Source organism: Salipiger bermudensis, assembly GCF_017309175.1.
Taxonomy (GTDB): Bacteria; Pseudomonadota; Alphaproteobacteria; order Rhodobacterales; family Rhodobacteraceae; genus Salipiger; species Salipiger bermudensis.
The window spans coordinates 221,035-277,008 of sequence record NZ_JAEKJV010000001.1 but is presented as its reverse complement, the minus strand read 5'-3'; the positions used below and the strand labels follow the sequence as shown (position 1 = coordinate 277,008).

The following is a 55,974-nucleotide window of genomic DNA, read 5'->3' as shown; positions in this document are numbered from 1 at the left end:
GATCAGCGTCGGGAACAGCTTCGGGCCAAGGCTATCATGGGCAAATGTGGTGCCTTCGGTCAGCACCGACACCGCATCATGCGAGTGCAGGCTTTCCTGATGGCTGGCCAGCACGCGGTAGTCGCCAATGCGCGGATCCGCCTGGAGCTGCGCGGCGAAGAGCCGCGCGGCATCCTCGACGAAGATCGGGTTGGCGGCGTTGAGCTCGGCGAAGGCCTGCTCGTCCTCGCGCTTGACCATGACCTGAGTCTCGGTCGGCACGGCGGCGCGGCAGAGGTCGATCAGATCCTCGAACCACAGGCACTCGCCCTCCTTGAGCTCCACCGAGACCCGCGCCACGGAGCGCTGCGAATGCGGCGTCGCGAGCTGGTTGCGCTCGCGCCGGGCGTGCTCGGACAGCTCGAGCGAGCACGGGCAGGTCGAGCTGTAGACATAGTCGAGATGCACGATCTTGCGGCGCACGCCCGCGGTTTCCACCAGCTCGAGCGCAATGTCGTAATACTGAAAGCCCCACAGGCCCGAGCGCAGCGATTCCACCTTCACGGGGAAGGAAAAAGCCAACTCAATGCGGGCGTCAAAGCTCTCGAGATCGCTCTTGTAGTCGTCCAGCGCGGCCTCGATCACCTCGAAGGAGAAGGTCTTGTCGGCGTGGACATAGAAGCTGCGCATGATGCGCGACATGTTGATGCCCTTCTTGTCGGCATCGAGACTCACCGTGCCGGTGACCGAGGTCTCCAGCGTCAGATCGCCATTGTCGCGAGTGTGGAACTTAATCGGCAGCCGGAAGTTGGAAATCCCGACATGCTGGATTGCGCGGTTCGCTCCCCGGATCAACGACGCCGGGCCATTCTGCAGGTCCGGAAGCGTTTCGCGGTAGGCGGCATCTGCCTCGAAGTCTTGCGGAAAGATACGCGACAGGTCCGGGTAACCGGACCCGTCCCGAAGCAGGGCAAGCGCCGGATCGACCGCGTCGATCTCGGTATCTTGTGCCTTGTCGGCAAAACGGCGCAGCAGGTCGAGCGCGGCGCGCACCTGCTCTTCGCTGGGCTTGCTGTCGATTTCCGGCGTGTGGACGTTCATTCTGGTATTCCTCGGGCGTCTCTCCTACCGCCCCAGAGATAGGTCGCGCATGAAACGTTTTCCAACTTTTTCCTGCTTCCGGGCGAGTAACGCCCGGAAATCACACGTATGTGATGCTATCCAGCATCAAGCGCCTGCAGCACGTCGGCGACCAGATCATCGGTATCCTCGATGCCGACCGACAGGCGGATAAGCCCGTCCGAAATGCCCAGATCCGCGCGCTGCTCGGGCGACAGGCGCTGGTGCGTGGTGGTCGCCGGATGCGTCGCGATGGACTTGGCATCGCCAAGGTTGTTCGAAATCAGGATGATCTGAAGCGCGTTGCAGAAGCGGAACGCCGCCTCCTTCCCGCCGTCGATCTCGAAGGCCACCATCGTGCCGCCCGCGCCGAGTTGACGCTGCGCCAGCGCGTGCTGCGTGTGGCTCTCGAGTCCCGGATAGCTGACCTTGGTGATCCTGGCATGTTTGCTCACCGCCTCGGCGATCGCCTTGGCCGACGCGGTCTGCGCCCGCACCCGCAGGTCGATGGTCTCAAGGCCCTTGAGCATGATCCACGCGGTGAACGGGCTCATCGAGCCGCCGGTGTGCTTCATGTAGGGCTCGACCGTGCCGCGAATGAACTCGCGGCTGCCGAGGACAACGCCGCCGAGCGCGCGGCCCTGGCCGTCGATGTGCTTCGTCGCGGAATAGACGACCACATCAGCACCTTGCGCGATGGCGTTGGAGTAGACCGGCGTGGAGAAGACATTGTCGACGATGACGATCGCGCCGGCCTCGTGGGCCAGCTTGGCCACGCCCTCGATGTCGACGATCTCGAGCGTCGGGTTCGACATGCTCTCGAAGAACACCGCCGTGGCGCCGGGCTTCAGCGCCTCTTCCCAGGCCGCAAGGTCCGCCCCGTCGACGAACTCCACCTCGACGCCGTAGCGCGGCAGGATGCTCTCGAGGATGTAGAGGCAGGAGCCGAACAACGCCTTCGCGGCCACCACACGGTCGCCGGCCTTGAGGCAGGACGTCAGCGCGCCGTTGACGGCGGCCATGCCGGAGGCGGTGGCAAAGGCATCCTCGGCGCCCTCGAGAAGCGCGATGCGCTCCTCGAACATGGCCACGGTCGGGTTGCCGTAGCGGGCATAGATGAACTCGTCCGGGCCGGACTTCAGAAAGCGCGCCTCGGCCTGCTCGGCACTGTCATAGGCGAAGCCCTGGGTGAGAAAAATCGCTTCGCTGAGCTCGCCCCACTGGCTGCGCTTGGTGCCGCCGTGAACCGCGTTCGTGCGAGATCCCTTGCTGGTCATGTCGTATCCTTTCGCGGCACCCCTCGCCGCAATTGAAAAAAGCCCCGTCGCGGTCAAGCGAAAGGGGCTTTCGTCTGACCTCTTTAGCGGCATGTTTAACGTGGCCCGCAATCCGGTAACAAAGCGCCACGGGCCGCGCATTACGCCTCTCGCGCCGTTGCGTCAAGCTTTCCGGTTGTGACAGGCTGGGCCCGCCCGCCGGTCTTTACATCGAATGCGCTCGATTTGTGCGGCGATCCGCGCAGGCTGGCGCCGAGGGCGGTTGTCATTTCCGCCTGCCCTGCCCCATCATGTCGTGGGCAGAGGCAGCGGGACGACTATGGACGGATTTCTCTTTCAGGCTTCGATCTACCTTTTGGCGGCGGTGATCGCGGTGCCGATCGCGGCGCGGCTGGGGCTCGGCTCGGTGCTGGGATACCTCCTGGCCGGCATCGTCATCGGGCCGGTGCTGGACCTCGTCGCCGCCACCGAGGATCTGCGCCATTTCGCAGAGTTCGGCGTGGTGATGATGCTCTTCATCATCGGGCTCGAGCTGGAACCGCGCGCGCTCTGGGACATGCGCCACCGGCTGGTGGGGCTGGGAGGCTCGCAGATCGCCATCACCATGCTGGCTGTGATGGGCTGCGCCATGGCGCTCGGGGTGAGCTGGGCGCCGGCTCTGGCCTGCGGCATGGTTTTCGCCCTCTCCTCAACCGCCATCGTGCTGCAGACGCTGAACGAGAAGGGGCTGATGCAGTCGACCGGCGGGCGCTCGGCCTTCTCGGTGCTGCTGACGCAGGACATCGCGGTGATTCCGATGCTGGTGATGCTGCCGCTGCTGGCGCTGCCGGGCGTGGCGCATCTCTCTCCCGATGGGTCCATCGACCTCGGGCATGGCAGCGAGGACGGGCACCACGGGTTGTCTCTGGTCGAGGGCCTGCCAGGCTGGGGCGTGGCGCTGGTGACGCTGGCCGCCATCGCGCTGATCATCGTGGCCGGCATCTACGGCGCGCGCCCGCTGTTCCGGCATATCCATTCCTCGCGCCTGCCCGAAATGTTCACCGCCGTGGCGCTGCTGATCGTGGTCGGCATCGCCTTCCTGATGGAGCTCGTGGGCCTGTCGCCGGCGCTCGGCACCTTCCTCGCCGGGGTGGTGCTGGCGAACTCTGAATTCCGCCACCAGCTCGAGTCGGATATCGAGCCCTTCAAGGGGCTGCTGCTGGGGCTGTTCTTCATCACCGTGGGCGCGGGCATCGACATCCTCGCCTTCCTGCGCGAGCCCTTCGTGATCCTGGGTCTGGCGCTCGGACTGATGCTGCTGAAGGGCGCGATCCTGATGCTGCTGGCACGGGTCTTCAAGCTTCACACACGGGCGCGCTGGCTCTTCACCCTGTCGCTGGCGCAGGCCGGGGAGTTCGGTTTCGTCCTGATCTCCTTCGCACTGCAGCTCAACATCTTCGACACCGGACTGGGGCAGCGGCTGCTGCTGGTGGTGGCGTTGTCGATGCTTATCACCCCCCTGCTCTTCATCCTCTACGACTGGCTCTCGACCCGGCTCGAGGAGGCCCGCGAGGCGCAGCAGGAGGACAGCATCGAGGCGGATGGGCCGATCATCATCGCCGGCATCGGGCGCTTCGGCCAGATCGTGAACCGGCTGGTGGGCAGCTCGGGCTACCGCACGGTGGTGATCGATCACGACATGAAGACCATCGAGCTGATGCGCCGTTTCGGCCATCGCGGCTTCTTCGGCGACCCGACCCGGCCAGAGCTGCTGCATGCCGCGGGCATCAAGGACGCCAAGGTGCTTGTGGCCGGGCTCGACGATCCCAAGGCCACCACCAAGCTGGTGCGCTTCGCCCGCCGCATCCGAGAGGATGTCTTCATCATCGCCCGCGCCCATGACCGGACGCATGTCTACGAGCTCTACCAGGCCGGCGCCGACAAGATCGTGCGCGAGATGTTCGACAGCTCGCTGCGGGCCGGGCGCTACGTGCTCGAGGAGATCGGCATGAGCGAGTACGAAGCGGCGATCGCGCAGGAGACCTTCTATCACCACGACCGGCAAACGGTGCAGGAGTTGGCCCAGCTCTGGGATCCCGACGTGCCCTCGGCCGAGAACGAGGCTTATATCAAGCGCGCCCGCGAGCTCGAGAAGGAGCTCGAGACGGCGCTTTACACGGCATTGATGGAAGGGCGCGAGGACGCGGCGTGAGGGATCGGGCGTGTCGCAACCTCAGTCCCTCCTGTGCGTTTCGAGTGGACGCCGCCGCTCCATTGCCGGCCCGCGGGATGGCGCGGCGGCCTGCGGCGCTGTTCCGCGTGGCAAGAGGTGCGCGCCATCCCCAGACAACGAAAAAAGCGGACCCGAAGGCCCGCTTTTCCCGAATGTTCGTGTCAGATGAGGATCAGGCGGCGCGCAGCCCAAGGACCTCGTCGACCTGGCGCGCGGCGGCGACCTCGTCCCCACCGGAGACGGCAGCCACTTCGCGGGTCAGACGCTCGAGCGCGGCCTCGTACAGCTGACGCTCGGAGTAGCTCTGCTCGCGCTGGTCGTCGGCGCGGTGCAGGTCGCGCACCACTTCCGCGATGGCGATCAGGTCGCCCGAGTTGATCTTCTGCTCATATTCCTGAGCGCGGCGCGACCACATCGCGCGCTTGACCTTGGCCTTGCCCTTCAGCGTCTTCATCGCCTGGCTCACCACGTCGGGCGAGGAGAGCGAGCGCATGCCGATCTCGGTTGCCTTGTGGGTCGGCACCCGAAGGGTCATCTTGTCCTTTTCGAAAGAAATCACAAACAGTTCCAGCGTCATGCCGGCGACTTCCTGCTCCTCGATCGACATGATCTGACCCACGCCATGGGCGGGATAGACCACGTAATCGTTCGGCCGGAATTCGTTCTTCTTGCTCTTGGTCATACAACAGGGTCCTTAGCAGCCAAGCCACGGCTCATCACGACAAGAATGACGCGGCGACAAAAAGGCGGACGGATATGCAAAGCATCCCGTTCGCCTGAAAACGTCACGTCTTCGATTATTCCCCCGGCCGGTTCCCGACCTGATCATGTCTGCGTGGCTTCGTCATGTGTGCCACCTAGAATAGCACAAAAGCCCGCTCTTTCCCAGATTCTTGGCGGAAACAGAGATTTCACGCGAAATCAGGGATTTGCGCGGATTCAGTTACGCGTTTGCAACCGCTTTGGCTGCACAACGGCGAATCGCCGCTCAGCCGCCCTCGCCCGGCGCCTCGGAGAAGTACTTCTCCATCTTGCCCGGCTCGCCATCGCGCTCCTCGGCCTCGGGCATCGGATCCTTCTTGGAAATGATGACCGGCCACATCTCGGAGTACTTGCGGTTGAACTCGACCCACTTCTCCATGTCCGGCTCGGTGTCGGGCCGGATGGCGTCGGCGGGGCATTCCGGTTCGCAAACGCCGCAATCGATGCATTCATCGGGATGAATCACCAGCGTGTTCTCGCCCTCGTAGAAGCAATCCACCGGACAGACTTCGACGCAGTCGGTGTATTTGCAGGCGATGCAGTTTTCAGTGACCACGTAAGTCATGGCAAAATCATCCGTCAGAGTGTCACGATTTTCGTCTAGCTAGACCACGATGCGGGATCATTCAAGCATATCCCGATGCCGGTCGAGCTGGCGGCGATCCCGTTTGGTGGGACGCCCCCCGCCCTCGAAGCGCGGGGTCTGTGGCGCCGGCGCGCGCGGCGCCGGCGGATCCAGGTCTTCGTAAAGCGCCTGAGCCTCCGGTGCCGGTCCGCGCCGCGTGCCGAGGGCGACCACCTTGATCACCCGCACGTCGCGGCCCTGCGAGAAGGTCAGAACGTCGCCAAGCCCCACCGAGAAGGCAGGCTTGGCGATGGGCTGTCCGTTGACGCGCAGCCCGCCCGACACGACCTTCGCGGCAAGGCTCCGCGTCTTGAAGAAGCGGGCCTGCCACAGCCACTTGTCGATGCGCAGCTTGGTCGCCGGCTCAGACACTTACGACTTGCCCTTGAACCCCATGAGCGCCGCGGCGAAGGGGTTGTCGGGGTCGATCTTCTGCTCCTTGCGGGGGCGCGACTCGTAGGTCTTGGCGCCCTTGTCGCCCTGTGGCTTGCCGCCCTTGCCCTTCTTGCCGCCGGGGCCGCCCTTGCCACGCGGCGCACCGCCCTTGCCGCGGGCGCCCTTCTGGCCGTCGCGGCCGCCGCCGTCACGCTCGCGGTTGCCACCGCCCTCGCGGCGCGGGCCGCGATTGTTGCGATTGCCGGCCCAGGTGAAGGTGTAGAAGACCTCGGTCTCGGGGCCTGCCAGCGCCTCGTCGGGCGCGGTGCCGGGGAGGATCTCTTCCTCGGGGGTCTCGGCGATGTGATCGTCGACTTCGACCGGCGCGGGATCTTCGTTGACCGGCGCGAAGCCCTCGTCATCGATGGCCTCGGAGCCCGTCACCACGTCGGCAGCCGGCGGGGTCGCCGCGGGATCGGCCATCGCCGCGGGTGTCGCCTCTTCCTCGCGGGCCGCGTCGAAGACCGGCTCGTTCTCGCCGGGCTCGCCCGACGGCTCGGAGGTCTCGGCGACCACCTCGTCGGCGCGGCGCACCTTGTTGCGCTCACCCTTCTCGCCGCGATAGCCGAGGCCCTGCATCAGGTCGGCGAACTGCTCCAGCGTCATGCCGGTGATCGACAGCATGTCCGCGTTGGCCTCGAAACCGCCGCGGCTGTCCTGCGCGCGCAGCAGGTCGGCGAGGCGCTCGAGCATGTCGATGCGGATCGCGCGCTCGCCGGCCGGGCGGTAGCCTGCCAGCGAGTAGTGCTGCATCGGCACGTCGCGGATATTGGGCACGGTCACCAGACCCGGGGGCGGTGCCTCGGGGAAGGTGTCGAGATCGTTGAAGAGCGACCACAGCACCAGCCGCAGGCGCGTCGGCGCGGGCTTGAGCAGCAGCGGCATGAAGATGGTGTATTGGCCGAAGCGCATGCCGTGCTTGCGCAGGGCGCCACGGGCGTCCTGGTCAAGCTGCTTGACCTCGTCGGCCACCAGCTGGCGCGGCAGGATGCCCATCGCCTCGACCATGCGGAAGGCGAAGCCACGGGCGAGGCCCGTGAGGGTCTCGTCACGCTGCATGTTGAGCAGCGGCTCGAACAACGCCGCGATCTTGCGGTCGATGAAGTGCTGCAGACGGCGCTCGACCTTCTGGACCACGTCCGGTCCGGCGGTGTCGTCGACGAAGGCCACCACGCGCGGCTTGAGCGGGTCGTCGCCCTTGGCGAGCTTGCCCACCGCCTGGTCGCCCCACATGAGGCCGCCCTGCTCAGTGAAATCGATCTCGGTATCCGGCGCATTGTAGAACCGATCCGCCCGAAGGTGGAAATGCGGCGCGAGCGCCTGAAGCGACGCCTGCTTCAGCGTCTTGGCCTCCTGGCCCGTCGCCCCCTGGTCCTGACGGAACCGGAACCCTTCAAGACGACCGACGAATTCTCCTTCGACGGTCACCTCACCCTTGTCATTCACCTCGGCCAAAAGGGCCTCCTTCTGCTTCAACCGGCGAAGCAATACGCTTGTCCGCCGGTCAACAAATCTCTGAGTCAGACGCTCGTGCAGGGCGTCGGACAGTGCGTCTTCTACAGCGCGGGTCGCCTCGCGCCAATGGCTTTCGTCATCGACCCAGCCGCGGCGCTGCGCCACGTAGGTCCATGTGCGGATAAACGCCAATCGCTTCGACAATGTGTCGATATCGCCATCGGTGCGGTCGATCCGCTTGATCTGACGCGCGAGGAAGTCTCTCGGGATCTCGCCGCGCTCGTGCAGATGCTGGAAGATAACCTGCAACAGGCCAGCATGTTCCGCATGACTGATTCCCCGGAAATCCGGAATCCGGCAGACATCCCACAAAAGCTGCACCGAGCGCGGGTTCGTCGCGCGCGCCTGCACCTCGGCCTCCTGCCCCAGCGTCTTGAGCGCCATCAGGTCGTCGGCCTCGCGCGCCTTGGCGAGCCACTCGTCGTTGGGGCTGAGCTCGAGCGAATGCACCAGCCCCTGGATCGAGCCGAAATTGAGCTTCGGGTTGCGCCAGTTGAGCTTGCGCAGCGGGGTGAAGCTGTGGCTGGTGATCGCCTCGACCCAGTCGTCGGGGATCTGGCCGGCGTCCCCGGTGGTGCCGAATGTGCCGGGCTTCATGCCGCGCCCGGCCCGGCCGGCGATCTGCGCCAGCTCGTTGGGCTGCAGCGGCCGCATCCGGCGGCCGTCGAACTTGGTCAGGCTCGAGAAGGCGACGTGGTCGATATCGAGGTTGAGGCCCATGCCGATGGCATCGGTGGCGACGAGGTAGTCGACCTCGCCATTCTGGTAGAGATCGACCTGCGCGTTGCGGGTGCGCGGGCTCAGCGCCCCCATGACCACCGCGGCACCGCCCTTGGTGCGGCGGATCAGCTCGGCGATGGCATAGACATTATCGACCGAAAACCCGACGATCGCCGAGCGCGCCGGCATCCGGCTTATCTTTTTCGAACCAAGGTAGCCCAATTGGCTCATCCGCTCGCGGCGGATGAACTCGCAGCCCTTCACCAGCGCGTTGATCGGCCCGCGCATGGTGTCGGAGCCGAGAAACAGCGTCTCGTGCAGGCCCCGCATGCGCAGCAGCCGATCGGTGAAGACATGGCCGCGCTCGGGATCGGCGCAGAGCTGGATCTCGTCGATCGCGACGAAGTCGCAGCCCATGCCTTCGGGCATCGCCTCGACGGTGCAGATCCAGTACTGTGCCCGCGGCGGCACGATGCGCTCCTCGCCGGTGACCAGCGCCACCGTGCCCGGGCCGCGCGCCGCCACGACCTTGTCGTAGACCTCGCGGGCCAGAAGCCGCAGTGGCAGGCCGATCATCCCGGTGCGGTGACCGAGCATGCGTTCGATTGCGTAATGGGTTTTGCCAGTGTTGGTCGGGCCGAGAACGGCCGCGATCCGTGCGCGCTGGGGCATGGTGACGCCCTGTTCCTTCCCTCAGAGGTTCAGATCTCGATGCCCTGGACCTGGCCCGCAAGCCGCTCCAGCGCGTCGGTGACCTCGTCGTCAAACGGTCTGAGTTCCAGTACCCGCGTGTAGGCGTCATATGCAAGCGACTCGTTTCCAAGCTGCTCGTGGATCGCGGCAACGCCGCGCAAAGCACCGAAATGCTGAGGGTTTTCCGCAAGCACATGCTCGAGCGCATCCATCGCAGGGCCGAACATCTCGGCCTGGTAGTAGGCCAGCGCAAGCGCGTGCCAGCCTTCGGCGAATTGCGGGGCATGATCGGTGAGCGCGGTCAGGTGCTCGATGGCGGATGCGGTCTCGTTGACCTCGAGCGCGTCGCGCCCGCGCTTCAGGAGCAGGTCCATCGCCGCCGAGCCGGATTTCGACCACTCGAGATAGATCGCCTTCTCGATGCGGTCGGCCTCGGCGGCGTTTTCCGCCGCGCCAAGCTCTTCCAGCAGATCTCCCGATGCCGCCTGCGCGAGTGCCGCGACGGGTAGGGAAAACATGACTGTGACGGAAAGTGCCGCCACGATACGTTTGCTCTTGCGTAGGCCCATGCTCATAGATTCCGAGTGTAACCCGAAGATGCTGGATTGCCAGCACAGGTTTTCGTGAAGGAAGGGATCAGAATGAGCGAAGTCATCACCGCAGCGGTCGACGCGCTGAACAAGAAGCTGGACGGCGAGGGATTCGACGGCACCGCCAAGTTCGTCATCGAGGACGAAGGCAGCATCATCATCGACGAGGCCGGGGCCCGGGCCGGTGACGACGACGCCGATGTGACGCTCTCCGCCGATACCGAGACCTTCCAGCAAATTCTCGAGGGCGACCTCAACCCGACCACGGCCTTCATGTCGGGCAAGCTCGCAATCGACGGGGACATGGGCGCTGCGATGCGCCTCGGAGGAGTTCTGTCCTGACATGATGCTCGACGCGCCCTTTCATGCCGAACTGGCCGAGGGTCCCGCAGGGGCCCGCGCCTATTGGCAGAAGACCGAAGACGACCTGCGCATCCGGCTGGCCCATTACCCGGGCCCCGAGTCGGCGCGGGGCACCGTGCTGCTGTTCCCCGGCCGCACGGAATATGTCGAGAAATACGGGCGCGTCGCCAGCGAGTTCGCCGATCTGGGCTACCACACGCTGACCATCGACTGGCGCGGACAGGGGCTTGCCGACCGCATGCACCGCGACCCCCGCGCCGGTCACGTCAACCTGTTCCAGGATTACCAGTTCGACGTCACCGCCATGCTCGAGGCCGCAGAAGAGCTGGGCCTGCCCCGGCCCTTCTACCTCCTGGGGCATTCCATGGGCGGCTGCATCGGCCTGCGCGCCCTGATCGAGGGGCTGCCGGTCACCGCCGCCGCCTTCACCGGGCCGATGTGGGGCATCCGCATGGCGGCCGCCCTGCGCCCCGCCGCCTGGGCGCTGGGATGGGGCAGCAGCCAGATGGGTATCGGCCATGTCTATGCGCCCTCCACCGGGCCCGAGAGCTACGTCGCCACGGTGGCGTTCGAGAACAACCTGCTGACACGCGACCGCGACGGCTGGGATTACATGCAGCGCCAGGTGCACGACATGCCCGAACTGCAGCTCGGCGGTCCGTCGCTGCGCTGGCTGCACCAGGCGCTCAACGAATGCCTGACCCTGGCCCGCCTGCCCGCGCCGAAGATGCCCGCCATCGCCTTTGTCGGCAGCGACGAGCGCATCGTCGATGTGCCGCGCATCGCCGCGCGCATGGCGGCATGGCCCGGCGGCCAGCTCGAGACCATCGCCGGCGGCCGCCACGAGGTGCTGATGGAAGACCCCGTCACCCGCGGCCGGATCCTCACCCGCATGGTCGATGTCTTCGCCAGCGCGGGCGAGCACGGCAGTTCGGCCAGCCGCTCGGCCTGATCTGGCCCGCGGCCTGCGCCGCGCTACCCTCTGGCGCATGACAGAGCCGGTCCTCACCTTCACCGAACGGGGCATCTACTGCCCGGCGGGCGATTTCCACATCGACCCGTGGCGCCCAGTGGCGCGCGCCTTGATCACGCATGGTCATTCCGATCACGCCCGCCCCGGTCACGGCGCCTACCTCTCGACCGAGGCCGCCGCGCCGGTGATCCGGCATCGGCTGGGCGAGATCACCCTCGACACCATCCGATTCGGCGAGCGCCGCCAGATCGGCCGCGCCACGGTCAGCTTTCACCCGGCGGGCCACATCCCCGGCTCGGCGCAGATCCGCGTCGAGGTGGGGGGCGAGGTCTGGGTGGTGTCGGGCGACTACAAGCTCGCCGCGGACGGGCTCTGCGAGAGGTTCGAGCCGGTGCGCTGCCACGCCTTCATCACCGAATGCACCTTCGGCCTGCCGGTCTTCACCTGGCGCCCGCAGCACGAGATTGCCGCCGAGATCAACGACTGGTGGGCCCGGACCGCCGCCGAGGGCCGGCACTGCCTGCTCGGCGCCTACTCGCTCGGCAAGGCGCAGCGCCTGCTGGCGCTGCTCGACCCCGAGATCGGCCCGATCCTCACCCATGGCGCGGTGGAAAACACCAACGCGGTGCTGCGCGCGCAGGGCTATGCGCTGCCCGACACCCACCACGTGACGCCCGATCTGGACGTGAAGGCGCATCCCGGGGCGCTGGTCATCGCACCGCCCTCGGCGCTCGGCAGCACATGGGCGCGGCGCTTCGGGCGCGCCTCGACGGGCATGGCCTCTGGCTGGATGCGGATGCGCGGGGTGCGGCGGCGGCGCGGCGCCGACCGGGGCTTCGTGCTCTCCGATCATGCCGACTGGCCCGAGCTGCACGAGGCCATCCGGCAGACCGGCGCCGAGCGCATCTTCGCCACCCATGGTTACACCGAGATCTTTGCTCGCTGGCTCAACACCCAGGGCTATCAGGCCGAGGTGGTGCCGACCGAGTTCGGCGGCGAGGACGACGCGGCCGAGGGCACGGAGGATGCCGCATGAAGGCCTTTGCCGCGCTGTTCACCGCCGTCGACCAGAGCACCAAGACCACGGTCAAGACCGCCGCGCTGGCGGAGTATTTCCGCACCGCGCCCGACGAGGACCGGCTCTGGACCATCGCGCTGTTCTCGGGCCGCCGCCCGAAGCGCGCTGTCACCACCACGCAGCTGCGCGAATGGGCCGCCGAGCGCGCCGGCCTGCCGCTCTGGCTGCTGGAAGAAAGCTATCCCATCGTCGGCGACCTCGCCGAAACCATCGCCCTGCTTTTGCCGCCCGCCACGCGGGAGGCGGATCACAGCCTGGCAAGCTGGCTCGAGGCGCTGGCGGACATGCCCAAGCGCGACCTCGAGGCGCGCAAGGCCTTCATCCTCGACGCTTGGGACCAGCTCGACGAGACTGGGCGCTTCCTGTTCAACAAGCTGATCACCGGCGGCTTCCGCATCGGGGTGAGCCGCAAGCTGATGACCCGCGCGCTGGCCCAGGCCACCGGGCAGGACGAGGCGGCGCTGGCGCTGCGGCTGATGGGCGACTGGACGCCGCAGAGCACCAGCTGGCACGCGCTCGTCGAATCCCCCGACCCGGAGGAAAACGAGAGCCGCCCATATCCGTTCTACCTCGCCTACCAGCTCGACGATGGGCCAGAGGGCCTCGGGCCGCCGGAGGACTGGCTGGCGGAATGGAAATGGGACGGCATCCGCGGGCAGCTCATCCTGCGCGGCGGATCGCACCACGTCTGGTCGCGCGGCGAGGAGCTGATGACCGACCGCTTCCCCGAGCTTGCCCGGGCGGCGGATTTCATCGCGCCGGGCCACGTGTTCGACGGCGAGATCGTGGCGTGGGACGGCACCCAGCCCCTGCCCTTCAACACGTTGCAACAGCGCATCGGGCGCAAGACGGTGCCAAAGAAGCTGCTCAAGGAGGCCCCGGTCATCCTGCTGGCCTACGACCTGCTCGAAGCGGACGGGCAGGATCTGCGTGACACGCCCCTGGCCCAGCGCCGCGCCACGCTCGACGCGCTGCTCTCGGACCTGCCGCCAGATGCGCCGATCCGCCCCTCGCCGCGCCTTGGCTTCGACACATGGGAAGGGCTGGCCAAGACCCGCGCCACCGCCCGCGAGCGCCGCGCCGAGGGGCTGATGCTGAAGCGGCTCGGCGCCCCATACCTTGCGGGGCGCAAAAAGGGCGACTGGTGGAAATGGAAGCTCGACCCGCTCAGCGTCGACGCGGTGATGATCTATGCCCAGCAGGGCCACGGGCGGCGCGCCAACCTGTTCACCGATTTCACCTTCGCGGCATGGAACGGCAACGATCTGGTGCCCTTCACCAAGGCCTATTCCGGCCTGACGGATGCGGAGTTCAACAAGATCACGGCCTGGGTGCGCCGCAACACGCTGCAGCGCTTTGGCCCGGTGCGGCAGGTCAAGCCCGAGCTGGTCTTCGAGATCGCCTTCGAGGGCATCCAGCCGAGCCCGCGCCACAAGTCGGGCCTGGCCCTGCGGTTTCCACGCATGGCGCGCTGGCGCCACGACAAGCCGGTGCAGGAGGCGAACACGCTGGCCGACCTGCAGGCGCTTCTGGCGGCCTACGGGTAAGCCGAGCCAGAACCGCCCCAGACCGTGCGGAATGGCCGCGAACCTCCCACGGCCATCCCCCGTTGCACCGGTTTGAGGGCCTGCGCCCTCAGCCGCAGGAGGCCTCCAGCCCGACCATGCCGTTGCCGACGCCGGTCACGGTGACCGTGCAGGCGCCTTCGCCGGTCTCGACCTCGACGCTCTCTCCTGCGTTGACCAATTGGGTCTGCACACCGTTGACCGCGATGCGCGCTGCCGAGCCGTCATCCGCGAGGCCTGAGACGAAGACCCGCAGCTTACCGTCGGCAAGCGACGCCACCTCGCCGGCGCGATGGCCATCCTCGGGGGCCGCCGGTGCAGCCGCGGCCTCGCTTTCACCGCCCTCTTCAGAGCCGCCCGATGCCGCCGCGCCGCAGTCCGAGCCCAGCGTCGCCTTGCCGTCGTCCAGCCCCATCACCGCCACGGTGCAGGAACTGTCGCCCAGAGCGACCCGCGTGGTCCCGCCGGAGCCCAGCGCCGTCGCCTCGCCATTGACCATCAGCCGCACCGAGCCGCCCGCCGGGTCCACCCGCGAAACGAAGGCCCGCACCTGTCCGTCGGCGAACTGTGCCGTCTCGCCCACACCGAGAGGATCGGTCACGGTCATGCCCTCGGCGCTGGCACCCTCACCGCCTCCGGCAGCCCGTGCGGCGACCGCCGCCGCCGCCATCTGCGCCGCCTCCTGCATGCCGCCCGACAGCTCCGAGAGCGCGCCCTGCACTGCCTCGGCCTGAGTTCTTGTGCGCGCCGACAGGTCCTCGAGCCGGGTCTGCATCTCGGATTTCATCGCATCGAGCCGCTCACCCAGCGCTGCGGTGATATCCTCGCCGCCATCGTCCTCGGACATCGCCGCCTCGAGCGCGGCGATGCGCTCGGACAACCCGTCGAGGGCTGCCTGCTGGCTCGAGGCGGCCTGGCTCGCGGCCTCCTGTGCCGGCCCCATGGCACGGCCCACAGCATCGGTGATCTTGCTGCCGTTGATGGCGCTGCCGGCGGCGACGCCGCCGAGAAAGCCGAGCACGATCCCCACCGCGCCGTAAATGATTGGTTTCTGTGACATACGTAAATTCCCTCCCATGCTCTGAAATGCAGGTTCGCCCCCTCCAAGGTGCACCCGTCTTCGACCTTAGACCAATACAGGCCGCAATCTACGGATTTCCGACCGCCGGTGGCGATACATAAGTCGCAATGTCTTCAAGAATTGCGAACGGCGGGCCTCGAACCGTCTGCTGTGCCGCCCGAGGCGAGACACCCAGCCAGGCAGCACGCTACGCCAGGGTCCGCTGCGCCGATCCCGCCTCCGACCTCAGCCGCTTCAGAATGTCCGCAGGGGCACCGTCCACGCCGGAGGCACCTCGGATCACCGGCAGCCTCGTTGGCGGCGTGACCGACGGGCTCGCACTCCACTCCGGTCTCCGCAGCCGGATCTGCCCCCCCCGGCACGCTTTCCCGCCGGCGACCATTGCCATCGCCCCACCCGCGCCCCTATGTCAGAGGGAAACTTCTGATGAGGACTCCATGACGAACGCCATTTCCCATCCCCGCCCCGTCTTCGACGCCAACGCTTCCGGGGGCCGCGACCTCGGCAAGCTGCCGGAATGGGACCTGAGCGATCTCTACGAAGGGCAGGACGCGCCCGAGCTGAAGCGCGATCTCGACTGGCTGGAAGATGCCTGCGCCCGCTTCGCGCAGGATTTCGAAGGCAAGATCGCCGGGCTCGATGCCGCGGGTTTCCTCGAGATGGTCCAGCGCCACGAGAAGATCGAGGCCGTCGGCGGCCGGCTGATGTCCTTCGCCGGGCTGCGCTACTACCAGAACACCATGGACAGCGAGCGCGCCAAGTTCCTCTCCGACCTGCAGGAGAAGGTGACGATCTACACCACGCCGCTGGTGTTCTTCTCGCTCGAGCTCAACACCGTCGAGGATGACGCCTATACCGCGCTCTTCGAGGCCAATGACGAGCTTGCGCGCTACAAACCCGCCTTCGACCGCATCCGCGCCATGAAGCCCTACCAGCTCTCCGACGAGCTCGAGCGCTTCCTGCACGACATGGGCGTGGTGGGCGACGCGTGGATGAAGCTCTTCGACGAGACCATCGCCGGGCTGACCTTCACCATCGACGGCGAAGATATGTCGATCGAGGCGGCGCTCAACTTCCTCACTGAGCAGGACCGCTCCAAGCGCGAGGCCGCCGCCCGCGAGCTGGCCCGCGTCTTCGGCGAGAACATCCGCACCTTCGCCCGCGTGCACAATACGCAGGCCAAGGAGAAGGAGGTCATGGACCGCTGGCGCGGCATGCCTTCGGCGCAGATGGGCCGCCACCTGAGCAACGATGTCGAGCCCGAGGTGGTCGAGGCGCTGCGTGACGCGGTGGTCGCCGCCTATCCGCGCCTGTCGCACCGCTACTACGAGCTCAAGCGCAAGTGGCTGGGTCTCGAGACCATGCAGGTCTGGGACCGCAACGCGCCGCTGCCGATGGAGAGCACCCGCATCGTCGGCTGGGACGAAGCGCGCGACACCGTCATGCAGGCCTATGCCGGGTTCGACCCGCGCATGGCCGAGATCGCCGCGCCGTTCTTCGACAAGGGTTGGATCGATGCCGGCGTGAAGCCCGGCAAGGCGCCGGGCGCCTTCGCCCACCCCACGGTGACGGATGTGCACCCCTACGTGATGCTGAATTACCTCGGCAAACCGCGCGACGTGATGACCCTGGCGCACGAGCTCGGCCACGGCGTGCACCAGGTGCTGGCCGCGGGCCAGGGCGAGATGCTGGCCTCGACGCCGCTCACGCTGGCCGAGACCGCCTCGGTCTTCGGCGAGATGCTGACCTTCCGCGCCATGCTCGACAAGGCCACCGACCCGAAAGAGCGCAAGGTGCTGCTTGCCGGCAAGGTCGAGGACATGATCAACACCGTGGTGCGGCAGATCGCGTTTTACGATTTCGAGTGCAAGCTGCACGAAGCACGCCGCGGCGGCGAGCTGACACCGGACGACATCAACGCGCTGTGGATGTCGGTGCAGGCCGAGAGCCTCGGGCCGTGCTTCGAGTTCATGGAAGGCTACGAGAGCTTCTGGGCCTATATCCCCCACTTCGTGCATTCGCCCTTCTACGTCTACGCCTATGCCTTCGGCGACGGGCTGGTGAACGCGCTCTACGCAGTCTACCAGGAGGATCCCGCGGGCTTCGAAGACAAGTATTTCGACATGCTCAAGGCGGGCGGCTCGAAGCACCACAAGGCGCTGCTGGCGCCCTTCGGCCTCGACGCGTCCGATCCCAGGTTCTGGGACAAGGGCCTGTCGATGATCGAGGGGTTCATCGACGAGCTGGAGGCGATGGAGGGCTGAACGCCCGCACGGCCGCCGATGCAAACACCGCAGCCCCGACGCCAGAGACGCTCGCTCAAGGGCCGGACACGCCGCTTCCAGGTGCATGTCCGGCGCCGCGTGCCACCCGGACTACGGCTGGTGTTGGGGCTGCTGCTGATCATCGGCGGCATCCTCGGCTTCCTGCCGATCCTGGGCTTCTGGATGATCCCGCTGGGCTTCGCGGTGGCGATGCTCGACCTGGTTCCGCTCTACCGCGCCGGTCTGCGCCGCGCCGGGCTGGACACGCCCACCGACACCGATCAACGTCAGCCAACGGATACAGATCCGCCGCCCCAAACCGACTCCGATCATGACCCCCGGTGAGTCTCCGGCGGGTCAAGGATGGCCGCAGGCCACCGCGCCTGCGCGGCGCCGTAGGCGTCCTTGAGGCGACGGCGACTCGCCTCATGGTTGCGATGGCGCTCTGAGGGCAGACCTGCCCCTCAGACGCCTCTCGGCAGACAACCGGGCAGCCCCATGCGCGCCACACCGACATGGTCACCAAAACACAGCCACCCGTGCCAATCCGAGCCCGCGGCCCACAGGGCCGGGGGCGAGACGACCTGCGCGGGCGCCCAGCGCCCGCTCCTTCAGGTTACGCCCACCGCGAGATCACTTGAGCTGGGAATCCTTCGAGCCGCGCCGGTTGATGCCGCCGCGCGCCCGCTGAGCGCCGTCGCGCTCCTGCTGGCAATCGATGCAAAGCTTCACCCCCGGCAGCGCCAGCCGGCGCTTCTCGGGAATCTCCTCGCCGCACTCGGCACATTCGCTCAGGCTCTCGCCCACCGGCGCGCGCCGCGCCCGCATGCGCTCCAGCTCTTCCGAGATCGACGCCTCGATCTGTTCGCTCACCGCCCCGTCGCGGCTCCAGCCTCCGGCCATGGCACTCTCCTCTTTCGACAAAAAAGATAGGCCCGTCCGGGGCCTCTGACCAGACCCGTTGACTTTGTCGGCACCGCTCTATCTTCCCTGCTCAAAGGAGTGCCCGCATGTTCCGCGTTCTCGCCACCCTCACCGCCCTCATCCTCGCCCTGCCCGCGCTGGCCGCGCAGGCCTTCAGCTTTGGCAGCATAGATGGCGGCGATCTCAACCTCGAGAGCTATCGCGGACAGCCGGTGCTGGTGGTCAACACCGCATCGCGCTGCGGCTTCACCCCGCAATACGATGGCCTGCAAGAGCTCTACGACACCTACCGCGACCGCGGTCTGGTCGTGCTCGCGGTGCCGTCGAACGACTTTCGGCAGGAACTCGGCAGCGAGGCCGAGGTCAAGGATTTCTGCGAGCTGAATTTCGACCTCGACCTGCCGATGACCACCATCACTCACGTGACAGGCTCGCAGGCGCATCCGTTCTACCGCTGGTTGGCGGATCAGGGGTTTTCACCGTCCTGGAATTTCAACAAGGCGCTGATTGCCCCCGACGGCAGTTTCGTCGAGGGCTGGGGCGCGACCACGCGCCCCATGTCGGCGGCGATCACCTCGCAGGTGGAAACGCTGCTCGAGTGACCGCTCAGGCGGTCTCTCGGGTCAGCAGCGCATAGAGCTCATCCTTGAGTAGCGCGCGCTGCTTGCGCAGGTCGTTCTCTGCCAGGGTGTCCATCGGCTGCAGAGAGGTCTCGACCCGGTGCACCTCGCGATTGATGTCGTGGTAGCGCTCCGCCAGATGCGCAAAGCGCTTGTCGGAGGCTTTCAGCTCCGAGATCCGCTCGGCATAGTCGGGAAAGTCGCGGGCGAGGTCGTGCGGGACGTGGGACATGCTCTGTCTCCTCCTTCTTCGGGTCGTCGGCCCGCCCGGGACCGTGGTGGGACCGGCGCGGGAGGACAGGCTGACATGGCGGCGGACGCACCGGCCTTGACCCGGATCAAACCGCCCGGATTTTCCCGCGTCCGTCGCCCTAGCGCTTGGCGCGGCGCCAGCCGGCGGCGCGGGCCTCGGCCTCGGAGCAGAACCAGCGCTCGCCCTTGCCGGTGCTGATCCGCGTGGCGCCATAATGCTCCTGTCCCGGCACGTGGTAGATCCGTTCGCCCTTGCGCGAGATGTTGCCCTTGATCGCGCAGCCCTGCGGCGCGCCGGCGCTGTTGGCCACCTCTCGGCCCTTGCGGGCATCGGCCCGGAACGCCGCCGGCGCCTGCACGCCGGTGCTGTGCAGCCCCATCTCGCGCACGGCAGCACGCTTCTCGTCGAGATCGTAGGCCATCGAATAGCGGCGGTAGGCGAAGGCCAGCCCGTCACGCACCATCTCGCGCCCGATGTCGCGACCGCCGATCTCGCAGCGCGCCACCGCACGGCCGTAGCGGTCGGTGTCGAGGGTCTCGCAGCGGGCCTGCCGGCCCTCGTAGCGCGTCCTCACCTCCTGCGACACCCAGGCCCCGCAGGACCACATCGGCGCGCCCTCACCGCCACACATCTGCTTGACCTCGGGCGCGTCGATGCCGTGCAGCCGCACCCGCGTGCCGCCCACGTCGAGCGTATCGCCGTCGACCACATGCACCCGGCCCGAAGGTTCGGCCATCGCCGAAGCCCCGGCCAGAACTATGATAAAGCTGAAAAATATCTGTCTCATCGCGCCGACCTAGCGGGCGATTCAGGCGAAACTCGGGCAACGACCTCACACTCCCGAGAGACCGCGGCGGCACAGGCCGAGCACCGCTGCAAGCGCCCCCGGCATCCCGGCTTGCACCCCCCTGCCCCGGCACGATAAAGCAGGCGACACTGCAATCCGCTTCGGAGCCCGCGTGACCCGCTACCTCGCCCCCCTGCTCTTCGGCCTGATCGGTGCCGGCATTCTTGTCGGTCTCGGCCTGTGGCAGTTGCAGCGGCTGGACTGGAAACTGGGTGTTCTGGCCGATATCGAGGCTCGCATCGCCGCCGATCCCGAGCCGCTGCCGGTGATGGTCTCGCCCACCGAGCAGCGCTACCAGCCGGTGTCGCTGAGCGGCGAGATCCTGCCGGGAGAGGCCCGCGTGCTGGTCAGCCGCAAGATGATCGGCGCCGGCTATCGCATCGTCTCGCCCTACCGCACCGACGAAGGCCGGCTGATCCTGCTCGACCGCGGCTTCACCACCGACGACAACAAGGATGCCACGCGCACCACGGGCCCGGCCGAGGTGCGGGGCAACCTGCACTGGCCCGACGACCGCAATTCCTCGACCCCCGAGAACGATGTCGCCGGCAATATCTGGTTCGCCCGCGACATCGGTCAGATGGCCGAAGCGTTGCAGACCGAGCCGCTTCTCGTCATCGCCCGGGAGATTTCGCCCGGCGACCCGCAAATCGAGCCGCTGCCGGTGGACACCAGCGGCATTCCCAACGATCACCTGCAATATGCCCTGACATGGTTCTCGCTCGCCGTGGTGTGGCTGTTCATGACCGCCTATTACATCGTGCGGCTGAGAAAGACCGGAGAGACCTGATGCGCTACATCTCGACCCGCGGACAGGCGCCCGCCCTGAGTTTCGAAGAAGCCATGCTGTCGGGCCTCGCCCGCGATGGCGGGCTCTACGTGCCCGAGACCATCCCGACCATGTCTCCGGATGACATCCGCGCGTTGCATGGTCTGAGCTACGAGGAGACCGCCTTCCGCGTCATGCGGCCCTTCGTCGGCGACGGCTTCACCGACGAGACCTTCGGCGACCTGATCTCCAAGGCCTACGCGGGCTTCGGCCACAACGCCCGTGCGCCGATGGTGCAGTTGGCGCCGGGGCATTTCCTGCTCGAGCTGTTCCACGGGCCGACGCTGGCCTTCAAGGACTTCGCGATGCAGCTCATCGGGCAGCTCTTCGAGGAGGCGCTGACCCGCCGCGGCGAGCGCGTCACCATCGTGGGCGCCACCTCGGGCGACACCGGTTCGGCCGCCATCGAGGCCTTCAAGGGGCTCGACGCGGTCGACGTGTTCATCCTGTTCCCGCATGGCCGCGTCTCCGAGGTCCAGCGCCGCCAGATGACCACGCCGACCGAGGCCAATGTGCACGCCCTTGCGCTCGACGGGCACTTCGACGACTGCCAGGCCAAGCTCAAGGACATGTTCAACGATTTCGCCTTCCGCGACGAGGTGCGGCTGGCGGGCGTGAACTCGATCAACTGGGCACGGGTGCTGGCGCAGGTGGTCTACTACTTCTCCGCCGCCGTCTCGCTCGGCGCGCCCGACCGCAAGGTGAGCTTCACCGTCCCCACCGGCAATTTCGGCGACATTTTCGCCGGCTACATCGCCAAGCGCATGGGCCTGCCGATCGACCGGCTGGTGGTCGCGACCAACCAGAACGACATCCTGCACCGCTGCCTGTCCTCGGGCGACTACAAGACCTCCGAAGTCTTCCCGTCGATCTCGCCCTCGATGGACATCCAGGTCAGCTCGAACTTCGAGCGCGCGCTGTTCGATGCCTATGGCCGCGATGGCAGCGCCGTGGCGCAGCTGATGGACGAGCTGAAATCCGGCGGCGGCTTCCATGTCAGCCAGGGCGCGCTGCAGGGCCTGCGCGAGCATTTCGAAAGCGGCCGCGCCTCCGAGGACGAGACGCTGGCGACGATCCGGAAGGCGCATGACAGCATGGGCGAGCTGCTCTGCCCGCACTCCGCCATCGGCGTGAAGGTGGCCGACGAGCACCGCGACCCGGCGACGCCGATGGTCACGCTGGCCACCGCCCACCCGGCGAAATTCCCCGACGCCGTCGAGCAGGCCAGCGGCCTTCGTCCGCCCCTGCCCGAGCGGATGGCCGATCTCTTCGACCGGCCCGAGCGCGTCACCCGCGTGGAAAACGATCTTTCCGCCCTCGAAACCCTGATCCGGGAGCGTATCAACAAGTGACTGTCGAACTGACCACCCTGAAGAACGGCCTGCGCATCGTCAGCGAACGCATGGACGGGCTGCAATCCGCCTCGATCGGCGTCTGGGTCACCGCCGGTGGCCGCAACGAGCGCATCGAGCAGAACGGCGTGGCGCATTTCCTCGAGCACATGGCCTTCAAGGGCACCAAGACCCGCTCGGCGCTGCAGATCGCCGAGGCGATCGAGGATGTGGGCGGCTATATCAACGCCTACACCTCGCGCGAGGTCACGGCCTACTATGCCCGCGTGCTCGAGAACGACACCAAGCTGGCGCTCGACGTGATCGCCGACATCCTGCGCAACCCGGTCTTCGACGAGCGCGAGATCGAGACCGAGCGCCATGTCATCCTGCAGGAGATCGGCCAGGCGCTCGACACGCCCGACGACGTGATCTTCGACTGGCTGCAGGAGCGCGCCTACCAGAAGCAGCCGCTGGGCCGCACCATCCTCGGCGAGGAGGCCAACGTGCGCGGCTTCGGCAAGGGCGATCTCGAGACCTTCGTCGACGAGCATTACGGTCCCGAGCAGCTGATCATCTCGGCCGCGGGTTCGGTCGATCACGAGGCGCTGGTCAGCCAGGCCGAGGCGCTGTTCGGCGACATGGGCTCGCGCAAGGCCGCAGGCCCCGAGACCGCGCGCTTCACCGGTGGCGAGATCCGCCGCGAGAAGCAGCTCGAGCAGGCGCATTTCGCGCTCGCCTTCGAGGGTCCCGGCTATCGTGATCCCGGTTTCTACACCTCGCAGATCTATTCCATCGCGCTTGGCGGCGGCATGTCCTCGCGGCTGTTCCAGGAGATCCGCGAGAAGCGTGGCCTGTGCTACACGATCTTTGCCCAGAGCGGCGCCTACGAGGATACCGGGCTGATGACGGTCTACGCCGGCACCAGCGGCGACGAGCTTCCCGATCTCGCCCATCTCACCATCGACGAGATGAAGCGCGCCGCCGAGGACATGTCCCCGGAAGAGATCGCCCGCGCCCGCGCCCAGATGAAGGCCGGGCTTCTCATGGGGCTGGAAAGCTCGTCGTCGCGGGCCGAGCGCATGGCGCGCATGGTGCAGATCTGGGGCAAGGTGCCGCCGATCGAGGACACGGTCGCCAAGATCGACAACGTCACCACGGGCGACGTGCGGCTCTTCGCCGAGCAGATGGCAGCCTCTGCGCCGGCGGCGCTGGCGCTCTACGGCCCGGTCGGCAAGGCGCCCGACCTTGCCGCGCTGCAGGCACGTCGAGCCGCCTGATGCTCGGGCGGCGGCGCAGGTTCCGGCTCGACACCGAGCGTCTGGTGCTGCGACCGCCGCAGCACGGCGACTTCAACGCCTGGGTCTCGCTGCGCGTCGAGAGCCAGGCCTATCTGACGCCCTGGGAGCCGTCCTGGGCGCAGGATCACCTCACGCGGCGCGCCTTCACCAACCGGGTCTACTGGGCCAACCGCTCGATCGCCGCCGGCACCGCGGTGCCATTGTTCCTGTTTCGCCGCGAGGACGAGCAGCTGCTGGGCGCCATCACCCTCGACAACATCCGCCGCGGGCCGGCGCAATCGGGGGTGTTGGGCTACTGGACCGGTCAGCCCTTCGCCCGCCATGGCTACATGCGCGAGACCATCGCGGCGCTGGTGCACCACGCGTTCGAGCGGCTCGACCTGAGCCGCATCGAGGCGGCCTGCCTGCCCGAGAACGTCGCCTCGCGCGGGCTTCTGGAGCGCTCGGGCTTCAAGTACGAGGGCGTGGCGCAGAGTTACCTTCAGATCAACGGGCGCTGGCGCACCCACGTGCTCTACGCCGCGCTGCGCGGCGACCGGCGCGGCAAGACGCAGGTGGGCTGACCGCGCCCGTCCTGCCCGCGCTTTGGGCGGTCCTGCGTCAGACTGCGGGTGCAGGCTGACCCAACGGAAATGTCAGATGGCAGGGCGGCGTTCCCTGCTAGGCTGGTCTCACGCATCAAGGAGACCCGCCCATGCTGCGCCATGCGCTCGCCCTCGGACTTGCCCTTTTCGCCACCGCCCCGGCCCTGCAGGCCCAGCAGGCCCGCCAGCCCTCGCATTGCATCGCCATTGCCGACGCCGCGCCGGGGCTGCAATACCTTCACAAGGCGGCCTGGACCGACCCTGTACCGGAATACTCGGTGCGCATCCGCTACTTGTCACATGCCAGCTTCCTGATCCAGACCCGCGGCGGGCTCGAGGCGGTCACCGATTACACCGGCTTCATCGGCAACACCGATCTGGTGCCCGACATCGTCACGATGAACCACGCGCATTCCTCGCACTGGACGTCGACCCCCGACCCCGCGATCCCGCATGTGCTGCCCGGCTGGGGCCCGTTCGGCGAGGGCATCGAGCATCACCTCGACCTTGGCGAGATGCTGGTGCGCAACGTCTCGACCGACATCCGCTCAGCCATGGGCGGCACCGAGGAGCGCGGCAACTCGATCTTCGTCTTCGAGGTCGAGGGTCTCTGCATCGGTCATCTCGGCCACCTGCATCACGAGCCCAACGATGCGCAATATGCGGCCCTCGGGCGGCTCGACGTGCTGATGGTGCCGGTGGATGGCGGCTACACCATGGCGCTCGACACGATGATCGACGTGGTCGACCGGGTAAAGAGCTCGATCATCATCCCGATGCACTGGTTCTCGGGCTATTCGCTCAATGCCTTCATCGAGGGGGTCTCGGACCGCTTCCTGATCGACCGCCGCGCGGGCCCGGAGATGGTCGTGAGCCTGCGCGACCTGCCCTCACGCCCGACCGTCGTCGTGCTGCAACCGATGCCTTTGCGGGAGTAGCGGCGCGCCCCTGACCATGGGCCCAAATCTTTCTGCGAAAGATTTGCCCGGCGCCCGACCGGTCCGCCCCTTGGCTTCGCGCGGAAAATCGGCACAGTCGGCGCCGAAAGGACCTTCCATGCCGCTCATGCCCGCCGACGATACCTTCGCCGAGACCCTCGCAGCCCGCCTGCCCGAAAACACCCTGCGCCGCGCCGAGCCGCGCTATCTCGAGGAGCCGCGCGGCCGCTGGCAAGGCAGCTCGCAATGGGTGGCCCTGCCCCGAAGCGCCGAGGAGGCGGCCACCATCGTGCGCGCCTGCAACGAGGCGCGCGTGGGCGTGGTGCCCTATGGCGGCGGCACCGGGCTGGTGGGTGGCCAGGTGGCGCAGGACGGTCCCGCGCCGCTGCTCGTCTCGATGGAGCGCATGGCTGCCGTGCGGGCGCTTTACCCTCGGGAGAACGTGCTGATCGCCGAGGCCGGCGCGGTGCTGGCCGACGTTCAGGCGGCGGCGCTGGCGGAGAACCGGCTTTTCGCCCTGTCGCTGGCCTCGGAGGGCACCGCGCGCATCGGGGGCCTGCTCTCGACCAACGCCGGCGGGGTGAACGTGCTGCGCTACGGCAATGCCCGCGAGCAGGTGCTGGGGCTCGAGGCAGTGCTGCCCGACGGCACGATCTGGCACGGGCTCAAGCGGCTGCGCAAGGACAACACCGGCTACGACCTGCGTCACCTGCTGATGGGCGCCGAGGGCACCTTGGGGCTGATCACCGCTGCTGCCCTCAAGCTCTCGCCGGTGCCCGCCGCCACCGGCACCGCGCTCTTCACCGTCGAGAGCCCCGCCGCGGCGCTCGACCTGCTGGCCATCGCCCGCGACCAGCTTGGCGAGGGCATCAGCGCCTTCGAACTGATCTCGCGGCAGGGGCTGGACTTCCTGACCGAGAAACTGCCCGACGTGCGCCAGCCCTGGCCCCAGCCGCCGGACTGGTGCGTGCTGGTGGAGCTTGGCCTGTCGCGCGGGCTCGACCCCGAGGCCGCGCTCGAGACGCTCTTCGGCACCGCGCTGGAGGCCGGGCTGGTCAGCGACGGGCTGGTGGCCCAGTCCGAGCAGCAGCGCGCCGAGTTCTGGGCCATCCGGGAGCGCATCCCCGAGGGCAACAAGGCGATCGGCGCGATCTCGTCGCATGACATCTCGCTGCCATTGGGGCTGGTGCCGGAGTTCATCGAGCGCGGCGCGCCGCGGCTGGCCGAGGTGGGCGCCTTCCGGATCAACTGCTTCGGACATCTCGGCGACGGCAACCTGCATTACAACGTCTTCCCCCTGCCCGGGCGCAGCAAGGAACAGCACGTCCATCAGCGCGAGGAGATCAAGCGGACGGTGCATGATCTGGTGCATAAGATGGGCGGCTCGGTCAGCGCCGAGCACGGCATCGGGCGGCTCAAGGTCGACGATCTGGAGCGCTACGGCGATCCCGCGAAACTCGCCGCGATGCGGGCGATCAAGGCGGCGCTCGACCCCAACGGCATCATGAACCCCGGCGCCGTGCTGCGGGGCTGAAGACCGCTTTGGAAAGCTGGGGGCCGCCAAAGATTTTTCGTACGAAAAATCTTGTGCCGCGTCAGTTGGCAGAGACCCGGAAGACGCAGCCATCCGAGAGCAGTTCGGGGGGCGTCAGGCACAGACCGCGCGCCACGCTGAACGCTGCCAGCACCTTGGGCACGTAGTCACGGGTCTCGGCATAGGGAGGCACCCCCTCGTGCCTCGGGATCGAGTTCTCGCCGGCATTGTAGCCCGCCAGCACCATGATCGGGTCGCCGTCGAAGGTCTCCATCAGGAAATCGAGGAAGGCCACGCCGCCCTGTATGTTCTGCGCCGGGTTGAGGGAATCCGCGACCCCGAAGCGCGCTGCGGTCGCCGGCATGAGCTGCATCAGCCCCTGCGCGCCGGCCCCGCTCACCGCATCCGCCCGACCGGAGGATTCGACCGCCATCACCGCCAGCGCCAGTGCCGGCGACACACGGGTGCCCACGGTCGCCTTGAGAAGCTCGACACCCCAGGACGACGCCATGCTCTGCAGATCCTGAAGGCGCGGCGCGGCCACGCCGTATCCCTGCGGCGGGGTCGACAGCTTGACCAGCGTGGGTTCGAGCCGCCCCGGGCCACTATCGGCCAGTGCCGGCGAGACCGCATCCCAGAACCAGCCATAGGAGCCCGACCCGCCGGCGCGCCCCGACGGCGCCGCCACGGCCGCCTCCGGGGCCGGCAGCGGCTTGGGCTTCATCGGGGCGGGCGCGATTTGAACGGTGATGCGGCGCTTGGCGCCGGCCTTCGGCGGCGTGACCCGCTTGGCGGAGAATTCCGGAAACGGCGCCGGCTGCTCTGCCGGAACCGCACCTGCGCTCATCAGGGCCACGAGAACGGTGGCTGTCATCATGCGAAACATTGTCGGACCTGCCTCTGGTCTCTGCTCTTTTGTGGCAGTGTCTCATGCCGCGGCCCACCGACCAAGACGGGCGCCGGGATTCGGCGCCGGGCCGTGCCTTTTTCGCCGGCCTGCCCCGCGGCTCCCGCAAAACGGGAAATCGCCGACCACGTATTTCCTTTTGATTTCATTAAGATGAACTTGCCAGATTGTTTCCATCTCCCTCCTGAAAACAAACCAATTGCGCCAAATTCGTGCCCGATTCCGGGGGCTATATACCCTCATACCGCAACGGACGGGGCCGTGAGAGAAACCCCGAGGCACCGGCGCGGTGAGTAAGTAACCTGAGACCAGTACATTATACTTTGGAGAGAGACATGCTGAACTTCATCAAAAACTTCCGCGCAGACGAAGACGGTGCCGTGACGGTTGACTGGGTCGTTCTGACCGCGGCCGTGGTTGCAATGGCGATCGGCGCCTACACCACCATCAAGGACAACTCCGACAACATGATCAGCGCCGCGGGCAACGCGATCGCGTCCGAGCAGGGCAACCTGTTCTAATCACGTCGGAAGATCCGGATTTCTCGCCCACCGGTCGGTCTGACGGCCGGTGGGCGGATCCACCCCAAATTCCTGCTTTGACGAGTTTTTCCCTGCGGAGGGGTCCAGATGATCCAACAGCTCAAGGGTTTTCTGAGCGACGAAACCGGCGCAATCACCGTCGACTGGGTCGTGATCACCGCGTCCGTCGTGGCGATGGCGGCGATCTCGTTCTACCAGATCCGCGACAACAGCGCGAACCTCGAAGCCGCGGCGGGCAATGCCGTCGCCCAGGAACAGACGCGGCTCTTTCCGGACTGATCCCGCGCGGACAGCCCCAGCATCCCAGCCGCTTCGCCCCGAAGCGGCTTTCGTCTTTTTTGCGCCCTTCCTTGACCACCTCCCCGTCAACGCCCGCAAAGCGCTGCGAGGACGGCAAGAATTGGCCACATTCCCCCGGTATCGGTCGGGAGCAGGATCAGAGATCGCCCCGGTCCACAAGCGGACCGAGCACAGGCGACAACCCGAGAGGTAACACGTATGCGACTGGTATTCGGACTTGTACTGCTGGCAGGCCTTGCCCTTGCAGGCTTTGCCGTGCACCTCGCCCAGAAGCAGTTCGGCGCGTATCAGAACGCGCTTCAGGAAGAGCGCCAGAAGGCTGTCGAAGCGGTTCCGACCGGACGCATCTATGTCATGACCCGGCCCATCGCCCGCGGCGAGATCCTGACCCCCGACGCGGTCAAGCTGGCCCCCTGGCCGATGGAGATCATGCCCGAGGGCATCTTCACCGAGAAGCGGCCGCTCTTCGTGGAGGGCGACGCCCCGCGCGTCGTGGTCAACGCGATGGACAAGTTCGACGCCGTCCTCGACGGGCGCGTCAGCGAACCGGGCGGCGATGCCGGCCTGACCTCGCGGCTTGAGCGCGGCGAGCGCGCCTTTGCCATCAAGGTCGACGTGGCGACCGGCGTCTCCGGCTTCCTGCGCCCGGGCGACCGGGTCGACGTCTACTGGACCGGCCGCGTGCCGGGCAACGACCCCAACCTGCCGCAGGGCGATGTGACCAAGCTGATCGAGACCGGGATCCGTCTGATCGCCGTCGACCAGACCGCGGAATCGGAAACCGCGAACCCGACGACCATCGCACGCACCGTCACCGTCGCCATCACGCCGCAACAGGTTGCCGGCCTTGCACAGGCGCAAAGCACCGGTCGGCTGTCGCTGTCGCTGATGGCCGCGAACGACGAGACCGTCGCCGACGCGATCGAGGTCGACCAGCGCGCCCTTCTCGGGCTTACCAAGCGCGAGCAGCAGGTCGAGAAGAAATCCATTAAGGTCTGCACCACCCGGGTGCGCCGCGGATCGGAAGTTGTCGAGATCCCGATCCCCTGCACGAACTGAGCCTTTTCAAACGCTTGAACCGGGGGCGCCAGAGGGCGCCCCCGCTTGCGTTCCACGCCCAAAGACAAGGCGCTGTTGCCCGCACCCCACATCAGCGACGCGCCTGAAACCATTGATTCTTGCAAAGAAACCCAAACTGTCGCACAGTCGCCTGCAAAGTGGGCAGAAAAGACCCGCAACCGAGGCGTGATCGAAAGGCAGGTCACATGACATTCGAGAAGACCCTCAAGGCGGCCCTGCTCGGGCTGACCCTGGCCGCGAGTCCGGTCGCCCACTCAAGCTGGGCCGACAGTCTGCGCGTTGTGCGGACCGGCACCGAAAGCGTGCTCAGCGTTCCGATGAATCGCGCCGTGGTGGTCGAAAGCGACCGGCCCTTCGCCGAACTCTCCATCGCGAACCCCGCCATCGCCGACATTTCCTCGCTGTCCGACCGCACGATCTATGTGCTAGGCAAGACCCCCGGCACCACCACGCTGACCATTCTCGACGCCAACGGCCGGCTGATCACCAATGTCGACGTGCGCGTCGCCGCGGACGTCACCGAGTTCAAAGAACGCCTGCGCCAGATCCTTCCCAACGAGCCCATCGAGGTGCGCACCGCCAATGACGGCATCGTGCTATCGGGTACGATCTCGAGCGCCCAGAAGCTGCAGCGCGCGCTCGATCTTGCCGAGCGCTATGCCCCCGAGCGGGTCTCGAACCTGATGACCGTGGGCGGCGTGCAGCAGGTGATGCTGAAGGTGCGCTTCGCCGAGATGCAGCGCTCGGTCGCCAAGAACCTGCGCTCGTCGCTGTCGGTGACCGGCACCTTGTTCGGCAACGATGAAACCACGCTCGCGAGCGAGACCGGCACCCTGCTCGGCCAGTCGGACAACACCAGCATCAACGTAAGCGACGACACCGAAGGGGCCTTTCTCCTGGGCTTCAACAGTGGCGCGCTCCAGGTGGGCATCCTTCTGGAGGCGCTTGAATCGAAGGGCATCTCGCGCACCCTCGCCGAGCCGAACCTGACCGCCCTGTCGGGACAGGAAGCACGCTTCCTCGCCGGCGGCGAATATCCGGTTCCGGTGTCGCAGGACGATGGCACCACGATCGTCAGCTACAAGCCCTTCGGCGTCGAGCTGAACTTCGTGCCGCGCGTCGTCGATGGCGACCTGATCAACCTCGAGCTCGAGGCGGCGGTCTCGTCCATCGACTCGTCGAACGGCATCACCACCGGCGAGATCACCATCGATGCCTTTCGGCGCCGCGAGACCTCGACCACGGTCGAGATGCGCGACGGCGAAAGCTTTGCCATCGCCGGCCTGCTGCAGGACGATTTCCGGGACCTCAACGGCCAGGTGCCGTGGCTCGGCGACATTCCGGTTCTCGGGGCCCTGTTCCGTAGCGCCGAATACGAGCGCGAGCAGTCCGAGCTGGTGATCATCGTCACCCCGCATCTCGTCACCCCGACCCGGGGCGAGGTGCTGGCCCTGCCGACCGACCGTGTGCGCCCCCCCACCGAGAAGGACCTGTTCCTCTACGGCCGGACCGCCTCCGACACCCGGCGGCCGCAATCCGGCGGCGCGGCAGAAGTCGCGAAGCAGGATTTCACCGGCTCCTACGGCTATGTGATGGACTGAGATGAGGACTGGTGAGATGACCGGGCGCAGCAAGATGATCAGGATCGGCCTCGCGGGCCTCGGACTCTCCCTCCTCGCCGCCTGCGGCGCCTCGAGCCAGTGGGGCCAGGAAGCCGGCCGCGTGGTCGACAATGGCAGCTTCGGCAACGCCACGATGAACAACACCCAGATCCAGAACGGCGATCGCCGCTACGTGATCGACCTTGGCGAGCGCTTCGCAGAGGAGGTGCCGACCATGGTCACCTTCGCCTTCAACAGCGCCCAGCTCGACAATGGCGCCCGCGCCACCCTGCGCGAGCAGGCCAACTGGATCCGCCAGTTCCCCGAAGTGCGCTTCCGCGTCTACGGCCATACCGATCTCGTCGGCTCGCCCGCCTACAACAAGCGCCTCGGCATGGCCCGCGCACAGGCGGTGGTCTCCTACCTTGCCGCGCAGGGCATCTCTCGCGAGCGTCTCGAGGCGGTGGTCTCCTACGGCGAGACCCAGCCTCTGATCGTCACCAGCGAACGCGAGCGCCGCAACCGGCGCACGGTGACCGAGGTTTCGGGCTTCGTCGGCTCGCATCCGACGGTGCTCGACGGCAAGTATGCCGAGGTGATCTACCGCGAGTACATCCGCAGTGCCGAGCCGGCCAGCGGCCTGACCGGCATCACCGGCGCCGAGCTCTCGACCGACAGCTAATCGTCCCGAACGACGACTGATCGTCCAGCATTACCGTACAATTTCGGTTTTTCGGCCCAAATGTCGCCCACATTCTGAGTGAATTTACCGTCAACGGGACAGCTGCGCCGACCGAGTCGGAGCCGCATCCCGGCGACGGGAACAGGTGTGTGCGCTGTCTTCCCTGCCTCGCCGGGTGTCTCCAAGAAGGCAAAGGATGACAGGCAAATGACGAGTATGACCGCTGTACAAAGTGACCCGAGCCCGATCGTCGCCTGCACGATCAGCCGGAACGTGCAAAATTTCGATCTGCTCATCGAGGATATGGAAGCGCTGCTCGGCGAAGGCTGGGGCGATCTCGGCTTCGGCGAGGCGCTGGCCTTTCTCGGACAGCCGGACTCGCAGGATCTCGAATTCGTCGCCATGGCGATCGACGAGGAGGACGAGGAGGATCTCGGCCTGATCTCGGAGGTCATCGGCGCCGCGAAGGCGCGTGACATCAAGGTGGTTCTGATCGCCGAAGACGTCACCCCGGCGGCGCTGCACCAGCTGCTGCGCCGGGGCGCGGACGAGTTCGTCCCCTACCCGCTGCCTGAGGGCGAGCTGGCCGCCGCGGTCGACCGGATGCGCCGCGCCTCGGTGGTGGCCGACGCCGCCGAACCGGCGGTCAAGCTGTCGGGCGATGGCGACGGGGTACTGATTGCCGTGCAAGGCATGTGCGGCGGCTGCGGTACCACCAATTTCGCGGTCAATCTCGCCTGGGAGCTTGCCAATATCAGCAAGGGGCGCGCCCCACGCGTCTGCCTGCTCGATTTCAGCCTGCAGTTCGGCTCGGTCGCCACCTATCTCGACCTGCCCCGCCGCGAGGCGGTGCTCGAGATGCTGGGCGACGTGGAATCGATGGATGGCGAGAGCTTCGCTCAGGCGCTGGTGAGCTTCGAGGACAAGCTCCAGGTCCTGACCTCGCCCGCCGACCTCGTCCCGCTCGACCTGATCGGCCCCGAAGATGTGAAGCAGGTTCTCGACGTGGCGCGCGAGCATTTCGATTACGTCGTGGTCGACATGCCGACCACGCTGGTGCAGTGGACCGACACCGTGCTGACCGAGGCGCAGGTCTATTTCGCCCTGCTCGAGCTCGACATGCGTTCGGCCCAGAACACGCTGCGCCTGAAGCGCGCCATGCAGGCCGAGGAGCTGCCCTTCGACAAGCTGCGCTTCACGCTCAACCGGGCGCCGAAATTCACCGACCTGCAGGGCAAGAGCCGGGTGCGGCGCATGGCCGAGAGCCTCGGCATCCGCATCGACGTGCAGCTTTCCGATGGCGGCCGCCTTGTCGGCCAGGCCAACGATCACGGGCTGCCGCTGGCGCAGCACGCCCAGAAGAACCCGTTGCGCAAGGAAATCGCGAAGCTGGCGGTCGAGCTGCACAGCATCGGTCAATCCGACGCCGAAGCAGCCTGAGAAGGGGTCTGAAGGATGTTCTCACGCTACAAGAAACCGTCGGCCAAAAGCGCGGCGCCCGCCGTCGCCGTGGCCGAGGCGCCCGCCGCCGCAGCCAAGGCCCCTGCCCCGCAGCAACCCCGGGCCAAGGCGCCTGCGCCCCCTGCCGCGCCGCCACGCAAGCCGCGCGCCAAGCCCGCCGAGGTCACTCCGCAGGACCGCGAGAAGAAGCGCAAGGAACGCATGGGCGACATCAAGCTCGAGATGCACCGGGTGCTGCTCGACAATTTGAACCTCGCGGCCATCGACCAGGCCAGCGAAAAGGAGCTTCGCGAGGAAATCAGCGCCATCGTCGCCGAGACCCTGCAGGACAAGGGCATCGTGCTCAACCGCGAGGACCGGCAGACCCTCAACCAGGAGCTCTACGACGAGGTCAAGGGCCTCGGCCCGCTCGAGTCGCTGCTGCAGGACGAGACCGTTTCGGACATCCTCGTGAACGGCCCGCACCAGATCTTCGTCGAGCGCAACGGCAAGCTGCAGGTGTCGGACGTCGTCTTCAAGGACGAACGTCACCTGATGCGGATCATCGACAAGATCGTCTCGGCGGTCGGTCGCCGGGTCGACGAGTCGAACCCCTATGTCGACGCCCGCCTTGCCGACGGCTCGCGTTTCAACGCCATGGTGCCGCCGATCGCGGTGGATGGCTCGCTGGTCTCGATCCGGAAGTTCAAGAAGGACAAGCTGTCGATCGACGACCTGATCCAGTTCGGCGCCTTCACCGAGGAGATGGCGGTCTACCTGCAGGCCGCCGTCGCCACCCGCCTCAACGTCATCGTCTCGGGCGGAACCGGCTCGGGCAAGACCACCACGCTTAACGCGTTGTCCTCCTTCATCGACGACAGCGAGCGCATTCTGACCATCGAGGACACCGCGGAGCTCCAGCTTCAGCAGAGCCACGTGGGCCGCATGGAAAGCCGCCCGCCCAACGTCGAGGGCAAGGGCGCGGTGACCCCGCGCGACTGTCTCAAGAACGCGCTGCGGATGCGCCCCGACCGCATCATCGTCGGCGAGACCCGCGGCGAGGAAGTCATCGACATGCTGCAGGCCATGAACACCGGCCATGACGGCTCGATGACCACGATCCACGCCAACAACCCGCGCGACGGCATCTCGCGGATGGAGAACATGATCGCGATGTCCGGTGTGGAGATGCCGCTCAAGGCGATGCGCAGCCAGATCTCCTCGGCGGTGAACCTCATCGTGCAGGCCTCGCGCCTGCAGGACGGCTCGCGCCGGATGACCTCGATCACCGAGATCACCGGCATGGAGGGCGACGTGATCTCGATGCAGGAGATCTTCCGCTACCAGCGCGTGGGCCTGACCCCCGACAACAAGATCATCGGCCACTTTACCGCGACCGGCGTGCGCAGCCACTTCTCGGAGCGCTTCAAGATGTGGGGCTACGATGTCCCGCCGTCGATCTACGAACCTTTCCGTCCGGAGTAACCAGTCATGTTTTCGGCAGAACTGATCATCTATGGCCTGATCTTCGTCGGCGTACTCGTGCTGGTCGAAGGCGTCTACCTCGTGGCCTTCGGCAAGTCGATCAGCCTCAACAGCAAGGTCAACCGCCGGCTCGAGATGCTCGACAAGCACAGCAACCGCGAGGAGGTGCTCGCCAAGCTCCGCAAGGAGATGGACCAGCACATGAAGAGCCGCGGCCTGCCGCTCTATTCGCTGCTTGCGGATCGCGCCCAGAAGGCCGCGCTGGCCTTCACTCCGAACCAGCTCATCCTGATGATGGCTGGCGTCAGCGCATTTGCCTTCTTCGGTCTGACCGCCGGCACCGAGGCCGGGCTTGGTGTGCGGGTGATGATCGCCATCGGCATGGGCGTGGGCGGCGTGTTCATGTGGGTCAACGGCAAGGCCAAGAAACGCCTCGCGCTGATCGAGGAGCAGCTTCCCGACGCGGTGGAGCTGATGGTGCGCTCGCTGCGCGTCGGCCACCCGTTCAGCTCGGCCATCGCGGTGGTCTCGAAGGAGATCAAGGACCCGCTCGCCACCGAGTTCGGCGTGATCGCCGATGAGAGCACCTATGGCCGCGACATCGGCGAGAGCCTCAAGCACATGGCCGAGCGCCTCGACATGCAGGATCTGCGCTTCCTCGCCGTGGCGGTGTCGATCCAGCAGCAATCGGGCGGCAACCTCGCCGAGATCCTAGAGGGCCTCGCCAAGGTCATCCGCGCCCGCTTCCGGCTGTTCCGCCGGGTCAAGGCGATCACCGCCGAGGCGCAATGGTCGGGCAAGTTCCTGTCGGGCTTCCCGGTGGGCGTGCTGCTGGTGATCCAGCTTACCGATCCGCATTACTACGACGAGGTTCTCGACCACCCGTGGTTCGTCCCGGCCTGCTTCATCGTCGCGGTGTTCCTGGCGCTGAACCTGATGGTCATGCGCATGCTCGTGAACATCAAGGTCTGAGAGGGCTGTCAAAATGATCGAAACGCTCAACACCATGATCACCGACATGCTTGGTCCGGCGGGCCCGCTTATGGTGGTCGCCGGCCTCGCCTTCCTGCTGATCGTCGCGGCCATCCCGCTGATGCTGGCCGGCAAGCCCGACCCGATGGACAAGCTCGCCAAGTCCGGTCGCGACCGGGTCGATGCCGAGACCAAGGCGATCCTGCGCGACAAGCGCAAGAACGCCAAGCTGAACAAATACGCCCAGTATCTCGAGCCCAAGAGCGCCGAGGAGCTTGGCGAGGTGCGCATGAAGCTGCTGCAGGCGGGCTACCGCACCCGCGACGCGGTGCGGCTCTACTACCTTGCGCAGATGGTGCTGGGGCTCGGCCTGCTGGTGGCGGGCCTGACCTATTACCTGATGTTCATCGACGGCCCCGAAAGCACGATGCAGCAGAAGCTGATGTACATCATCCTGCCCGGCGCGCTCGGCTATCTCGCCCCGAAATACTGGATCACCAAGCGTGTCGAGGAGCGCAAGAAGCAGATCGAGGAGGGCTTCCCCGATGCGCTCGACATGATGCTGGTCTGCGTCGAGGCCGGCCAGTCGCTTGACCAGTCGATCGTGCGTGTCTCCAAGGAGATCCGGGCCTCCTACGCGGCGCTGGCCGACGAGTTCGAGATCATCAGCCACGAGATGAAGGCCGGCAAGGACAAGGCCTCGGTGCTCAACGACATGGGCGAGCGCTGCGGCGTGGCCGATGTGTCGTCGTTCGTCACCGTGCTGAACCAGGCTTCGACCTTCGGCACCTCGATCGCCGACGCGCTGCGCATCTACGCCAGCGAGATGCGTGACAAAAGAGTCATGCGTGCCGAGGAAAAGGCGAACAAGCTGCCGACAAAGATGACGCTGACGACTATGATGCTCACCGTGCCGCCGCTTCTGATCATTCTGGTCGGGCCGTCGGTCGTGAACATCACCAAGCTCGGGAGCCTCGGCTTCTAAGACCGCGCAACGGGGTCGCCATGCGCCAAGGCCTGATCGCCTGCCTGACATTTCTGATGCTGGCCGCCTGTTCTTCGGGCGGCCGTGTCATTCCCGAGGACCAGATCTACGCCCCCGCCCTCGATCCGGGGGGCGAGGCGGTGGATGGGCTGATCGTCGGTCACCGGCTGATGGAGGCGGGGCAGTACGAGCTCGCGCTCGAGGCCTTCACCCGCGCCGCCGCCACCCATGGCCTGACCGGAGAGGTGCTGACCTCGCTCGGCACCGCCAATCTCGGACTCGGCCGCCTCAACCAGTCGGAAACCCTGCTGCGGCAGGCCGTCGAGGAGGAGCCGGACTGGGCCGAGGCCTGGAACAACCTTGGCGTCGTGTTGATGGAGCGCGGAGAGACCGCCGAGGCTTCCGAGGTGTTCCGCCGGGCCTACGCGCTCGACAATGGCGAAAGTGACGCAATCCGCGACAATCTGCGCTTGGCGCTCGCAAAAATGGAAACTGCGAGCTATGGTGAGCCCAGGCAAGAAGACTACAAGTTGGTCCGCCGGGGCAGCGGCAGCTACCTCATCCGGTCGATCGACTGACGAGGCAAGAGCAGCAAAAAGGACGCAACAATGCGCCACCCCATCCTTGCGACCCTCTGCGCGGCAGGGGTGTTCGGACTCTCCGCATGTGACAAGACCATCGACAAGGACGCCGTCGACCGCGAGTTCACCGGTGTGAACGCCATCGACGGGACCGGCCTCAACGATGTCATGCTCAAGGCCGCGGACCCGTCCGAGGCGGTGACCTATTTCCAGCGCGCCGACGGCATCGACCCGGGCCGCATCGACCTGATGCGCGGTCTCGCCGCCTCGCTGGTCCGCGCCAAGCGCAACCAGGAGGCCAGCATCGCCTGGGCCAAGGTCGTCGACCATGCCGACAGCAACAACGATGACCGCGTGGCGCTGGCCGACGCGCTGATCCGCAACAACGACTGGGAGCGCGCCGAGCAGACGCTGAACTCGATCCCGCCGACCCACGAGAGCTACAAGCGCTACCGGCTCGAGGCGATGATCGCCGACGCCAACCAGAACTGGGACAAGGCCGACAGCTTCTACGAGACCGCGGTGGGCCTGACCACCAAGCCGGCCTCTGTGCTGAACAACTGGGGCTATTCCAAGCTGTCGCGCGGCGACTATTCCGGCGCCGAAAAGCTGTTCTACGAGACTCTGCGCCACGATCCGGCGATGTTCACCGCCAAGAACAACCTCGTGCTCGCCCGCGGCGCGCAGGGCAACTACACCCTGCCAGTCCTGCAGATGACCCAGGTCGAGCGCGCCGAGCTGCTGCACACCATGGGGCTCTCGGCGGTCAAGCGCGGCGACGTGCGCATCGGCAAGGGCCTTCTCGAAGACGCGATCGAGACCCACCCACAGCATTTCGACGCCGCCGCCACAGCGCTCGCGGCGCTCGAACCGACGGTCACGAACTGAGCCGATGCTGTCGATTTCCGCCGCCGCCGCGACCTGGTTCGCGCCGTTCGTGCTGCCCATCTGTCTCTATGTCTGCTTCACCGACATGCGTGAGATGCGGATCACCAACCAGGCCAACCTGGCGCTGCTACTGGTCTATGCGGTGGTGGGGGTCTTCGTGCTGCCGCTCGACGCCTATCTCTGGCGCTACGCGCATTTCGGCGTGGCGCTGGTTGCGGGCATCGCGCTCAACGCCGGCGGCGTCATGGGTGCCGGTGACGCCAAGTTCATCGCCGCAGCGGCCCCCTTCACCCACGTCGGCGACCTGCGCTTCCTGATGGCTCTGGGGGCCGCGGTGACGCTGGCCGCCTTCCTCGCCCACCGCATCGCCAAGATGACCCCGCTGCGCCGCCTCGCCCCCGACTGGAAGAGCTGGTCGAGCGGCAAGCGCTTCCCGATGGGCGTTGCGCTTGGCGGAACTCTGGCGATCTACCTCGTGCTCGGCATACTCTACGGCAAGTAACGGGCGCCGGGTCGGCCGGCGCTCCCAGCGAGATCCGACGCCATGCGCCTGCGCCTCCTCTGCCTCATCAGCCTTGCCTTCCTGGCCGCCTGCGGCGAGCGCGTCTCGCCCGACAGCGACGCCCGCATCCTGATGATGGGCGACTCGATGCTCGCCACCCATCGCGGCACCGGCCAGTCGGTGGGCGACGGGCTCGAGGACCTTCTCGGCGAGGAGGTCATCGACCGCTCGGTGCCCGGCGCGCGGATGATCTATGTCTTTCCCCTCAGCGGCAGCGCAGGGATGCGCATCGCAGCGCAGTACCGCGCCCACCCGTGGGACTGGGTGGTGCTGAACGGAGGCGGCAACGACCTGCTCTTCGGGTGTGCCTGCGCGCTCTGCGAGACCCGCCTCGAGCGGATGATCTCGGAGGATGGCCGCACCGGCGTGATTCCCGAGCTGGTGGCCGCGCTGAGGGCCGGCGGCGCCGGCGTCGTCTATCCCGGCTACCTGCGCAGCCCCGGCCGCTGGTCATTGATCGACGGCTGCCGCGACATCGGCGACCGCTTCGAGCGCCGCCTCGCCCGGCTCGCCGATCACGACCCCGGCGTGACCCATGTCTCGCTTTCCGACCTCGTGCCGGAGGGCGATCGCTCGTACCACGGCCCAGACCTCATTCACCCCTCCCCCAAGGGCAGTCACGCCATCGCCGAACGGATCGCTTCGGTGATCGGCGCCGAGACCGTGGCCGTACCGCGCCCCTGAGCCTGCAGCGCGCCAGTCGCGCGCCCTTTCACGACGCGCCGCTGCATTTCCCAAGCCCGGCCAAGCTGTTGCCACAAAGCTACCGTTTCCTCCTCGGCAACACTTCCTACGGGGCACCCGCAAATGAACATGGAATCGAGCGCCGTTCTGGCACCGCCCGCGCCCAAACGGCTGGACGAGATGAGCCTTTCTCAGATCTTCATGCGCGACATCGCGCTGAAGACCCTGTTCCGCAAGAACACCAACACCGTCTCCGCCCTTGCCAAGGCGCTGTGCCTGCCAATTGGCATCACGCAGGAGCTGATCGACCTCGGCCGCTCTCAGAGCCTGATCGAGGCCATGGGCACCCTGAGCGCCAGCACCACCGGCAACGAGATGGGCTACCAGCTGACCGATTCCGGCAAGGCACGCGCGCTCGATGCGCTGTCGCAGTCGGAATATTTCGGCGCCATGCCGGTGCCGCTCGAGATCTACCGCGAGCAGGTCAAGCGCCAGTCGATCCGCAACGTCCAGATCACCCGCGACCAGCTGTTGGGTGCCATGGGCCACCTCGTGCTTCCCGAGCAGCTGATCTCGCATCTCGGACCGGCGGTCAGCTCGGGCCGTTCGATCCTGATGTACGGCCCGCCGGGCAACGGCAAATCGTCGATCTCGAACGGCATCCGCGACGCCATGGGCGACAAGATCTACGTGCCCCGCGCCATCGAGTATTCCGGGCAGGTCATCTCGGTCTATGACCCGATCGTGCACAGCGCTGCCGAGACGGCCGAGGACGCCCCCACCCAGCTACGCCGCACCAACCGCTTCGACAGCCGCTACGTGCTCTGCGAGCGCCCCACGGTGATCACCGGCGGCGAGCTGTCGCTGAACATGCTCGACCTCGTCTACAACCCCACCGCCCGCACCTACCAGGCGCCGCTGCAGCTCAAGTCCACTGGCGGCATCTTCATCGTCGACGACCTCGGACGTCAGGCCGAGCCGCCGCAGGCGCTGGTCAACCGCTGGATCGTGCCGCTCGAGGAATCCAAGGACATCCTCGCGCTGCAATCGGGTGAGAAGTTCGAGGTCCCCTTCGACACGCTGGTGATCTTCTCGACCAATTTTCATCCCAACGAGATCTTCGACCAGGCGGCACTGCGCCGGATCTTCTTCAAGATCAAGATCGACGGCCCGAACCAGCAGGACTTCCTGAAGATCTTTGCGCTGGTGGCCCGCAAGAAGAAGCTCGAGCTCGATGAGGCCGCGCTGGTTTACCTTCTGAAGACCAAGTATCCGACGATCGACAACGTCTATGCCAACTACCAGCCGGTGTTTCTGATCGACCAGATGCTCGCGGTCTGCGACTTCGAAGGCTGGCCCTATCGCATGACCAAGGAACTGGTAGACCGCGCCTGGTCCAACATGTTCGTCCGGGACGAGACCATCGTGAAGTGAACGCGGCCCCGACTGTCCGCAGCAGCTCCAGCCGTGATCAGCGCCGCCCTTGGGGCGGCGTTTTTCATCTGGCACCGCCCTTCGAGGGAGCCGCCGCCGCGCCGCGGCAAACATTTTCCGAAACGGTGAAAAAACCTGTCTTTTCCGCTTGACGAGTCAGCCCCCCTGTCATACCCACCGCTCCACGGTTTGGCGGAGTAGCTCAGTTGGTTAGAGCAGCGGAATCATAATCCGCGTGTCGGGGGTTCAAGTCCCTCCTCCGCTACCAAACTTTCCAATGACTTCGGTGACGTGACGGCTGGAAGAGAGACTATTAGTCTCGCTTTAGTCTCTGGCATTGAGCCTTGATTCTATCGACTTCAGCATGTTGACCGGCCCAGGCGGAAGCACCGGACGGCGTGTTACCCCACTGCCTTCATACGCTTTCGGGCCAATCTCCGCGTGAAGGCGGTAGCAGGTCTCGTGAAGCACGTCGAAGGGGAGCCGACTGTGAACGCCGAGCTTGATGTACCGCGACGTCATTATGTTGTCGCTCTCTGATAGGTGAAGAACAACGTGCCTGTCTGTGTCAGCTAGGGTGAGCCCGTGACCCTCCGCTTCGTTCGCAAGGCAGCAAATGTTGTGACCGTACTTCCGCTTCCGGAGCTGACCTTCTGTGAAGCCGAACGCCATCAGATATGACTTCAGGTAAAGCTCGATGGCATGGAAATATAGAAAGTACACTGGACCGTCAGGATGCGTAGCATCGACATCGGCACCACGGAGTGCCCTCGCTGAACTGGCGTATGAATGAGCGTAATTGAAAAATGAGATTGATGTCTTGTGCTGCTCGTTCACGATTTGCTCCGATGGTGTGCTTTGTGCAGGAGGCAAGGATTTGCCGAGAGGCTTTCATATCGCTTCAGCCACAGTGGAATTGCGCCACCTGTTGATACTCGTATAGTCACCTTGCATGTTCCTCAGGTTACGGGCTCACCTTTCCTGGCCCCGGGAGAACTTAGGTGAGCCAATAGCGTCTACCTATTCCGCCACTCCTGCACAAAGAACACCACCTCTGATGTACTTGAGAGGACGGCTCTACCGACTAAGCTACGCGGTTTCCCACGACCTCGCCCCCTCAAATTCACCAACTACCAGCATATTAATGCGCGATAGAACATTTGCCGAACATGGGCTGTGATTTAGCCTCTTTTCTAGTCTCAGAACGTCACTCGTTGGAGAGACTGAAATTTTTCTATGAACAGCCAGACACATTCCGTCAACGACACGGGGACGACTACACCCCCGTGTCGTTTAAACTATTGAAATATATAAAGGAACTTAACATCATAATCCGCGTGTCGGGGGTTCAAGTCCCTCCTCCGCTACCAAATCCCAATCATTTTCGTGCATCCAGCTCCAAGAGCAGAGTTGAGCTGTTAGGCGTTGAGTTGGGAAAGTTCAGCCTCCCTTCGTGCAGTCCAAGCGTTCGGTTGGCAGGCTGACCTGCTCTAGCCAGACCCTGATGTCCCACGGGTGTTTGGGCTTGAACGCTCGTTTCTGGCCTGTGATCCGACCTTTGCTCCAAGCCGTGCGAAGCGCGTGAATGGCGGGTCGTCTTGGTGTTGCAGGACTGATCGAAGGATCGGGCATGCTATGTGTGACATGGGTTCCCTCAACCGTTCAACGCAACGCTCGGGCTCGTGCTGCCACGCCCGGACCACTGGACTGCAAAAGGGTGCGGCCCGGCAGGCCGCACCCTGTCATGCGTCACCGCCCTTTCAGGCGAGGTTCTGGCTGAAGAACGCCTCGAGCTTGTCGAAGGGGATGATATCGACCTGATCATACAGATCGACGTGATCGGCCCCGTCGATGATCATCAGCTCTTTCGGCTCGGCGGCGTTGGCCACTGCATCCTCGCTGAAGTAGCGCGAATGCGCCTCGGACCCTGCGATCACCAGCATCGGGCGCGGTGAGATCTCGTCGATATAGGTCAGGAGCGGCATGTTCATGAAAGACAACGGGGTCGTCACCGTCCAGCCGTCATTCGAATTCACCGACCGGGGGTGATAGCCGCGCTCGGGGTCCTTGTAATAGGCGAAATACATCTGGATCACCGGGTCGTCGATCCCGTCAAGGCTGTCCGGCAGGCCGCCCGCAAGCGCGGGGCTGTCCGAGGCGGCGTCTTCCCAGCGTTGACGGCTCATCGCGGCGAGGTTCTCGGCGCGCTGTTCGTCGGTCAGGCTGTCGTAATAGCCCTTCGCCATCACGCGGGACATGTCATACATCGAAGTCGTCGCGACGGCCTTCACCCGCTTGTCGGCGGCCACCGCATTCAGGGCCATGCCGCCAAAACCGCAGATGCCAATGATGCCGATCCGCTCGCGGTCGACCGCGTCATGCAGGCCGAGGAAGTCGATGGCGGCCATGAAGTCCTCGGTGTTGATGTCCGGCGAGGCGACCGAGCGCGGCTGGCCGCCGCTTTCACCCACGTAGGACGGATCGAAGGCCAGCGTGACGAAGCCGCGCTCGGCCATCTCCTGCGCGTAGAGCCCGGCGGCCTGTTCCTTGACGGCGCCGAAGGGGCCGGCCACGGCAAGCGCGGGCATCGGGCCGTCGGCGCGCTCGACGGGCATGTAAAGATCGCCGACCAGCGTGATGCCGTAGCGGTTGGTGAACTCGACCTTGGCATGCTCGACCGCGTCGCTTTGCGGGAAGGTCTTGTCCCAGTCGCTGGTCTGGGCGCGCAGTGGGCTGCCAAAGGAGGCAGCGGCGATGGTGGCGGCGCTCACGCCGGCCATCTTCAGCAGGTTGCGGCGGCCCTCATTGGTAACATCGGTTTCGGCGGGGGTTTGCGGTGTCTCGGTCATCAGTGATCCCTGTGGTTGCCTTGTCTGCACTCAAGATGGGACGGCAGGAACGTGCGATTAAGGCCATAAATCCGCATGTCGTGATGAGAGACCTTCATGAATGGAGACCGCGCCGGAACCACGCTTTGACCCGTCTCGCACATCACTGCATGCGAAAATCGCGCATAAACGCCCGCTTGCCGAACGGATAGAACGGGCCGGAGACAGACGGACGGAGCAGAGCGTGACCGATACCCCCTTCGAAAAGACCAAAATTGCAGAAGGCGGCGCCTGGGGCGCGGTGTGGTCCATGTCGCTTTGCGTGGCGATGCTGATCGCGTCCGAGTTCATGCCGGTCAGCCTGCTGACGCCCATGGCCGAGGGGCTTGGCGCGACGACCGGGCAGACCGGTCAGGCGATCTCGATCAGCGGGCTTTTCGCGGTGGCCACCAGCCTTGCGATCACCACCATCGCGGGGCGGATCAACCGCAAGACCGTGCTGGTGGTGCTGACCGCGCTGATGCTGATCTCGCTCGTGGTGGTGGCGCTGGCGCCGTCCTTCGCCGTGCTGATGGCGGGGCGGGCGCTGCTGGGTGTCTGCGTCGGCGGGTTCTGGTCGCTGGCGACCTCGATCCTCATGCGGCTGGTGCCGGAGCGGGACGTGCCGCGCGCGCTTGGCCTGATGTATGGCGGGCAGGCGATCGCGGCGGCCTTTGCCGCGCCGCTTGGCAGCTACCTTGGCGACATCGTCGGCTGGCGCGGCGTGTTCTGGGCGCTGACCCCTGTGGTGGCGCTGAACCTCGTCTGGCACCTCGTGGCGCTGCCCTCGCTGCCGGTGACGACGCGAGCCAGCTTTGCCACCTTCGGCACGCTCTTGCGGCGGCGCCATTTCCGGCGGGGGCTGATCGCGATCACCTTCACCTGGGGCTCGGCCTTTACCATGTTCACCTACCTGCGGCCGTTCCTGGAGCAGGTGACAGGCGTGGGCGTCGATCTGCTGTCGGTGCTGCTGCTGGTGCTGGGCGGGGCCGGGTTCATCGGCTCGTCGCTCTCGGGCCGCATGGTCGGCGGACGGGTCGAGCGGATGCTCTGCCTGCCGGCGCTGGTGATGGGCGGCTGCACGGCGGCGCTGCTGATCGCCGGGGGGTCGGTGATCGCGGCGGGCCTTCTGCTGGCGATCTGGGGCGCGATGAACACCGCCATGTCGGTGATCTGGATGAGCTGGATGTCGCGCAACGTCGATGACCTGCCCGAAGCGGCGGGCGGGTTGATGGTGGCCGTGATCCAGGCGTCGATCCTGCTGGGCGGCGTGATCGGGGGTTTCCTGCTGGACCTGTGGTCGGTCACAGCCACCTTTGCCGGGAGTGTCCTTTTGGCCCTCGTCGCGCTTGCGATCACCGGCACGGGCCGTAACCTGTTGAAACCGAAGACGGAGAGCTGAACCATGACGACCCACCCCAACCGCCGCGCCGTTCTGGCGGGCGCAGCGGCAACGCTGATGATCCCAGCCGTCGCCCGCGCACAGCCGATGCGCATGAGGTTCAGCTTCGACGACCAGCAGGTGACCTACCAGCTGTTCGATAATCCGACCACGCGCGACCTGGTCTCGATGCTGCCCGCCGAACTGGAGATCGAGGATTTCTCCAACAACGAGAAGATCGTGCACCTGCCCCGCCGTCTCGACGAGGGCGGGTTCGAGGCGTTCAGCGACGAGACGCCGGGGGATCTGTGCTACTTCCTTGGCTGGGGCAACCTCGCGCTGTTCCACGGCGACTACACCTTCCGCGACGACCTGATCCGGCTGGGCCATCTAGAGGGTGCCGTGGCCCCCCTGCTGCACAAGGGCACCTATCCCGTCCGGATCGAGATGATCTGAACAGGGCCCATCTGTTCAGGGCCCAGGCACGGCCACCATCTGCGCGAAGCGGTCCAGCACCGCGTCCTGAAACGCATGGTCCGAGACCTTGGGGTCGGGGCGCTGACGGTGAGGGCGGCAGCCATTGTCGGTGGAACTTGCCGAGCCACATCTGAAGACCGACGACGGGTGCATGACGAAGCTGTTGACTCCGCAGGGCGTCCGCGCACCTTGGAGCGACACCGCCGAGGAGCGCCCATGACCGACCTTCATCTCTACGGACATCCCGACAGCGGCCACGCCTGCAAGGTCGCTCTGGCGCTCTCGCTGGCCGGCCTCGCGCATCGCACGACGCGGATCGATATCTGGGCCGCGCCCGAGACCCGCCCGGCGAACTTCCTTGCCGTCAGCCGCCTCGCGGAGGTGCCGGTTCTGGTGATCGACGGCACGCCGGTTTTCCAGTCCGGGGCGATCCTCATGGAACTGGCACAGCGCTTCGCGGTGCTCGGCGGTGACACGCCCGAAGGGCTGCGCCGCGGCCGCGAGATCCTGATGTGGGAGGGCAACCGCATCGGCCTGTGCCTGCCGCAGCTCAAGGAGGCACGGCGCATCGGCAGCGGCGGCCTTCCGCCCGATGTGATCGCCTGGCTCACCGCACGCTTCGAGGTCGACCGGAACAATTTCGACCGGCTTCTGGGCGCGGCCGAATTCCTGCACGGCGCGGCTCCGGGCATCGGCGATTGCGCCGTCTGGGGCTATGTGCAGTGGCTCGAGGAGGCCGGCGTCACGCCCTCCGACAAGATGCGGCGCTGGCGCGAGGCGATGCGCGCGCTGCCGGGCATGAAGGCGCCAGAGGCCTTCTTTCCGTCCTGAGGTTCCGGACGCCCCTGCCCAGCCGTCCGGCCCTTTGTGCGCCTAGTCTCGGCGCGGCAACCGAAACCGGCCGGCCAACGCAAAACCGCCCGGCGGGTCCGGGGACCGGCCGGGCGGATCTTCCGTGTCAGAGAGACGGCCTCAGAGCCCCGGCAGCCAGAGCGCCAGCCCGGGGAAAGCCACGAGGATCAGCACCAGAAGCAGTGAGCAGCCGATGAAGGGCAGCGCCGACATGTAGATCTGGTGCATCGTGGTGCCCGGAGGCGCCACGCCCTTCATCACGAAGAGCAGCAGGCCGAAGGGCGGCGTGGTAAAGCTGATCTCGAGCCCGAGTAGCATGATCAGGCCGAACCAGATCGGATCGAAGCCCATCTGCGCCGCCAGCGGGAAGAAGATCGGCACGGTGAGCAGCATCATCGAGATCTGCTCCATGAACATCCCGAGGATCAGCAGCACGCCGAACATCACCGCCAGCATCGCCAGCGGCGCCAGCTCGAAGCCGGTGGCCCAGTTGATCAGCCCGCGCGAGCCGCCCGAGAACGCCAGAAGCTGGCTGAACGTGGCCGAGCCGAAGACGATGAGATAGGCCATCAGCGTCACGCGCAGCGCGCCCTTCACCGACTTGACCATCGCGTCGAAGCTCAGGCAGCGGAAGATCACCGCGAGGATCAGCACGCCCAGCGCACCGAAGGCGGCGGCCTCGGACGGGGTGAAGACCCCGGCCACCATGCCCCAGACGGTGAACACCATCACCGACATCATCGGCAGGATGTCCTTGGCGATCAGCTTGAGCTTCTCGCGACCGGCGAGCGGCGCGACGTCGTAGGCCGGCGCGGCGTCAGGGTCGATCCTGGTCTGCGCCCAGATCAGCACGATGTAGAGCCCCGCCAGCAGCACGCCCGGGATCACGCCGGCGAGCAGCAGCTGGCCCACGTCGATCTGCGCCAGCGTCGCCAGCAGCACCGCCAGCGCCGAGGGCGGGATGATGATCGCCAGACCGCCAGTACCGAGGATCGGCCCGATGGACATGTGCTTCTTGTAGCCGCGCTTGCTCATCTCGGGCACCATCAGGCTGCCCAGCAGCGCGGTCGAGCCCATCGACGAGCCCGACAGCGTCGAGAAGCCGGTCCCGCCGATCACGGTGACGTAAGACAGGCGGCCCGGCACCCGGCCGAGCAATCGATCGATGGCGTTGAACATGCGCTCGCCAAGCCCGGTGTAAAAGAAGATCTCGCCCATCAGCAGGAACAGCGGGATCGGCACCAGCGAGAACCGCGTCAGCGCGCCGAAGCCGTTGTCGAGCAGCTGGCTGATGCCGTTCATGCCGCCCATGAACACGTAGGCCCCGGCGATGTTGGAGGCGAGGAACGCCAGCGCCACCGGCATGCCAAGGGCCATGAGGCCCATGATCGTGCCCAGCAGAAGGGCCATGGCCCAGTACCATTCCATCATTCGTGGATCCCCGCCTGACCCGAGAGCAGCATCCGCGGCCCAAAGGCGAACCGGGCGAATTCGATCGCCATGAATCCGAAGCTGATCGGGAAGGCCAGCGTCAGCATCCATTTCGGCGTGTAATAGGCGCGCACGTCGTAATCGTTGCGCGAGAGGTTCTTGGCCACGAGCTCGGCGCCCTTCCATGCCAGCACCACGCAGACCAGCACGCAGAGCACCGCGACCAGCCGGCTCACGAAGCGCTGACCCGCGGGCGAGAGCGCCGCGGTGAAGAGCTCGATATGCACATGGCCCTTCTCGCGCACCAGCCACGGCGCGCCGAGCATGGTCATGTAGAGCAGACCGTATTCCAGCGAGGTGAACAGCCACGCGAAGGGCTGCAGGCCGAGGTTGCGCATGGTCACCGAGACGATGATCGAGACCATCATCCACAGCAGCAGCAGACCGGAGAGGATCGCCATGCCGGTCAGCATGTTGTCATAGGCCCGTGTCAGGGACTGCATGGGTCTTGCCTTTCAGGGAAGAAGGCGGCGCGGCCCGCAGCGGGACCGCGCCGGGGAACATTACTCGCTGTCGTCGTAGAACAGGTCGACCAGCGTGTCGTAATTGCCGGCGCCCGAGGGATGCGCGCTCATCAGCTCCTGCATGCGCTCGAGCGTCTCGCCGCGCGCCGCGGCAAGGTAGTTCTCGGCCGCCTCGCCCTTGAGGGTGACGACCTGCATGCCCTGCTCTTCCAGCGCGGCGAAATCCTCGTCGCGCTTCTCCCCGAGGGCTTCGGCGGACTCGGCCTCGTGGGCGATGGCAACCTCGGTAAGGATCTGGCGCGACTCGTCCGAGAGGCTCTCCCACTTGTCGAGGTTCACGATCACGCCCAGGTCGGTCGAGAAGAAGCACGGCTCGATGCGGTAGTTGAGGAACTCGTTCCACTTCAGGTCGATGAGACCGATCTGGGTCCAGCCGGTGGCATCCACCACCCCGCGTTCGAGGCCCGAGTAGACATCGGTGGTCGGCAGGTCGATCACCTGCGCGCCGAGATAATCGCTGAAGAAGGCGTTGTAGACCGCGTTGCCACGCAGCTTCAGGCCCGAGACATCGAGATTGCCGTCGGCGTCGAGGCTCGGCTCGTTGCGGGTCCAGAGGTTGTAGCACACGCCGCTGTCGAACCAGCCGAGGTACTTCACGCCCATCTTTTCCTGATGGATCTCGTCGATCAGATCGATGCCGCCATTCTCGCGCGCCACCGGCGCGGCGATGTTGGCGGTCACCAGCGCGTCTTTCTCGGGCACGGTGCCGGCATAGAACGAGCCGGGGGTGTAGACCATGTCGACCACGCCGTTGCGCACCGCGTCGGGCTGCTGGAACATGCCGATGGCCTCGGGGCCGCCGCGCACGTCGATCTGGATGACGCCCTCGCCGGCCTCGTTGACCTTGTCGACGAAGCTCAGGAAGCTCTGGGTGTAGATCAGCGTTTCGGGGAAGGCATGCACGGCCGAAAGCCGGTCTTCCGCCAGCGCGGTGGTGGCCAGCAGCATCGCGGCTGCACTGGCGAAGAAGGTGGTCTTCATGAGAATCTCTCCCTGTAAGGTGCCGGTCCCCCGGCGATTGAAAGCGGACCCGGGCTTAGGCTGACGGCCAGGCCCAGGCGTGATCGGCCTTCCGTCTGTCGCGGAAGTTCCGGATATCCCCCGCATGGGCGCGGGTGAGGTCGATGTCGTCCCATCCGTTCATCAGCTTGGCCTGCGCCGTCTCGGACAGCGCAAAGTTCAGCTCCTGCCCCGCCACGCTCAGGCGGCGGCTGACAAGATCGACGCGGGCGGGTGCTGCGCCCTGCCCGATGGCCGCGCGCAGCGCCGCCGCCTCGGGCGTGGCGACCGGCAGCAGCCCGTTGTTCACCGCGTTGCCGGCGAAGATGTCGGCAAAGCTCTCGGCCACGACGACCCGGATGCCGGCATCGACCAGCGCGTAGACCGCCGCCTCGCGCGAGGAGCCGCAGCCGAAGTTCGGCCCAGCGATCAGCACGCTGGCCCCGGGATGGCGGTCGAGCGGGAAGTCCGCGTCGTCTTCGCGCAGATCATGCAGCAGGAAGCGGCCATAGCCCTCGGCCCGGCTGGCGGACATGAACCGCGCCGGGATCAGCTGATCGGTGTCGACGTCGCGGCGGTCGAGCACCACCGCCTCGCCCTCATGTGTGGTCCAGCCCGCCATCAGCCTCGTCCCTCCAGCAATGGCCGCACATCGGTGAGCGTACCGGTGACGGCGGCGGCCGCGACCATTGCCGGACTCATCAGGTGCGTGCGCGCGCCCTTGCCCTGCCGGCCGCGGAAATTGCGGTTGGTCGAGGAGGCGCAGCGCTTGCCGGGTCCGACGAGATCGCCGTTCATACCGACGCACATCGAGCAGCCGGAGCCGGTCCATTCCAGCCCCGCCTCGATGAAGACCTTATCGAGCCCCTCCTGCTCGGCCTGCTGCTTGACCAGCATCGAGCCCGGCGAGACCAGCCCGGGGACCTTGGCCTTGCGCCCCTTGAGCACGGCTGCGGCGGCGCGCAGGTCGTCGATGCGGCCATTGGTGCAGGAGCCGAGGAAGACCTGATCCACCGGCGTGCCCTCGAGCGGGCGGCCCGGCGTCAGCCCCATGTACGCCATCGCATCCCGCGCGGCCTCGGCCTGCGTGGGGTCAAGGCGTGCCGGATCGGGCAGGCTGGCGCCGATGGGCAGCGCCTGATCCGGCGTCGTGCCCCACGTGACCGTGGGGGCGACCTCGGCCATGTCGAAGCTCACATCGCGGTCGAAGCTGGCGTCGGTATCGCTGCGCAACGTCTGCCAATAGGCCTCGGCCGCGTCCCAGTCGGTGCCCGAGGGCGCCATCGGGCGGCCCTTCACATAGGCCAGCGTCACCGCGTCGGGCGCCACCATGCCGAAGCGCGCGCCGCCCTCGATCGACAGGTTGCACAGCGTCATGCGGCCTTCCATCGACAGTGCCCGTACCGCCGATCCGGCATATTCCACAGCGTGTCCCGTGGCGCCGCCGGTACCGAGCTGCGAGATCCAGTGCAGCGCCATGTCCTTGGCGGTCACGGCAACACCCGGCTCGCCCTCGAAGCGGATGCGCATGGCGCGCGGCTTGGCCTGCCAGACGGTCTGGGTGGCCAGCACATGGGCCACCTGCGTCGCGCCGATGCCGAAGCCCAGCGCGCCAAAGGCACCATGGGTCGAGGTGTGGCTGTCGCCGCAATTGATCAGAAGCCCCGGAAGGGTCAGCCCCTGCTCCGGCCCGATGACATGCACGATGCCCTGCCGCGGATCGCGCAGCCCGAAGAGTCGAATGCCGTGGCGGGTACAATTGGCCTCGAGCCGCTCGAGCATCACCGCCACCTGCGGGTTGTCGATACGGTCGCGGTTGCGCGTCGGCGCGTAGTGATCGGCCACGCCGAAGGTCAGCTCCGGCTCGGCCATCTCCAGCGCGCGCTCGGCGAGCTTGGCGAAGGCATGGTGCGAGCCCTCGTGCACCAGATGCCGGTCGACCCAGAGCAGCGACTGGCCGTGCTCGGCCTTGATCTCGTGCGCGGCCCAGAGCTTGTCGAGAAGCGTTGCCATCAGCCCTGTCCCTCCGTTTCGCCCTGCCGCTGGTCGACCACCGGCTCCCAGTGGCGCATGGCGCTTTCACCGACCCGCGAGAGCGACATTTCCAGTTCGAAGAGGTCGGGCCGGTAGAGCGCTGCGAGGTATTCCACCGCACGCCCGTCGCCATCCCGCACCACCCGGCGCAGCGACAGCAGCGCCGCGCCCACCGACACGCCCAGCGCGTCGGCCACGTCCGGCCCGGCCAACGTCGCCCCGACCCGCTGCGAGGCGGATGACACCCGCACGCCCGAGCGCTCGAGCAGCTGGTAGAGCGGCACGTTGGCGAGATCGGCCTCAGAGTAGTTCGCCGCGATGTCCTCGGGCACGAAGGTGGTGAGGTGCGAGAACGGCGCCTCGCCCGCCAGACGCACGCGCACGGCGCGCTGCACCCGGTGGCCATCGCCAAGCCCCATCGCCTCGGCCACGTAATCGGGCGCGGCGCCGTAGGAGAATGACAGCAGCCGGGCGCTGTGCTGGCCCATCTTGACGATCTGCGGAATCAGCGTCGCCATGTCGGCGGACATGGTCTCGGGCTGCACCGCTTCGCGGACCCGCGTGCCGCTGCCGGCGCGGCGTTCGATCAGCCCGTCGTCGTCGAGCGCGTCGAGCGCACGGCGAACCGTCACCCGGCTGACCCCGTGCATCTCGGCGAGCTTCTGCTCCCCCGCGAGGGCCGAGCCCGCGCCGTACACGCCCGAAAGGATATCGTCGCGCAGCAGGAGATAGACCCTGCGGGCCTTGCCACCTTCCGGCAATGTCTGGCGATGCTGATCGGTCATTTTCCACTCCTTGAGACCCGACCCTACGCAATGATTTTACAAAATCAATAAATTTGTCTTTTCTGATCCTCAAAATCTGTATTAGAAAAAATACAAGTCAAACAGGAGGCACCTCTCATGCCGATCGTGCAGATGCACCTCATCGAAGGCTATGACGGCGACACCAAGCGCCGTCTCGGCGAAGCCGTCACCGACGCGATCGGCACGGTGATCGCCGCCCCGGCCGACGCGGTCACGGTGATGATCTCGGAGCATACGGGCGAGGATTACATGCGTGGCCGGATGCGCCGCAGCCCGGCGCCCGCCCTGCCCGATCCCTGCGCCATCGTGCGCGGCTACCTTGTCGAGATGGAGGCCCGCGCGCTCGACGCCGCGCGCGCCCGGCTCGGCGAGGGCTTCACCATGCGTTTCCCCGGCGCCGCGCCGATGACCACGCTGGACGAGCTGATCGAATGGTCGCGCCCGCGCTACCGCTTCGTCAAGAAAGTCATCGAGAGCGTCGACCTCGCCGCCGCTCCCGGCCCCTCGATCGTCTACGTCACCGGCACGCTCTACGGCGAATGGCCCGACGGCACGCCTTTCGAGGGCATCCGATTCATCGACCGCTTCGAGCTGACGGACGGTCTCATCACAAGACAGGACGTCTGGAACGACATCGCAGAGGAGCGCCCCTGATGCCCAGCCCCGAAATCGACCCGATCACGCTGGCGGTTCTCTCCGGCCGCATGGAGCAGATCGCCGACGAGATGGACGCGACGCTGTTCCGCTCGGCCTTCAACCCGATCATCGCCGAGGCGCATGACGCCAGCCACGGCATCTACCACGCCACCACCGGCGACACGCTGGTGCAGGGCAAGTCGGGCCTGCCGATCTTTGTCGGCGTGATGTCCTTTGCGGTGAAGGCAGTGATCGACAAGTTCGGCGACAGCGCCGAGGACGGCGACATCTTCATCTTCAACGACGCCCATCTCGGCGGCACCCATCTCAACGACATGCGGGTGATCCGCCCCTATTACCACGAGGGCAAGCTGTTCTGCTGGCTGGCCTCGGTCGGGCACTGGCACGACCTCGGCGGCGGCGCGCCGGGCAACTACAACCCAGCCGCCAAGGACGCCTTTCAGGAGGCCTTCGTCCTGCCGCCCGTGCGGCTGGCAAGCAAGGGCGAGATCAATCAGGACGTCATCGACATCCTGATGCGCAACACCCGGCTGCCGCAATCCGCCGAGGGCGATCTCAACGGCCAGCTCGGCGCGCTTGATCTTGGCGTCAAGCGCATGGGCGAGCTGCTGGGCGAATATGGCGGCGGCACCGTCGCGGCGGCGCTCTCGGCGCTGTCGGACCGGGCCGAGACGCTGATGCGGGCCGAGCTCGCCACCCTGCCCGACGGGCGCTGGGAGGCCGAGGATTTCCTCGACAATGACGGCATCACCGACGAGGCGCTGCCGATCAAGGTGGCGCTGGAGATCAAGGGCGAGCGGATGGTGCTTGATTTCGCCGGCACCGCACCGCGCTGTCAGGGCCCGGTGAACATCGCCCTGCCCACCGCCGTGGCGACCGCCTACGTGGCGATCAAGCACATCTTCCCCGACGTGCCAGCCAACGCCGGCGTGATGCGCCCGATCGACGTGCGCATCCCCGAGGGCTCGCTGCTGGCAGCCGAGTTCCCCGCCCCGGTCGGCGGCTACACCGAGACCATCATGCGGATGATCGACGTGATCTTCTCTGCCGCCGCGCAGGCCGCACCCGAGCGGGTGGTCGCCAATGCCTATGGCACGATCAACGCGCTCGCCATCGCCGGACGGCGCTCGAACGGCAGCCCGTGGGTGATGTTCTCGTTCTACGGCGGCGGCCATGGCGGCTCGCCCGAGTCGGACGGGCTGAACCACGGCAACGCGCCGATCTCGACCGCGACGATCCCGCCGATGGAGATCCTCGAGGCCGCCTACCCGGTGATGTTCAGGCAATGGGCCCTGCGCCCGGACAGCGCAGGCCCCGGCCAGCATCGCGGCGGGCTCGGCGCGGTCTACGAGATCGAGGTGCTCGAAGAGAACGGCGCCGAGGTCTTCCTCTTCGGCGAGCGCGGGCGCTTCGCGCCCAAGGGCGTCGCGGGCGGCGGCGAGGCGGCGCTGAACCATTTCGAGTTCCAGACCGACGAGGGCTGGGACAGCCCGCCGCTGGCGTCGAAGATGCGCGGCATCCAGCTGACGCAGGGGCAGTCAGTGCGGCTCGAGACCCCGGGCGGCGGCGGCTACGGCGCCCCCGAAGACCGCGCCCCCGAGAAGGTGGCGGGCGACGTCGCCAAGGGCTTCCTCAGCGAGGCCGAGGCGGACAGGATTTACGGAACTAAGTGGAAGGAGGTGCGGGCATGACGGACCGGTCTCAGGTCATCGGCGTCGACGTGGGCGGCACCTTCACGGATGTCTTCGTGGTCGACGAGGCGGCGGGCACCGCCCGCGTCGCCAAGGTGCCGACCACGCGGCCCGACCAGTCGGGCGGCTTTCTCGACGGCATCGGGCGGCAGGTCGAGGATCTCTCGACCGTGCAGGCTGTGATCCACGGCACAACCGCCGGCACCAACGCCCTGCTCGAGCGCAAGGGCGCGCGCATCGGCGTGATCACCACCGAGGGCCTGCGCGACGTGCTCGAGATGCGTCGCCGGGATCGGCCCCGCACCTGGGGCCTGCGCGGCGAGTTCGAGCCCGTGGTGCCGCGCGAACTGCGCCTCGAAGTGCCCGAGCGCACGCTGGCCGACGGCACCATCCGCACCGAGGTCGATCTCGACGTGGTGCGCACGGCGGGCCGGCAGCTCATCGAGGCCGGCGCGCAGGCGGTGGCGGTGCTCTTTGCCAACAGCTACGCCAACCCCGAGAACGAGGCCAAGGCGGTCGCCGCGTTGCGCGAGATCTGGCCCAACGCGCATGTCTCGGCCTCGTCCGAGATCCTGCCCGAGATCCGCGAATACGAGCGCTTCTCGACCACCGCGCTCAACGCCTACCTTCAGCCCGAGGTGTCGGGCTATCTCGACCGGCTCGACAGCGCCCTGCGCGACGGCGGCTTCGGCTCCGAGTTCCTCATCGTGCAGTCGAACGGCGGCGTAATGGATGTCGACACCGCCTGCCGTTTGCCGGTGCGCACCGCGCTTTCCGGCCCTGCGGCGGGGGTGATCGCGGCGGCGCATATCGCCACCGAGGCGGGCTTTCCCGACATCATCACCGGCGACATGGGCGGCACCTCCTTCGACGTGTCGCTGATCGCCGGAGGGCAGTCGATGCTGGCCCCAGAGACCTCGGTCGATTTCGGCATGACGGTGCGCGCGCCGATGATCGAGATCACCACCATCGGTGCCGGCGGCGGCTCGATCGCCTGGGTCGACAAGGGCGGTCTGCTCAACATCGGACCGGAAAGCGCGGGCTCCACCCCCGGGCCGGTGGCCTACGGGCAGGGCAACACCCGCCCCACGGTGACCGACGCAAACGTTGTGCTGGGCCGCATCGACCCCGAGAACCCGATCGGCGGAAAGCTCGAGCGGCTCGATGTCGAGGCCGCCTCCCGCGCCATCGACGAACACGTGGGCACACCGCTCGGCCTGTCGACCACCGAGGCCGCCGAGGCGATCCTGACGGTCGCCAACTCGCGCATGGCTGGAGCGATCCGCCTCGTCTCCATCGAGCGCGGCTTCGACCCCAAGCGCTTTGCCTTCATGCCCTTCGGCGGCGGCGGCGCGCTGCACACTGGCGCGATGCTCGCCGATGTGGGGCTCGGCAGTGCCATCGTGCCGCGCTATCCCGGCGTGACCTCGGCCATGGGCTGCGTCATCGCCGACATGCGCCACGATTTCGTGCAGACCATCAACGCCACGGTCTCGAGCCTCGACCGTGAGGCGCTCGGGCGCTTCATGCAGGACCACGCCGACAAGGGCAGCGCCATGCTCGACGCCGCCGCCACCCGCTTCGAGGCCCGCGAGCTGCGCTTCGAACTCGACATGGCCTATCTCGGCCAGACCCACACG

53 protein-coding genes, 1 tRNA gene and 1 riboswitch (2 of these 55 cut by a window edge) are annotated in these 55,974 nt (G+C 66.6%); of the genes, 35 read left to right on the top strand and 19 right to left on the bottom strand.

Annotated elements, in window-relative coordinates; translation table 11 throughout:
* Both folE2 and metZ read right to left on the bottom strand, forming a co-directional pair.
* Window positions 1-1,080, bottom strand: partial view of a GTP cyclohydrolase FolE2 gene (gene folE2 / locus JF542_RS01385; protein WP_007792369.1) — the 5' portion only. It extends 12 nt beyond the left edge of the window; the window shows 1,080 of its 1,092 coding nt (coding positions 1-1,080); its start codon is at window positions 1,078-1,080; the stop codon falls past the left edge of the window.
* A 116-nt stretch (window positions 1,081-1,196) separates the two neighbouring features.
* On the bottom strand, window positions 1,197-2,375 hold the full coding sequence (gene metZ, locus JF542_RS01380; protein WP_007792372.1) for an O-succinylhomoserine sulfhydrylase: 1,179 nt from the start codon (window positions 2,373-2,375) through the stop codon (window positions 1,197-1,199).
* Between the two features lie 62 nt (window positions 2,376-2,437).
* Window positions 2,438-2,515: riboswitch (SAM riboswitch) on the bottom strand.
* Window positions 2,516-2,694: 179 nt separating this feature from the next.
* Between metZ and JF542_RS01375 the strand changes: the two genes are divergently transcribed.
* Entirely contained in the window at window positions 2,695-4,566 is a 1,872-nt protein-coding gene (locus tag JF542_RS01375; protein WP_207074444.1) for a monovalent cation:proton antiporter-2 (CPA2) family protein, read from the top strand.
* A 193-nt stretch (window positions 4,567-4,759) separates the two neighbouring features.
* Here JF542_RS01375 and JF542_RS01370 read toward each other — a convergent pair whose 3' ends face one another.
* The 5 genes from JF542_RS01370 to JF542_RS01350 all read right to left on the bottom strand — a co-directional run bounded on the left by JF542_RS01370 (window position 4,760) and on the right by JF542_RS01350 (window position 9,855).
* On the bottom strand, window positions 4,760-5,269 hold the full coding sequence (locus JF542_RS01370) for a CarD family transcriptional regulator (RefSeq protein WP_007792377.1): 510 nt from the start codon (window positions 5,267-5,269) through the stop codon (window positions 4,760-4,762).
* Window positions 5,270-5,575: 306 nt separating this feature from the next.
* Window positions 5,576-5,914 carry a ferredoxin FdxA gene (fdxA, locus tag JF542_RS01365; protein ID WP_007792381.1) on the bottom strand — a complete coding sequence of 113 codons (339 nt, stop codon included), beginning with the start codon at window positions 5,912-5,914 and terminating at the stop codon, window positions 5,576-5,578.
* 57 nt (window positions 5,915-5,971) lie between these two features.
* Window positions 5,972-6,346 (bottom strand): RNA-binding S4 domain-containing protein, encoded by a 375-nt coding sequence (locus JF542_RS01360; RefSeq protein WP_007792385.1) that lies wholly within the window; start codon window positions 6,344-6,346, stop codon window positions 5,972-5,974.
* The gene (locus JF542_RS01355; RefSeq protein ID WP_207074443.1) at window positions 6,347-9,316 is read right to left on the bottom strand and encodes a helicase-related protein; all 2,970 of its coding nucleotides are present in this window, start codon (window positions 9,314-9,316) and stop codon (window positions 6,347-6,349) included.
* A gap of 29 nt (window positions 9,317-9,345) precedes the next feature.
* Window positions 9,346-9,855: a tetratricopeptide repeat protein gene (locus JF542_RS01350; protein ID WP_207074666.1), complete on the bottom strand. Its 510-nt coding sequence runs from the start codon at window positions 9,853-9,855 to the stop codon at window positions 9,346-9,348.
* A gap of 123 nt (window positions 9,856-9,978) precedes the next feature.
* Here JF542_RS01350 and JF542_RS01345 point away from each other — a divergent pair, with 123 nt between their 5' ends.
* The 4 genes from JF542_RS01345 to JF542_RS01330 are packed head-to-tail and all read left to right on the top strand — an operon-like array spanning window position 9,979 to window position 13,888.
* Window positions 9,979-10,269 (top strand): SCP2 sterol-binding domain-containing protein, encoded by a 291-nt coding sequence (locus tag JF542_RS01345; protein ID WP_207074442.1) that lies wholly within the window; start codon window positions 9,979-9,981, stop codon window positions 10,267-10,269.
* Between the two features lies 1 nt (window position 10,270).
* Window positions 10,271-11,242 carry an alpha/beta fold hydrolase gene (locus tag JF542_RS01340; protein ID WP_207074441.1) on the top strand — a complete coding sequence of 324 codons (972 nt, stop codon included), beginning with the start codon at window positions 10,271-10,273 and terminating at the stop codon, window positions 11,240-11,242.
* A gap of 37 nt (window positions 11,243-11,279) precedes the next feature.
* Entirely contained in the window at window positions 11,280-12,299 is a 1,020-nt protein-coding gene (locus JF542_RS01335; protein ID WP_207074440.1) for a ligase-associated DNA damage response exonuclease, read from the top strand.
* A complete protein-coding gene (locus JF542_RS01330; protein WP_207074439.1) occupies window positions 12,296-13,888 on the top strand; it encodes an ATP-dependent DNA ligase in 1,593 nt (530 codons plus the stop codon). Before JF542_RS01335 ends, JF542_RS01330 begins: the two co-directional genes overlap by 4 nt.
* 88 nt (window positions 13,889-13,976) lie before the next feature.
* Here the strand turns inward: JF542_RS01330 and JF542_RS01325 are convergent, their stop codons facing one another.
* Window positions 13,977-14,966 (bottom strand): hypothetical protein, encoded by a 990-nt coding sequence (locus JF542_RS01325; RefSeq protein WP_207074438.1) that lies wholly within the window; start codon window positions 14,964-14,966, stop codon window positions 13,977-13,979.
* Window positions 14,967-15,424: 458 nt separating this feature from the next.
* Here JF542_RS01325 and JF542_RS01320 point away from each other — a divergent pair, with 458 nt between their 5' ends.
* Window positions 15,425-17,251: a M3 family oligoendopeptidase gene (locus JF542_RS01320; protein WP_207074437.1), complete on the top strand. Its 1,827-nt coding sequence runs from the start codon at window positions 15,425-15,427 to the stop codon at window positions 17,249-17,251.
* Window positions 17,252-17,350: 99 nt separating this feature from the next.
* Window positions 17,351-17,596 carry a hypothetical protein gene (locus JF542_RS24360; RefSeq protein ID WP_340689126.1) on the top strand — a complete coding sequence of 82 codons (246 nt, stop codon included), beginning with the start codon at window positions 17,351-17,353 and terminating at the stop codon, window positions 17,594-17,596.
* A 288-nt stretch (window positions 17,597-17,884) separates the two neighbouring features.
* Here the strand turns inward: JF542_RS24360 and JF542_RS01310 are convergent, their stop codons facing one another.
* On the bottom strand, window positions 17,885-18,154 hold the full coding sequence (locus JF542_RS01310; RefSeq protein WP_007792410.1) for a DksA/TraR family C4-type zinc finger protein: 270 nt from the start codon (window positions 18,152-18,154) through the stop codon (window positions 17,885-17,887).
* A gap of 107 nt (window positions 18,155-18,261) precedes the next feature.
* Here JF542_RS01310 and JF542_RS01305 point away from each other — a divergent pair, with 107 nt between their 5' ends.
* Window positions 18,262-18,777 carry a glutathione peroxidase gene (locus JF542_RS01305; protein ID WP_007792413.1) on the top strand — a complete coding sequence of 172 codons (516 nt, stop codon included), beginning with the start codon at window positions 18,262-18,264 and terminating at the stop codon, window positions 18,775-18,777.
* A 4-nt stretch (window positions 18,778-18,781) separates the two neighbouring features.
* Here the strand turns inward: JF542_RS01305 and JF542_RS01300 are convergent, their stop codons facing one another.
* Window positions 18,782-19,027, bottom strand: a complete 246-nt coding sequence (locus JF542_RS01300; protein ID WP_007792416.1) for an HP1242/YdcH family protein — start codon at window positions 19,025-19,027, stop codon at window positions 18,782-18,784.
* A 139-nt stretch (window positions 19,028-19,166) separates the two neighbouring features.
* Window positions 19,167-19,835 carry a thermonuclease family protein gene (locus JF542_RS01295; RefSeq protein ID WP_207074436.1) on the bottom strand — a complete coding sequence of 223 codons (669 nt, stop codon included), beginning with the start codon at window positions 19,833-19,835 and terminating at the stop codon, window positions 19,167-19,169.
* A 172-nt stretch (window positions 19,836-20,007) separates the two neighbouring features.
* On the opposite strand from JF542_RS01295, the gene JF542_RS01290 reads away from it, so the two are divergent.
* The 6 genes from JF542_RS01290 to JF542_RS01265 all read left to right on the top strand — a co-directional run bounded on the left by JF542_RS01290 (window position 20,008) and on the right by JF542_RS01265 (window position 26,412).
* Complete coding sequence (locus JF542_RS01290; RefSeq protein WP_207074435.1) at window positions 20,008-20,685, top strand: SURF1 family cytochrome oxidase biogenesis protein; 678 nt, start codon at window positions 20,008-20,010, stop codon at window positions 20,683-20,685.
* Window positions 20,685-22,076, top strand: a complete 1,392-nt coding sequence (thrC, locus tag JF542_RS01285; RefSeq protein WP_007792421.1) for a threonine synthase — start codon at window positions 20,685-20,687, stop codon at window positions 22,074-22,076. The genes JF542_RS01290 and thrC overlap by 1 nt, the downstream gene beginning before the upstream one ends.
* A complete protein-coding gene (locus JF542_RS01280; RefSeq protein WP_207074434.1) occupies window positions 22,073-23,335 on the top strand; it encodes an insulinase family protein in 1,263 nt (420 codons plus the stop codon). Before thrC ends, JF542_RS01280 begins: the two co-directional genes overlap by 4 nt.
* Window positions 23,335-23,919 carry a GNAT family N-acetyltransferase gene (locus tag JF542_RS01275; RefSeq protein WP_007792425.1) on the top strand — a complete coding sequence of 195 codons (585 nt, stop codon included), beginning with the start codon at window positions 23,335-23,337 and terminating at the stop codon, window positions 23,917-23,919. Before JF542_RS01280 ends, JF542_RS01275 begins: the two co-directional genes overlap by 1 nt.
* A gap of 131 nt (window positions 23,920-24,050) precedes the next feature.
* Entirely contained in the window at window positions 24,051-24,878 is an 828-nt protein-coding gene (locus JF542_RS01270) for an MBL fold metallo-hydrolase (protein WP_207074433.1), read from the top strand.
* Window positions 24,879-24,996: 118 nt separating this feature from the next.
* Window positions 24,997-26,412, top strand: a complete 1,416-nt coding sequence (locus JF542_RS01265) for an FAD-binding oxidoreductase (RefSeq protein ID WP_207074432.1) — start codon at window positions 24,997-24,999, stop codon at window positions 26,410-26,412.
* Between the two features lie 61 nt (window positions 26,413-26,473).
* Here JF542_RS01265 and JF542_RS01260 read toward each other — a convergent pair whose 3' ends face one another.
* A complete protein-coding gene (locus tag JF542_RS01260) occupies window positions 26,474-27,298 on the bottom strand; it encodes a lytic transglycosylase domain-containing protein (RefSeq protein WP_207074431.1) in 825 nt (274 codons plus the stop codon).
* A gap of 356 nt (window positions 27,299-27,654) precedes the next feature.
* Between JF542_RS01260 and JF542_RS01255 the strand changes: the two genes are divergently transcribed.
* From JF542_RS01255 to JF542_RS01185, 15 genes are all read left to right on the top strand, one after another.
* Window positions 27,655-27,840, top strand: coding sequence for a Flp family type IVb pilin (locus JF542_RS01255; RefSeq protein ID WP_007792436.1), 186 nt, complete (start codon window positions 27,655-27,657; stop codon window positions 27,838-27,840).
* A 108-nt stretch (window positions 27,841-27,948) separates the two neighbouring features.
* On the top strand, window positions 27,949-28,140 hold the full coding sequence (locus JF542_RS01250) for a hypothetical protein (protein WP_207074430.1): 192 nt from the start codon (window positions 27,949-27,951) through the stop codon (window positions 28,138-28,140).
* A gap of 219 nt (window positions 28,141-28,359) precedes the next feature.
* Window positions 28,360-29,220: a Flp pilus assembly protein CpaB gene (gene cpaB / locus JF542_RS01245; protein ID WP_207074429.1), complete on the top strand. Its 861-nt coding sequence runs from the start codon at window positions 28,360-28,362 to the stop codon at window positions 29,218-29,220.
* Window positions 29,221-29,426: 206 nt separating this feature from the next.
* Entirely contained in the window at window positions 29,427-30,842 is a 1,416-nt protein-coding gene (locus tag JF542_RS01240) for a type II and III secretion system protein family protein (RefSeq protein WP_207074428.1), read from the top strand.
* Between the two features lie 16 nt (window positions 30,843-30,858).
* A complete protein-coding gene (locus tag JF542_RS01235) occupies window positions 30,859-31,524 on the top strand; it encodes an OmpA family protein (RefSeq protein WP_007792445.1) in 666 nt (221 codons plus the stop codon).
* Between the two features lie 207 nt (window positions 31,525-31,731).
* Window positions 31,732-32,964 carry a CpaE/TadZ family protein gene (locus JF542_RS01230; RefSeq protein ID WP_207074427.1) on the top strand — a complete coding sequence of 411 codons (1,233 nt, stop codon included), beginning with the start codon at window positions 31,732-31,734 and terminating at the stop codon, window positions 32,962-32,964.
* 15 nt (window positions 32,965-32,979) lie between these two features.
* On the top strand, window positions 32,980-34,449 hold the full coding sequence (locus JF542_RS01225; protein ID WP_207074426.1) for a TadA family conjugal transfer-associated ATPase: 1,470 nt from the start codon (window positions 32,980-32,982) through the stop codon (window positions 34,447-34,449).
* 6 nt (window positions 34,450-34,455) lie between these two features.
* Complete coding sequence (locus JF542_RS01220) at window positions 34,456-35,421, top strand: type II secretion system F family protein (RefSeq protein ID WP_207074425.1); 966 nt, start codon at window positions 34,456-34,458, stop codon at window positions 35,419-35,421.
* A 13-nt stretch (window positions 35,422-35,434) separates the two neighbouring features.
* The gene (locus JF542_RS01215; protein ID WP_007792451.1) at window positions 35,435-36,406 is read left to right on the top strand and encodes a type II secretion system F family protein; all 972 of its coding nucleotides are present in this window, start codon (window positions 35,435-35,437) and stop codon (window positions 36,404-36,406) included.
* A 20-nt stretch (window positions 36,407-36,426) separates the two neighbouring features.
* Window positions 36,427-36,984: a tetratricopeptide repeat protein gene (locus JF542_RS01210; protein WP_007792452.1), complete on the top strand. Its 558-nt coding sequence runs from the start codon at window positions 36,427-36,429 to the stop codon at window positions 36,982-36,984.
* Window positions 36,985-37,014: 30 nt separating this feature from the next.
* Complete coding sequence (locus JF542_RS01205) at window positions 37,015-37,875, top strand: tetratricopeptide repeat protein (protein WP_207074424.1); 861 nt, start codon at window positions 37,015-37,017, stop codon at window positions 37,873-37,875.
* A gap of 4 nt (window positions 37,876-37,879) precedes the next feature.
* On the top strand, window positions 37,880-38,377 hold the full coding sequence (locus JF542_RS01200) for a prepilin peptidase (protein ID WP_207074423.1): 498 nt from the start codon (window positions 37,880-37,882) through the stop codon (window positions 38,375-38,377).
* 42 nt (window positions 38,378-38,419) lie between these two features.
* The gene (locus tag JF542_RS01195) at window positions 38,420-39,121 is read left to right on the top strand and encodes an SGNH/GDSL hydrolase family protein (RefSeq protein ID WP_207074422.1); all 702 of its coding nucleotides are present in this window, start codon (window positions 38,420-38,422) and stop codon (window positions 39,119-39,121) included.
* A gap of 123 nt (window positions 39,122-39,244) precedes the next feature.
* On the top strand, window positions 39,245-40,555 hold the full coding sequence (locus JF542_RS01190; protein WP_040544265.1) for a P-loop NTPase family protein: 1,311 nt from the start codon (window positions 39,245-39,247) through the stop codon (window positions 40,553-40,555).
* 191 nt (window positions 40,556-40,746) lie between these two features.
* A tRNA-Met gene (locus JF542_RS01185) sits at window positions 40,747-40,823 on the top strand.
* A gap of 1,492 nt (window positions 40,824-42,315) precedes the next feature.
* On the opposite strand, the gene JF542_RS01180 is transcribed toward JF542_RS01185, so the two are convergent.
* Window positions 42,316-43,404 carry an alpha/beta hydrolase gene (locus JF542_RS01180; protein WP_207074421.1) on the bottom strand — a complete coding sequence of 363 codons (1,089 nt, stop codon included), beginning with the start codon at window positions 43,402-43,404 and terminating at the stop codon, window positions 42,316-42,318.
* A 223-nt stretch (window positions 43,405-43,627) separates the two neighbouring features.
* Between JF542_RS01180 and JF542_RS01175 the strand changes: the two genes are divergently transcribed.
* The 3 genes from JF542_RS01175 (at window position 43,628) to JF542_RS01165 (ending at window position 46,111) form a co-directional block, all read left to right on the top strand.
* Complete coding sequence (locus JF542_RS01175) at window positions 43,628-44,824, top strand: MFS transporter (protein ID WP_207074420.1); 1,197 nt, start codon at window positions 43,628-43,630, stop codon at window positions 44,822-44,824.
* 3 nt (window positions 44,825-44,827) lie between these two features.
* Window positions 44,828-45,259 (top strand): cyclophilin-like fold protein, encoded by a 432-nt coding sequence (locus JF542_RS01170; protein ID WP_207074419.1) that lies wholly within the window; start codon window positions 44,828-44,830, stop codon window positions 45,257-45,259.
* A gap of 237 nt (window positions 45,260-45,496) precedes the next feature.
* Complete coding sequence (locus JF542_RS01165) at window positions 45,497-46,111, top strand: glutathione S-transferase family protein (protein WP_207074418.1); 615 nt, start codon at window positions 45,497-45,499, stop codon at window positions 46,109-46,111.
* A 141-nt stretch (window positions 46,112-46,252) separates the two neighbouring features.
* On the opposite strand, the gene JF542_RS01160 is transcribed toward JF542_RS01165, so the two are convergent.
* The 6 genes from JF542_RS01160 to JF542_RS01135 are packed head-to-tail and all read right to left on the bottom strand — an operon-like array spanning window position 46,253 to window position 51,965.
* Complete coding sequence (locus tag JF542_RS01160; protein ID WP_007792478.1) at window positions 46,253-47,560, bottom strand: TRAP transporter large permease; 1,308 nt, start codon at window positions 47,558-47,560, stop codon at window positions 46,253-46,255.
* Entirely contained in the window at window positions 47,560-48,066 is a 507-nt protein-coding gene (locus JF542_RS01155) for a TRAP transporter small permease (protein ID WP_207074417.1), read from the bottom strand. Before JF542_RS01155 ends, JF542_RS01160 begins: the two co-directional genes overlap by 1 nt.
* Window positions 48,067-48,126: 60 nt before the next feature.
* On the bottom strand, window positions 48,127-49,128 hold the full coding sequence (gene dctP, locus JF542_RS01150) for a TRAP transporter substrate-binding protein DctP (protein ID WP_207074416.1): 1,002 nt from the start codon (window positions 49,126-49,128) through the stop codon (window positions 48,127-48,129).
* A gap of 55 nt (window positions 49,129-49,183) precedes the next feature.
* Window positions 49,184-49,768 (bottom strand): 3-isopropylmalate dehydratase small subunit, encoded by a 585-nt coding sequence (gene leuD, locus JF542_RS01145; RefSeq protein ID WP_207074414.1) that lies wholly within the window; start codon window positions 49,766-49,768, stop codon window positions 49,184-49,186.
* Window positions 49,768-51,159: a 3-isopropylmalate dehydratase large subunit gene (leuC, locus tag JF542_RS01140; protein ID WP_207074413.1), complete on the bottom strand. Its 1,392-nt coding sequence runs from the start codon at window positions 51,157-51,159 to the stop codon at window positions 49,768-49,770. The genes leuD and leuC overlap by 1 nt, the downstream gene beginning before the upstream one ends.
* The gene (locus JF542_RS01135; RefSeq protein ID WP_207074412.1) at window positions 51,159-51,965 is read right to left on the bottom strand and encodes a GntR family transcriptional regulator; all 807 of its coding nucleotides are present in this window, start codon (window positions 51,963-51,965) and stop codon (window positions 51,159-51,161) included. The genes leuC and JF542_RS01135 overlap by 1 nt, the downstream gene beginning before the upstream one ends.
* Window positions 51,966-52,082: 117 nt before the next feature.
* Between JF542_RS01135 and JF542_RS01130 the strand changes: the two genes are divergently transcribed.
* The 3 genes in view from JF542_RS01130 to JF542_RS01120 are tightly spaced (each overlapping or abutting the next) and all read left to right on the top strand, a layout consistent with a single transcriptional unit that may run on beyond the window.
* Entirely contained in the window at window positions 52,083-52,640 is a 558-nt protein-coding gene (locus tag JF542_RS01130) for a tautomerase family protein (protein ID WP_207074411.1), read from the top strand.
* Window positions 52,640-54,334, top strand: a complete 1,695-nt coding sequence (locus JF542_RS01125) for a hydantoinase B/oxoprolinase family protein (protein ID WP_207074410.1) — start codon at window positions 52,640-52,642, stop codon at window positions 54,332-54,334. Before JF542_RS01130 ends, JF542_RS01125 begins: the two co-directional genes overlap by 1 nt.
* A protein-coding gene (locus JF542_RS01120) for a hydantoinase/oxoprolinase family protein (RefSeq protein WP_207074409.1) crosses the window boundary here: on the top strand, window positions 54,331-55,974 show its 5' portion. 417 nt of this gene lie beyond the right edge of the window; only the first 1,644 of its 2,061 coding nucleotides appear in the window; the start codon lies at window positions 54,331-54,333; the stop codon falls past the right edge of the window. The genes JF542_RS01125 and JF542_RS01120 overlap by 4 nt, the downstream gene beginning before the upstream one ends.

What these genes read in the sequence shown, in the direction of transcription:
- metZ (WP_007792372.1), bottom strand. Translation starts at nt 2,375, where the DNA reads ATGACCAGCAAGGGATCTCGCACGAACGCGGTTCACGGCGGCACCAAG.
- JF542_RS01375 (WP_207074444.1), top strand. Translation starts at nt 2,695, where the DNA reads ATGGACGGATTTCTCTTTCAGGCTTCGATCTACCTTTTGGCGGCGGTG.
- JF542_RS01370 (WP_007792377.1), bottom strand. Translation starts at nt 5,269, where the DNA reads ATGACCAAGAGCAAGAAGAACGAATTCCGGCCGAACGATTACGTGGTC.
- fdxA (WP_007792381.1), bottom strand. Translation starts at nt 5,914, where the DNA reads ATGACTTACGTGGTCACTGAAAACTGCATCGCCTGCAAATACACCGAC.
- JF542_RS01355 (WP_207074443.1), bottom strand. Translation starts at nt 9,316, where the DNA reads ATGCCCCAGCGCGCACGGATCGCGGCCGTTCTCGGCCCGACCAACACT.
- JF542_RS01350 (WP_207074666.1), bottom strand. Translation starts at nt 9,855, where the DNA reads ATGTTTTCCCTACCCGTCGCGGCACTCGCGCAGGCGGCATCGGGAGAT.
- JF542_RS01345 (WP_207074442.1), top strand. Translation starts at nt 9,979, where the DNA reads ATGAGCGAAGTCATCACCGCAGCGGTCGACGCGCTGAACAAGAAGCTG.
- JF542_RS01340 (WP_207074441.1), top strand. Translation starts at nt 10,271, where the DNA reads ATGATGCTCGACGCGCCCTTTCATGCCGAACTGGCCGAGGGTCCCGCA.
- JF542_RS01335 (WP_207074440.1), top strand. Translation starts at nt 11,280, where the DNA reads ATGACAGAGCCGGTCCTCACCTTCACCGAACGGGGCATCTACTGCCCG.
- JF542_RS01330 (WP_207074439.1), top strand. Translation starts at nt 12,296, where the DNA reads ATGAAGGCCTTTGCCGCGCTGTTCACCGCCGTCGACCAGAGCACCAAG.
- JF542_RS01325 (WP_207074438.1), bottom strand. Translation starts at nt 14,966, where the DNA reads ATGTCACAGAAACCAATCATTTACGGCGCGGTGGGGATCGTGCTCGGC.
- JF542_RS01320 (WP_207074437.1), top strand. Translation starts at nt 15,425, where the DNA reads ATGACGAACGCCATTTCCCATCCCCGCCCCGTCTTCGACGCCAACGCT.
- JF542_RS01310 (WP_007792410.1), bottom strand. Translation starts at nt 18,154, where the DNA reads ATGGCCGGAGGCTGGAGCCGCGACGGGGCGGTGAGCGAACAGATCGAG.
- JF542_RS01305 (WP_007792413.1), top strand. Translation starts at nt 18,262, where the DNA reads ATGTTCCGCGTTCTCGCCACCCTCACCGCCCTCATCCTCGCCCTGCCC.
- JF542_RS01300 (WP_007792416.1), bottom strand. Translation starts at nt 19,027, where the DNA reads ATGTCCCACGTCCCGCACGACCTCGCCCGCGACTTTCCCGACTATGCC.
- JF542_RS01295 (WP_207074436.1), bottom strand. Translation starts at nt 19,835, where the DNA reads ATGAGACAGATATTTTTCAGCTTTATCATAGTTCTGGCCGGGGCTTCG.
- thrC (WP_007792421.1), top strand. Translation starts at nt 20,685, where the DNA reads ATGCGCTACATCTCGACCCGCGGACAGGCGCCCGCCCTGAGTTTCGAA.
- JF542_RS01275 (WP_007792425.1), top strand. Translation starts at nt 23,335, where the DNA reads ATGCTCGGGCGGCGGCGCAGGTTCCGGCTCGACACCGAGCGTCTGGTG.
- JF542_RS01270 (WP_207074433.1), top strand. Translation starts at nt 24,051, where the DNA reads ATGCTGCGCCATGCGCTCGCCCTCGGACTTGCCCTTTTCGCCACCGCC.
- JF542_RS01265 (WP_207074432.1), top strand. Translation starts at nt 24,997, where the DNA reads ATGCCGCTCATGCCCGCCGACGATACCTTCGCCGAGACCCTCGCAGCC.
- JF542_RS01260 (WP_207074431.1), bottom strand. Translation starts at nt 27,298, where the DNA reads ATGTTTCGCATGATGACAGCCACCGTTCTCGTGGCCCTGATGAGCGCA.
- JF542_RS01255 (WP_007792436.1), top strand. Translation starts at nt 27,655, where the DNA reads ATGCTGAACTTCATCAAAAACTTCCGCGCAGACGAAGACGGTGCCGTG.
- JF542_RS01250 (WP_207074430.1), top strand. Translation starts at nt 27,949, where the DNA reads ATGATCCAACAGCTCAAGGGTTTTCTGAGCGACGAAACCGGCGCAATC.
- cpaB (WP_207074429.1), top strand. Translation starts at nt 28,360, where the DNA reads ATGCGACTGGTATTCGGACTTGTACTGCTGGCAGGCCTTGCCCTTGCA.
- JF542_RS01240 (WP_207074428.1), top strand. Translation starts at nt 29,427, where the DNA reads ATGACATTCGAGAAGACCCTCAAGGCGGCCCTGCTCGGGCTGACCCTG.
- JF542_RS01235 (WP_007792445.1), top strand. Translation starts at nt 30,859, where the DNA reads ATGACCGGGCGCAGCAAGATGATCAGGATCGGCCTCGCGGGCCTCGGA.
- JF542_RS01230 (WP_207074427.1), top strand. Translation starts at nt 31,732, where the DNA reads ATGACGAGTATGACCGCTGTACAAAGTGACCCGAGCCCGATCGTCGCC.
- JF542_RS01225 (WP_207074426.1), top strand. Translation starts at nt 32,980, where the DNA reads ATGTTCTCACGCTACAAGAAACCGTCGGCCAAAAGCGCGGCGCCCGCC.
- JF542_RS01220 (WP_207074425.1), top strand. Translation starts at nt 34,456, where the DNA reads ATGTTTTCGGCAGAACTGATCATCTATGGCCTGATCTTCGTCGGCGTA.
- JF542_RS01215 (WP_007792451.1), top strand. Translation starts at nt 35,435, where the DNA reads ATGATCGAAACGCTCAACACCATGATCACCGACATGCTTGGTCCGGCG.
- JF542_RS01210 (WP_007792452.1), top strand. Translation starts at nt 36,427, where the DNA reads ATGCGCCAAGGCCTGATCGCCTGCCTGACATTTCTGATGCTGGCCGCC.
- JF542_RS01205 (WP_207074424.1), top strand. Translation starts at nt 37,015, where the DNA reads ATGCGCCACCCCATCCTTGCGACCCTCTGCGCGGCAGGGGTGTTCGGA.
- JF542_RS01200 (WP_207074423.1), top strand. Translation starts at nt 37,880, where the DNA reads ATGCTGTCGATTTCCGCCGCCGCCGCGACCTGGTTCGCGCCGTTCGTG.
- JF542_RS01195 (WP_207074422.1), top strand. Translation starts at nt 38,420, where the DNA reads ATGCGCCTGCGCCTCCTCTGCCTCATCAGCCTTGCCTTCCTGGCCGCC.
- JF542_RS01190 (WP_040544265.1), top strand. Translation starts at nt 39,245, where the DNA reads ATGAACATGGAATCGAGCGCCGTTCTGGCACCGCCCGCGCCCAAACGG.
- JF542_RS01180 (WP_207074421.1), bottom strand. Translation starts at nt 43,404, where the DNA reads ATGACCGAGACACCGCAAACCCCCGCCGAAACCGATGTTACCAATGAG.
- JF542_RS01170 (WP_207074419.1), top strand. Translation starts at nt 44,828, where the DNA reads ATGACGACCCACCCCAACCGCCGCGCCGTTCTGGCGGGCGCAGCGGCA.
- JF542_RS01165 (WP_207074418.1), top strand. Translation starts at nt 45,497, where the DNA reads ATGACCGACCTTCATCTCTACGGACATCCCGACAGCGGCCACGCCTGC.
- JF542_RS01160 (WP_007792478.1), bottom strand. Translation starts at nt 47,560, where the DNA reads ATGGAATGGTACTGGGCCATGGCCCTTCTGCTGGGCACGATCATGGGC.
- JF542_RS01155 (WP_207074417.1), bottom strand. Translation starts at nt 48,066, where the DNA reads ATGCAGTCCCTGACACGGGCCTATGACAACATGCTGACCGGCATGGCG.
- dctP (WP_207074416.1), bottom strand. Translation starts at nt 49,128, where the DNA reads ATGAAGACCACCTTCTTCGCCAGTGCAGCCGCGATGCTGCTGGCCACC.
- leuD (WP_207074414.1), bottom strand. Translation starts at nt 49,768, where the DNA reads ATGGCGGGCTGGACCACACATGAGGGCGAGGCGGTGGTGCTCGACCGC.
- leuC (WP_207074413.1), bottom strand. Translation starts at nt 51,159, where the DNA reads ATGGCAACGCTTCTCGACAAGCTCTGGGCCGCGCACGAGATCAAGGCC.
- JF542_RS01135 (WP_207074412.1), bottom strand. Translation starts at nt 51,965, where the DNA reads ATGACCGATCAGCATCGCCAGACATTGCCGGAAGGTGGCAAGGCCCGC.
- JF542_RS01130 (WP_207074411.1), top strand. Translation starts at nt 52,083, where the DNA reads ATGCCGATCGTGCAGATGCACCTCATCGAAGGCTATGACGGCGACACC.
- JF542_RS01125 (WP_207074410.1), top strand. Translation starts at nt 52,640, where the DNA reads ATGCCCAGCCCCGAAATCGACCCGATCACGCTGGCGGTTCTCTCCGGC.